Annotated in this window: 58 protein-coding genes and 2 pseudogenes (2 of these 60 running past the window's edge); 45 read left to right on the top strand and 15 right to left on the bottom strand. The window is 65.5% G+C overall.

What is annotated here, in order from left to right; genetic code table 11:
- Both ACH0AE_RS16005 and ACH0AE_RS16000 read right to left on the bottom strand, forming a co-directional pair.
- Positions 1-260: the beginning of a toll/interleukin-1 receptor domain-containing protein gene (locus ACH0AE_RS16005; protein WP_406875947.1), read on the bottom strand. 982 nt of this gene lie to the left of the window's left edge; only the first 260 of its 1242 coding nucleotides appear in the window; its start codon is at positions 258-260; its stop codon lies beyond the left edge, outside the window.
- Positions 257-775: a hypothetical protein gene (locus ACH0AE_RS16000; RefSeq protein ID WP_406875946.1), complete on the bottom strand. Its 519-nt coding sequence runs from the start codon at positions 773-775 to the stop codon at positions 257-259. Before ACH0AE_RS16000 ends, ACH0AE_RS16005 begins: the two co-directional genes overlap by 4 nt.
- A 154-nt stretch (positions 776-929) precedes the next feature.
- Here ACH0AE_RS16000 and ACH0AE_RS15995 point away from each other — a divergent pair, with 154 nt between their 5' ends.
- The gene (locus tag ACH0AE_RS15995; protein ID WP_406875945.1) at positions 930-1976 is read left to right on the top strand and encodes a hypothetical protein; all 1047 of its coding nucleotides are present in this window, start codon (positions 930-932) and stop codon (positions 1974-1976) included.
- 18 nt (positions 1977-1994) lie between these two features.
- On the opposite strand, the gene ACH0AE_RS15990 is transcribed toward ACH0AE_RS15995, so the two are convergent.
- The 3 genes from ACH0AE_RS15990 to ACH0AE_RS15980 form a co-directional block, all read right to left on the bottom strand.
- Positions 1995-3017 carry a ParB/RepB/Spo0J family partition protein gene (locus ACH0AE_RS15990; protein ID WP_406875944.1) on the bottom strand — a complete coding sequence of 341 codons (1023 nt, stop codon included), beginning with the start codon at positions 3015-3017 and terminating at the stop codon, positions 1995-1997.
- Between the two features lie 49 nt (positions 3018-3066).
- Positions 3067-4266, bottom strand: coding sequence for an AAA family ATPase (locus ACH0AE_RS15985; RefSeq protein WP_406875943.1), 1200 nt, complete (start codon positions 4264-4266; stop codon positions 3067-3069).
- Between the two features lie 165 nt (positions 4267-4431).
- Positions 4432-5661 carry a replication initiation protein gene (locus ACH0AE_RS15980; RefSeq protein WP_406875975.1) on the bottom strand — a complete coding sequence of 410 codons (1230 nt, stop codon included), beginning with the start codon at positions 5659-5661 and terminating at the stop codon, positions 4432-4434.
- 536 nt (positions 5662-6197) lie between these two features.
- Here ACH0AE_RS15980 and ACH0AE_RS15975 point away from each other — a divergent pair.
- Complete coding sequence (locus ACH0AE_RS15975) at positions 6198-7052, top strand: toprim domain-containing protein (protein WP_406875942.1); 855 nt, start codon at positions 6198-6200, stop codon at positions 7050-7052.
- On the opposite strand, the gene ACH0AE_RS15970 is transcribed toward ACH0AE_RS15975, so the two are convergent.
- Positions 7049-8008: an IS481 family transposase gene (locus tag ACH0AE_RS15970; protein ID WP_035386709.1), complete on the bottom strand. Its 960-nt coding sequence runs from the start codon at positions 8006-8008 to the stop codon at positions 7049-7051. The two genes, ACH0AE_RS15975 and ACH0AE_RS15970, sit on opposite strands and share 4 nt — an antisense overlap.
- Positions 8009-8146: 138 nt before the next feature.
- Between ACH0AE_RS15970 and ACH0AE_RS15965 the strand changes: the two genes are divergently transcribed.
- The 8 genes and pseudogenes from ACH0AE_RS15965 to ACH0AE_RS15930 all read left to right on the top strand — a co-directional run bounded on the left by ACH0AE_RS15965 (position 8147) and on the right by ACH0AE_RS15930 (position 19248).
- Positions 8147-12370, top strand: coding sequence for a strawberry notch-like NTP hydrolase domain-containing protein (locus tag ACH0AE_RS15965; protein ID WP_406875941.1), 4224 nt, complete (start codon positions 8147-8149; stop codon positions 12368-12370).
- A 101-nt stretch (positions 12371-12471) separates the two neighbouring features.
- Complete coding sequence (locus ACH0AE_RS15960; protein ID WP_406875939.1) at positions 12472-14580, top strand: ParB/RepB/Spo0J family partition protein; 2109 nt, start codon at positions 12472-12474, stop codon at positions 14578-14580.
- A 121-nt stretch (positions 14581-14701) separates the two neighbouring features.
- On the top strand, positions 14702-15655 hold the full coding sequence (locus ACH0AE_RS15955) for an ArdC family protein (RefSeq protein ID WP_406875938.1): 954 nt from the start codon (positions 14702-14704) through the stop codon (positions 15653-15655).
- Positions 15656-15694: 39 nt separating this feature from the next.
- Positions 15695-15961: pseudogene (locus ACH0AE_RS15950) on the top strand (hypothetical protein); the annotation flags it as partial.
- A gap of 612 nt (positions 15962-16573) precedes the next feature.
- Complete coding sequence (locus ACH0AE_RS15945) at positions 16574-18496, top strand: reverse transcriptase domain-containing protein (protein ID WP_024018999.1); 1923 nt, start codon at positions 16574-16576, stop codon at positions 18494-18496.
- Positions 18493-18858, top strand: coding sequence for a DUF6927 domain-containing protein (locus ACH0AE_RS15940; RefSeq protein WP_406875937.1), 366 nt, complete (start codon positions 18493-18495; stop codon positions 18856-18858). The genes ACH0AE_RS15945 and ACH0AE_RS15940 overlap by 4 nt, the downstream gene beginning before the upstream one ends.
- Positions 18859-18898: 40 nt before the next feature.
- The gene (locus tag ACH0AE_RS15935) at positions 18899-19099 is read left to right on the top strand and encodes a hypothetical protein (RefSeq protein ID WP_406875936.1); all 201 of its coding nucleotides are present in this window, start codon (positions 18899-18901) and stop codon (positions 19097-19099) included.
- Complete coding sequence (locus ACH0AE_RS15930; protein WP_406875935.1) at positions 19099-19248, top strand: hypothetical protein; 150 nt, start codon at positions 19099-19101, stop codon at positions 19246-19248. Before ACH0AE_RS15935 ends, ACH0AE_RS15930 begins: the two co-directional genes overlap by 1 nt.
- 85 nt (positions 19249-19333) lie before the next feature.
- On the opposite strand, the gene ACH0AE_RS15925 is transcribed toward ACH0AE_RS15930, so the two are convergent.
- Genes ACH0AE_RS15925 through modA form a run of 3 tightly spaced genes read right to left on the bottom strand, consistent with a single transcriptional unit; the run spans position 19334 to position 21500 of the window.
- Positions 19334-20044 (bottom strand): sulfate/molybdate ABC transporter ATP-binding protein, encoded by a 711-nt coding sequence (locus ACH0AE_RS15925; protein WP_406875934.1) that lies wholly within the window; start codon positions 20042-20044, stop codon positions 19334-19336.
- Positions 20037-20702, bottom strand: a complete 666-nt coding sequence (modB, locus tag ACH0AE_RS15920; RefSeq protein ID WP_406875933.1) for a molybdate ABC transporter permease subunit — start codon at positions 20700-20702, stop codon at positions 20037-20039. Before modB ends, ACH0AE_RS15925 begins: the two co-directional genes overlap by 8 nt.
- 9 nt (positions 20703-20711) lie before the next feature.
- Complete coding sequence (gene modA / locus ACH0AE_RS15915; protein WP_406875932.1) at positions 20712-21500, bottom strand: molybdate ABC transporter substrate-binding protein; 789 nt, start codon at positions 21498-21500, stop codon at positions 20712-20714.
- Between the two features lie 103 nt (positions 21501-21603).
- Here modA and ACH0AE_RS15910 point away from each other — a divergent pair, with 103 nt between their 5' ends.
- From ACH0AE_RS15910 to ACH0AE_RS15900, 3 genes are all read left to right on the top strand, one after another.
- Positions 21604-21987, top strand: a complete 384-nt coding sequence (locus ACH0AE_RS15910) for a winged helix-turn-helix domain-containing protein (protein WP_406875931.1) — start codon at positions 21604-21606, stop codon at positions 21985-21987.
- A gap of 130 nt (positions 21988-22117) precedes the next feature.
- Complete coding sequence (locus tag ACH0AE_RS15905; protein WP_406875974.1) at positions 22118-22543, top strand: chromate transporter; 426 nt, start codon at positions 22118-22120, stop codon at positions 22541-22543.
- Entirely contained in the window at positions 22540-23082 is a 543-nt protein-coding gene (locus ACH0AE_RS15900) for a chromate transporter (RefSeq protein ID WP_406875930.1), read from the top strand. The genes ACH0AE_RS15905 and ACH0AE_RS15900 overlap by 4 nt, the downstream gene beginning before the upstream one ends.
- A gap of 3 nt (positions 23083-23085) precedes the next feature.
- Here the strand turns inward: ACH0AE_RS15900 and ACH0AE_RS15895 are convergent, their stop codons facing one another.
- Both ACH0AE_RS15895 and ACH0AE_RS15890 read right to left on the bottom strand, forming a co-directional pair.
- Positions 23086-25254 (bottom strand): tyrosine-type recombinase/integrase, encoded by a 2169-nt coding sequence (locus tag ACH0AE_RS15895; RefSeq protein ID WP_406875929.1) that lies wholly within the window; start codon positions 25252-25254, stop codon positions 23086-23088.
- 76 nt (positions 25255-25330) lie between these two features.
- A complete protein-coding gene (locus ACH0AE_RS15890; protein ID WP_406875928.1) occupies positions 25331-26476 on the bottom strand; it encodes a tyrosine-type recombinase/integrase in 1146 nt (381 codons plus the stop codon).
- A 69-nt stretch (positions 26477-26545) separates the two neighbouring features.
- On the opposite strand from ACH0AE_RS15890, the pseudogene ACH0AE_RS15885 reads away from it, so the two are divergent.
- Positions 26546-26929, top strand: a pseudogene (locus tag ACH0AE_RS15885) (thermonuclease family protein); the annotation flags it as partial.
- Positions 26930-26932: 3 nt separating this feature from the next.
- Here ACH0AE_RS15885 and ACH0AE_RS15880 read toward each other — a convergent pair.
- Positions 26933-27421, bottom strand: a complete 489-nt coding sequence (locus tag ACH0AE_RS15880) for a hypothetical protein (RefSeq protein ID WP_406875927.1) — start codon at positions 27419-27421, stop codon at positions 26933-26935.
- An 86-nt stretch (positions 27422-27507) separates the two neighbouring features.
- Between ACH0AE_RS15880 and ACH0AE_RS15875 the strand changes: the two genes are divergently transcribed.
- The 25 genes from ACH0AE_RS15875 (at position 27508) to ACH0AE_RS15755 (ending at position 44934) form a co-directional block, all read left to right on the top strand.
- Positions 27508-28521 carry a hypothetical protein gene (locus ACH0AE_RS15875; RefSeq protein ID WP_406875926.1) on the top strand — a complete coding sequence of 338 codons (1014 nt, stop codon included), beginning with the start codon at positions 27508-27510 and terminating at the stop codon, positions 28519-28521.
- A 99-nt stretch (positions 28522-28620) separates the two neighbouring features.
- Positions 28621-30261 (top strand): PRTRC system ParB family protein, encoded by a 1641-nt coding sequence (locus ACH0AE_RS15870; protein WP_406875925.1) that lies wholly within the window; start codon positions 28621-28623, stop codon positions 30259-30261.
- 37 nt (positions 30262-30298) lie between these two features.
- A complete protein-coding gene (locus ACH0AE_RS15865; RefSeq protein ID WP_406875924.1) occupies positions 30299-30730 on the top strand; it encodes a PRTRC system protein E in 432 nt (143 codons plus the stop codon).
- A 40-nt stretch (positions 30731-30770) separates the two neighbouring features.
- Complete coding sequence (locus ACH0AE_RS15860) at positions 30771-30977, top strand: PRTRC system protein C (protein WP_047100433.1); 207 nt, start codon at positions 30771-30773, stop codon at positions 30975-30977.
- Between the two features lie 318 nt (positions 30978-31295).
- Positions 31296-32141: a hypothetical protein gene (locus ACH0AE_RS15855; RefSeq protein WP_406875923.1), complete on the top strand. Its 846-nt coding sequence runs from the start codon at positions 31296-31298 to the stop codon at positions 32139-32141.
- A gap of 7 nt (positions 32142-32148) precedes the next feature.
- Positions 32149-32976: a PRTRC system protein B gene (locus tag ACH0AE_RS15850; RefSeq protein ID WP_406875922.1), complete on the top strand. Its 828-nt coding sequence runs from the start codon at positions 32149-32151 to the stop codon at positions 32974-32976.
- Positions 32973-33632 (top strand): PRTRC system protein A, encoded by a 660-nt coding sequence (locus tag ACH0AE_RS15845; protein WP_406875921.1) that lies wholly within the window; start codon positions 32973-32975, stop codon positions 33630-33632. The genes ACH0AE_RS15850 and ACH0AE_RS15845 overlap by 4 nt, the downstream gene beginning before the upstream one ends.
- Positions 33622-34425 carry a PRTRC system ThiF family protein gene (locus ACH0AE_RS15840; RefSeq protein ID WP_406875920.1) on the top strand — a complete coding sequence of 268 codons (804 nt, stop codon included), beginning with the start codon at positions 33622-33624 and terminating at the stop codon, positions 34423-34425. Before ACH0AE_RS15845 ends, ACH0AE_RS15840 begins: the two co-directional genes overlap by 11 nt.
- A 282-nt stretch (positions 34426-34707) precedes the next feature.
- The gene (locus tag ACH0AE_RS15835; RefSeq protein ID WP_406875919.1) at positions 34708-35352 is read left to right on the top strand and encodes a hypothetical protein; all 645 of its coding nucleotides are present in this window, start codon (positions 34708-34710) and stop codon (positions 35350-35352) included.
- Positions 35353-35394: 42 nt separating this feature from the next.
- A complete protein-coding gene (locus tag ACH0AE_RS15830; protein ID WP_406875918.1) occupies positions 35395-36555 on the top strand; it encodes a phosphoadenosine phosphosulfate reductase family protein in 1161 nt (386 codons plus the stop codon).
- Positions 36552-36875: a transposase gene (locus ACH0AE_RS15825; protein WP_406875917.1), complete on the top strand. Its 324-nt coding sequence runs from the start codon at positions 36552-36554 to the stop codon at positions 36873-36875. Before ACH0AE_RS15830 ends, ACH0AE_RS15825 begins: the two co-directional genes overlap by 4 nt.
- 17 nt (positions 36876-36892) lie before the next feature.
- The gene (locus tag ACH0AE_RS15820; protein WP_406875916.1) at positions 36893-37717 is read left to right on the top strand and encodes a hypothetical protein; all 825 of its coding nucleotides are present in this window, start codon (positions 36893-36895) and stop codon (positions 37715-37717) included.
- Positions 37710-38003 carry a hypothetical protein gene (locus ACH0AE_RS15815; RefSeq protein WP_406875915.1) on the top strand — a complete coding sequence of 98 codons (294 nt, stop codon included), beginning with the start codon at positions 37710-37712 and terminating at the stop codon, positions 38001-38003. Before ACH0AE_RS15820 ends, ACH0AE_RS15815 begins: the two co-directional genes overlap by 8 nt.
- 102 nt (positions 38004-38105) lie before the next feature.
- On the top strand, positions 38106-38438 hold the full coding sequence (locus tag ACH0AE_RS15810) for a DUF3768 domain-containing protein (RefSeq protein WP_406875914.1): 333 nt from the start codon (positions 38106-38108) through the stop codon (positions 38436-38438).
- Between the two features lie 134 nt (positions 38439-38572).
- Positions 38573-38767, top strand: coding sequence for a hypothetical protein (locus tag ACH0AE_RS15805; protein WP_406875913.1), 195 nt, complete (start codon positions 38573-38575; stop codon positions 38765-38767).
- Positions 38764-39093, top strand: coding sequence for a hypothetical protein (locus ACH0AE_RS15800; RefSeq protein WP_406875912.1), 330 nt, complete (start codon positions 38764-38766; stop codon positions 39091-39093). The genes ACH0AE_RS15805 and ACH0AE_RS15800 overlap by 4 nt, the downstream gene beginning before the upstream one ends.
- Positions 39094-39227: 134 nt before the next feature.
- On the top strand, positions 39228-39716 hold the full coding sequence (locus ACH0AE_RS15795; protein WP_406875911.1) for a hypothetical protein: 489 nt from the start codon (positions 39228-39230) through the stop codon (positions 39714-39716).
- Positions 39706-40404, top strand: a complete 699-nt coding sequence (locus tag ACH0AE_RS15790; protein ID WP_406875910.1) for a hypothetical protein — start codon at positions 39706-39708, stop codon at positions 40402-40404. Before ACH0AE_RS15795 ends, ACH0AE_RS15790 begins: the two co-directional genes overlap by 11 nt.
- A 59-nt stretch (positions 40405-40463) precedes the next feature.
- Positions 40464-40781: a hypothetical protein gene (locus ACH0AE_RS15785; RefSeq protein ID WP_042469311.1), complete on the top strand. Its 318-nt coding sequence runs from the start codon at positions 40464-40466 to the stop codon at positions 40779-40781.
- Between the two features lie 148 nt (positions 40782-40929).
- Complete coding sequence (locus ACH0AE_RS15780) at positions 40930-41520, top strand: MucR family transcriptional regulator (RefSeq protein ID WP_406875909.1); 591 nt, start codon at positions 40930-40932, stop codon at positions 41518-41520.
- Between the two features lie 169 nt (positions 41521-41689).
- On the top strand, positions 41690-42193 hold the full coding sequence (locus ACH0AE_RS15775) for a DUF736 domain-containing protein (RefSeq protein WP_030541254.1): 504 nt from the start codon (positions 41690-41692) through the stop codon (positions 42191-42193).
- Positions 42194-42378: 185 nt separating this feature from the next.
- The gene (locus tag ACH0AE_RS15770; protein WP_300496427.1) at positions 42379-42642 is read left to right on the top strand and encodes an antitoxin; all 264 of its coding nucleotides are present in this window, start codon (positions 42379-42381) and stop codon (positions 42640-42642) included.
- Positions 42643-42653: 11 nt separating this feature from the next.
- Entirely contained in the window at positions 42654-43052 is a 399-nt protein-coding gene (locus tag ACH0AE_RS15765; RefSeq protein WP_300496463.1) for a type II toxin-antitoxin system VapC family toxin, read from the top strand.
- Between the two features lie 162 nt (positions 43053-43214).
- Positions 43215-44351, top strand: a complete 1137-nt coding sequence (locus ACH0AE_RS15760; protein WP_406875908.1) for a YecA family protein — start codon at positions 43215-43217, stop codon at positions 44349-44351.
- Between the two features lie 262 nt (positions 44352-44613).
- Positions 44614-44934: a single-stranded DNA-binding protein gene (locus tag ACH0AE_RS15755; protein WP_042469252.1), complete on the top strand. Its 321-nt coding sequence runs from the start codon at positions 44614-44616 to the stop codon at positions 44932-44934.
- A 49-nt stretch (positions 44935-44983) separates the two neighbouring features.
- Here the strand turns inward: ACH0AE_RS15755 and ACH0AE_RS15750 are convergent, their stop codons facing one another.
- Positions 44984-46102 carry a hypothetical protein gene (locus tag ACH0AE_RS15750; RefSeq protein ID WP_406875907.1) on the bottom strand — a complete coding sequence of 373 codons (1119 nt, stop codon included), beginning with the start codon at positions 46100-46102 and terminating at the stop codon, positions 44984-44986.
- Positions 46103-46590: 488 nt separating this feature from the next.
- On the opposite strand from ACH0AE_RS15750, the gene ACH0AE_RS15745 reads away from it, so the two are divergent.
- Both ACH0AE_RS15745 and ACH0AE_RS15740 read left to right on the top strand, forming a co-directional pair.
- Positions 46591-47568, top strand: coding sequence for a DUF2493 domain-containing protein (locus ACH0AE_RS15745; RefSeq protein WP_406875906.1), 978 nt, complete (start codon positions 46591-46593; stop codon positions 47566-47568).
- A gap of 188 nt (positions 47569-47756) precedes the next feature.
- Positions 47757-48335 carry a hypothetical protein gene (locus tag ACH0AE_RS15740; protein ID WP_406875905.1) on the top strand — a complete coding sequence of 193 codons (579 nt, stop codon included), beginning with the start codon at positions 47757-47759 and terminating at the stop codon, positions 48333-48335.
- Positions 48336-48421: 86 nt separating this feature from the next.
- Here ACH0AE_RS15740 and ACH0AE_RS15735 read toward each other — a convergent pair whose 3' ends face one another.
- Positions 48422-48598 (bottom strand): hypothetical protein, encoded by a 177-nt coding sequence (locus ACH0AE_RS15735; RefSeq protein ID WP_156029321.1) that lies wholly within the window; start codon positions 48596-48598, stop codon positions 48422-48424.
- A gap of 675 nt (positions 48599-49273) precedes the next feature.
- Here ACH0AE_RS15735 and ACH0AE_RS15730 point away from each other — a divergent pair.
- Entirely contained in the window at positions 49274-49498 is a 225-nt protein-coding gene (locus ACH0AE_RS15730; protein WP_030541263.1) for a hypothetical protein, read from the top strand.
- 114 nt (positions 49499-49612) lie between these two features.
- Here ACH0AE_RS15730 and ACH0AE_RS15725 read toward each other — a convergent pair whose 3' ends face one another.
- Positions 49613-49831 (bottom strand): hypothetical protein, encoded by a 219-nt coding sequence (locus ACH0AE_RS15725; protein ID WP_047100442.1) that lies wholly within the window; start codon positions 49829-49831, stop codon positions 49613-49615.
- 660 nt (positions 49832-50491) lie between these two features.
- Here ACH0AE_RS15725 and ACH0AE_RS15720 point away from each other — a divergent pair.
- The 3 genes in view from ACH0AE_RS15720 to mobF are tightly spaced (at most 3 nt apart) and all read left to right on the top strand, a layout consistent with a single transcriptional unit that may run on beyond the window.
- Positions 50492-50779, top strand: coding sequence for a hypothetical protein (locus ACH0AE_RS15720; protein ID WP_030541282.1), 288 nt, complete (start codon positions 50492-50494; stop codon positions 50777-50779).
- Positions 50769-53075: a type IV secretion system DNA-binding domain-containing protein gene (locus ACH0AE_RS15715; protein WP_406875904.1), complete on the top strand. Its 2307-nt coding sequence runs from the start codon at positions 50769-50771 to the stop codon at positions 53073-53075. The genes ACH0AE_RS15720 and ACH0AE_RS15715 overlap by 11 nt, the downstream gene beginning before the upstream one ends.
- Before the next feature lie 3 nt (positions 53076-53078).
- A protein-coding gene (mobF, locus tag ACH0AE_RS15710) for a MobF family relaxase (RefSeq protein ID WP_406875903.1) crosses the window boundary here: on the top strand, positions 53079-55200 show its 5' portion. The gene runs 926 nt beyond the window's last position; the window shows 2122 of its 3048 coding nt (coding positions 1-2122); its start codon is at positions 53079-53081; the stop codon falls past the right edge of the window.

Below are 55200 nucleotides of genomic sequence, written 5' to 3'. Positions count from 1 at the left end.
CCCGGGTCGACACCCAGACGCTTTTCGAGAAGCCGCGCGAAAGCAGGCGAGCCGGTGGTGCGGATCGCTACCCGATTGCCCGACAGCCGGTCGACGAAGACGTCGGCATGATGGCCGGTCTCGGGATCGACGATCGAGGCGGCCGCTCCCCTCGCCTTCTCCTCGAGCGCCTGCATACCGAGCGCGATCGCCTTGGCCTCGATGTCGGCGGCAAACCTGCTGGCGTCGAACGGCCGGCCATTGTGGGTGAACTTGATCATTGGCTGTGGCGCTGAACGTATCGGCGCAGCTCCACCAGATCCTCGTCGGCGAGCAGAATCCCCATCGTCGGATAGTCGTCCTGCAGCGACTTGCGCACGCGGCCGTCGTGAACGCATGGGATTAGCAGCGCGAAGGCGGGGTTGAAGCGGCGGCGCTCCCAGCCCGCGGCCTCCTCGAGCTTCCTGGCGTTCCCGCCCAGCTCGGGCTGGTCGAGCAGCAACCGGGCGAGCACGACCGAATCCTCGACCGGGTCGTGCCCGGTGATCGCGGGATCGCTGGCGATGAACAGCTCTACCGTCGTCCGCACGCGCGGCAGGTGCGGCCCCAGCACATGCGAGAGCTTCACGAGCCCGTCGGCCTCGAGCTCGGCCAGCGCCATTCCCAAGGTCTTGCGGCTCTCCTGCGGAAAGGCCTCGAGCAGCTCGTCGCCAAAATGCGTCGGCAGGCCCTTGGGACTATGCTCGGCCATGTGGCGGCCGAGCCGCTGCGCCAGGTCACTCAGATGCTCGTACACGCCTCGTCTTCCCTGTTGCGCCCCGATGCGGAGGCCCGCCGGCGCACGAACAGCCAGCTCCTATTCCTTACCGGGATATAGAAGCTTCAACAATGGGGTGTTGATAAGGGTCCATTATCAACACTGCGCGTACCGGCACGCTAGACCGAACACTATGCTTGCGTCTACTATCCGCCAGATGGCCGCACCCATTCCCGATCTTTCGGTGCCCAGCTGGACGGGCCCGCTCGCGCACGAACTCGAGACCACAGCAGCCGCCGTCGCCAGCCTGGATGCGCGGATTTCCGCCACAAACTGCCGATCTGCCTGGGTGCGCCGGTCCGCGTGGAGCGGCTATGCCGAAGCGCTGCGTGGACAAGGAGCAGAAATCGACGAAATCGACATTTTCGGCCAGGCCTGCGGGCTTCCCCTGCCCTCCCGCACGCGCCAACCGACCGTTGGCGACGACCTGTCCCAACTCACCGAATGGCAGGCGACCCTTCGCGTGACCCCCCGTCGCCACTGGCGCGAGGCCCTGCCCTTCACGTTCGATCCCCCTTCCGACTGGGGCAGCCGGCCGGTGCTGCTGCGCGCGCTCGAGCTGACCGCCCGCCACGCGCGGGCAAATCGCACCAGCGCGCCCTGGCTCGCGATGCCGATGCTCCTCAACGAGCTTGGCGCGACACGCAACACGCTGCCCAATCTGGTCTGCGCCGACAAGGCACTGCGGCTGCAGCCCGGCGATCGCGAGGCGATCGTTAGGCGTTACCTCAAGCAGCTGCGCCGCGCCGCCGATACCGGCCTGCAGCGGCTCAAGGCGATCGAAGAAGACCGCCTGCGCGCGGCCGAGGCCCTGTCGGGCGCGCGCCGGCCTGGCTCGCTCTTGCCGCTCCTCACGCTCGCCCAGGTCCAGCCGGTGCTGAGCCCCCGTGCCGTGGCAATCCGGCTTCGGCTGACCATCTCCGGAGCCGGCAAGCTGCTGGCGCGCGCCGCAGCCTCCGGCCTGCTTGTCGAGGTGAGCGGGCGCCAGAGCTGGCGCGCCTACCTCCCGCCGGACCTCGCCCAGTCCTTCGGCTTCGTGCCCGCCCGCCGGGGGCGTCCGCTCGCCCCTACCCCGCCGAGGCCGGCGCTCGATGCGGTACTGTCCGACTTCGATGCCGAGATGCGTGCGATCGACGAGCGCCTCGCACGCCTGGGGCTCAGTACGACCGAAGGCGGGTGAGACCGCATCCATGTCCGGTCAACTCGCCGGCCAGAAGCGATCCAGAATCTCGCCAAGCGCGTGCTCCGCATCGGCGCGGCTCGCGCCCGCCTTGGGAAGCAAGGTCAGGGTCACTCCGGCTCGGCCGTGGCCGTCGACGCGGAGGATCTCTGTCCCGCCACTCGTCTTGACAGTGCTCGACACCTTTCCTGTCCTCTTGGGGGAGCCTGTCTTCTTGGGGGCTTCGGCTGCCGCGGCGAGCATCCGCACCACATCCGCGGGAGCTTGCGGCACCGATTCTCCGCTCGCGCGCGCGTTTGCGATCCGGCGCCCTTCGGCGAGCACGCGCGAGCGGCGATCCTCGGGCTTCAGCAGCGGCTTGATCTGCGTCACGTGCTTGATGCCGAGGTCATGAGGCGACTGGAACGCGGCGATGATCTCGGCCGGCAGGCGCGCCATGTCGAGATAGCGGCTGAGCCAGCTCGCCGTGACGTTGATGCGCTCGGCCATCTCCTGCTGCTTCCCGCCGTAATAGGCGTCCAGCGCGCGGAGATAGTCGCGAGCCCGCTCGAAGTCCGAGATATCTTCCCGTGCCCGGTTCTCGATATCGGATAGCCGGAAAGCCTCCTCGTCGGTGAGTTCGCGGATTTCCACGAGAAAGCGGAACTCGGGATAGTTGTGGCTGCGCAGCCAACTCACCGACCAGTGCCGCCGCGCGCCCGAGATCACCTCGAAGTCGTGATCAGGATCGTCCCGGACACGGCGGACCAGCGCCGGCATCTCCTGCTTGCCCTGCGCCTTGAGACTGTCGATCAGGTCGCGGCACCGCTCCTCTGAGAGTGCGGCATAGTCGCGGTTGTGGCCGTGCCACATTCGGCACCGGGCCGGGTCGACCAGCTCGGTGGCGCGGTTGACGAGTGCGCCGGTGGCCAGTTCTGCAAGTCGCGTGCTGCGTCCGGCGAGCACACCCATGCCGAGCCGTGACGGCCGCGCCGGCGGATCATCCGGGGCCTCGATCGCACCGGCCAGATCCGCCGCAAAACTACGGTTTTTCGCGCTCATGGCGCCTCTCCTTCACCCGAAATTGCACCGGTGCAATTTCCATCCGCGCTCATGCCAGTCCCTCCCGCCGCAGGCGGCCTTCGTGGCTCGGCCACATCGATCGGATATCCGTCTCGATCTCGGAATTCACGCCGTCGAGATACGTCAGACACCGGTCGCGCACAGACCTGCTCGTCGTCGGGCCCTCCAGTTCATAAACCGTCATCAACCGCGCGCTGGCGTTGTCGATCTCCGCCGAATCCTTGAGCGGCGTGCGAACCAGCGCATTGCCGTAGAGCTGCCCCATCAGTCCCATCAGCTCGCGTTGCATGGATTTGTTCTCGTCCACCTTCGACGCCACGAAGCGGAGAAAGGCGAGATCGGTGTTCATGCCGTGCTCAAGGAGAACCTGCATCGTCTCATCGAGCATCGCGAGATAAGCGGCGGTCGAAGAGAAATCCATGACGGTGGGGGGCACCGGCACGACCAGGGCGTTGGCGGCCCGCAGCACCGAAAGCGAGATCGCGCCAAGTGCCGGGGGCGGATCGATCACAACCACGTCGTAGCGGTCCGCAACCGAAGCGATACCCTGTTGCAGCCGATCCAGCAGGGCCCCCTGCCCCCGCGCCATTCTGGCCGCAAGTTCGTACTCAGACTGGAAAAGCCGCAGATTGGCCGGAATCAGGTCGAGACCGTCGAAATGCGTGGCGCGAATGGCATATTCGAGGCTGACCAGCTCGTCCTGTCGCAGGAACGGATAGAGCGTGTTCTCCTCCTGAAGGTCGAGGTCAGGGACGTAGCCGAACAGGGTCGTCGCCGACGCCTGGCTGTCGCAGTCAATCAGGAGCACCCGGTAGCCCCGAATCGCCAAAAACTGGGCCAAATGCACCGAAATCGTCGACTTGCCCACTCCGCCCTTGAAGTTCTGGACGGCAACCACGGCGCAGGGATCGTCCGCCGCGCGCCAGGGGCGTGTGCCGAACACCCCGCGCATGTCGTTCAGCTGTGCCAGCGTATAACCGACCCTGCGGTTCGTCTCGGTGCGCCCTGGTTCAGGCAGGCGACCATCCTTCTCAGCCTCGCGTATCGCCGCCGGCGTACGTCCCACCAGATCAGCCGCCTTTCCGATCGTGAAGATCGGTTCGCGTCGCTCGTCGGCACGCTTGCTCTGCGCGCCATCCCGCAGCTTCTCAAGGATGTTCGAGCATCGCTCGGCGAGCGCGCTGATTCGGGTTTGATCCGGTCTAACCCGCGCAATTGCGGTCGCCACAGGCCGTCCTTTCGCTAGGAGAGCATGGCATGCCGCATTTGCACTTTTCCGTCAACGGTAGGCTATATTTCGAAAATATGTACGCCGGGCTGTGGGGAGTACTGCTTGCCTGACCGCTTGGGGGCTATGCGCGACCGTCTCGATCGAAATTGCACCGGTGCAATTTCAGCTCGGCCGGCCCTTGCGCGCGACGTAGCTTTCGCAAAAGCCCTGCCACGACTTCTGCAGCTTGGCGCCGCTCAGCTTGGCAAGGCGGTCGCCCATATGCCCGCGATAAGCCTCGGCAATCAGATCCACGTCCCATCCCCCGCCATGGGAGCGACCGATCGACAGAAACTCCTCCGCTCCCGACCAACGCAGCGAGCCGGACGGGAAGCTTGCAAACTTGGCGCGCGGCCGCTCCGCGTCGGCCGACCTCATCCGCCCCGCGGCCTGACGCACTAGGTCCGAGACGGCAGCCGCGCGCGCGCTCGAGGCAGCGTCATTCGCTTGGCCGGCCGCACCACCAGTTTCGTCCGTCGCTATCCCCACGACGACAGGCAGCCGGACCTGGGGACTGAACTGGCGCGGCGGCTCAGCGACCGCGATTGTCTCGACCGCACCCTCGCGGCGCGCGCGCCGGCCCGCCGAGTGCCGCTCCAGCTCGTCCACCGTCCCGATCTGCGCGGGTGCGTCCTTTGCCTCGAAACGGAACTCGACTTCGGCCACGGCTCTCCCCTGCCGCGTCTCCTTCCACTCAACCCGGAAGTGCGCGAGCTGGTCGATCTCACTCTTCGCCGTCTGAAGCACCTTGCGGCGCAATTGCGCGAAATCCTTATATACGTCCGGAGCTATGCCAAGCGCAGCGCGAAGCGCAGTGATATCGCAGCGCCAGGTCGGCTGTCGCCGGTGGATCCGCAGCGCGCCGATCTCGTAAAGCTTAAGGGCGTAGCTCGATCGGAACCCGAGCACGGCCTGTCTATTCAGGACCGCGTATGTTTCCGACTCCTGAATTAGCTTGCGTGCGTCTGCAGTGAACTCCCATTCGATCCAACCGCTCTCCCCGCCGTCCTCGTCCTCAACCTCCTCTTTCGACATCTGGATCAGCGGGAACCGACGCGTCGCCTTCCGGCCACGCCAGCTTCGATCGTCTTCGGCAAATAGGGTGCGATGAAGCTCCTCGAGCATATCCGAGATGCGCTCGTTGCCCTTGTGACCCCGGCGGATATCTGCCTTGCGCATCCGGTGCGACATGTCGCGCCAAGCATCGCCGCCCGCAGCCAGGATCATCAGCGCCAATAAACGGGATGCGGTCAAGCTGAGCGACTGGCCCTTGACGAACCTTACCTCAACGAGCTTCCCCGGCTTGGCGAACTCTTCGGTCTGCTTGGACGCGAGCGCATGCGCAACGCGCATAGCACGGCCGGCGCGTTCTTGCTCGTCGTCGCTTAGCTCGACATCCTGTACCGGCGAATCATCCATACATTGGCTCCGGGCCTGTTGGCTGCCTGACCTGACCCGCAACGTCAAGTCAGGACAGGAATGGCGGCCGTCGACAGCCCCCAAGTGGTCAGGATACAAGGGCCCCAATCACGCCGAGGAATCGGCCCGAGTCCGCGAGTCGCATCAGATCGGCACACCGCAACCGATTAGCTCCGGCAAGCAGTGGACAAACGACGGAAATTGAAGCGCCCCCACGAGGACAGGCAGGCCCCAGCAGGTCAGGATTCAGCCCCCGATTCGGCAGGAAACAGCCCCCAGCAGGTCAGGCTATCTCCCCCAAGCGGTCAGGAATGGCCTACCAACCTGTTGAAAGCAGGCAGTAATCTCGGCCTGAATCAGAATCTCTAGAATCGGAGAATCGCTCCCGCTGCTGGCGCAGCGGTGGTATTGATATTTTTTTGAGAACGAAGAGGGGAGGGGGACCGAGCGTCTGAGCCCGGAGAAAATTAATGCCTCTCACCGCACGACGTCCAACACAGCAGCTGGTCGACCTCGTCGGCACCCTCGGCGGCACCTGGCATCGCTATGTCGCGATGTGCCGCTGTCCGGCGCACAGCGACGCCACTCCGAGTCTCTCGATCCGCCAGGGCGATAGCGACATTCTCGTCACCTGCTTCGCCGGGTGCGCTCGCGACGACGTGTTGCGCGAGCTGCGCCGCGTGCGCGCCGATCGCCATTATCCGAGCCCCACCGAAGCTGGCCCACCGCGGACTGGGAACGTGTCGCGACTCTGGGACCAGGCCGTCGACGTGCGCGGCACGCTCGCCGAACGTTATCTTGGCCGACGCCATCTGCTTCCACCCCCCTCGGACATTCGCTTCCACCCGCGCTGCCCCTATCTTCCGAGGCCCAGGACGATCTTCGAACCGGCGCTGCTGGTCGCAGTCCGCAATCCCCGTCAGCTTGTCGCGGTGCAGCGGATCTTCCTTAACCCTGCCACGGCGGATTACACCAGCAAGCTCATGATCGGAACGCCGCAAAGCGGCGCGTGGCGGGGCGGGGGAGGGGGTGCGACCCTCGCGATCGCCGAAGGCTTCGAGACCGCGGCCGCTTTCACCCGGCTCCACGGCGTCCCGTGCTGGGCTTCGCTCGGCGCGCGCCGCCTCGACCAGCTTGTCATCCCGGGCAGCGTCACGACGCTTATGATTGCGCAAGATAACGACCCGGAGGGCCGACGCGCCGCAGACAAGGCCGAGGAACGTTATGCCCGGCAGGATCTCGCCATCCGTCGGGCACCTCCACCGCATGGCTTCAAGGACTGGGCGAAGGTTCTCGATGCCCGTGAACGGGATAAGCGCGGCTAGGTGTTCAGTCCCGGCATCTGGTGGATCGGATCGACGATGAACCGGTCTGGCTCTGACGTCCAGATCTTGGCGATGTATTCGTAGGGTGTGAGGCCGCTGAGCGTCTTGAGCCGGCGGGCAAAGTTGTAGGCGGCCATGAAGTCGGCGAGGTGCGTCCGGAGCTGGTCGTGGGTCTCGTAGTGGAAGCGTTTGACGGTTGCCTCCTTGATGGTGCGGTTCATCCGTTCGACCTGACCGTTCGTCCACGGGTGGTTCGGCTTGGTGAGCCGGTGTTCGATGTCGTTCGCCTCGCAGATCATGTCGAAGCGCATCTGGCGCGACCAGGCGGTGTTCCGGTTGCGCGGCTGCTCGGCGAACTGAATGCCATTATCGGTCAGGATCGTGTGTATCCGGTACGGCACGGCCTTCAGCAGGTGTTCGAGGAACTCCCATGCTGTGCGCCTATCGGCCTTGTCGACCAGCTGGGTGACTGCGAACTTGCTGGTGCGGTCTATGCCGACGAACAGATAGAGCTTTCCTTCGGCAGTTTGCACCTCGGCGATATCGATGTGGAAGAAACCAATCGGATAACGCTTGAAGCGCTGACGCTTGGGCTTGTCGCCCTCGACATCCGGTAGCCGTGAGATGCCGTGCCGCTGAAGGCAACGGTGCAGCGCTGAGCGGGTCAGGTGCGGTAGCGACGGCTGCAATGCGTAGAGGCAGTCGTCGAGCGGCAGCAGCGTGTGGCGACGGAACGCCACCACCATTGCCTCCTCCGCCTCGGTCAGGGTCGTTGAATGAGGGGCCTTCGGCCCGGTCTTCAGATCCTCGACCGTCGCCCTCTTACGCCACTTCGCCACCGTCTTGGGGTTGATCCCCAGCTCACGGCTCAGCGTCGCGAGCGAAGCTTGCGATCGCTGTATTGCTGCTCGGACAGCGTGCGTGGTCGTGGCGCTCCCGTGACGTACCTGTCCCATACGGCTTCCTTCCATTCCAACGAAAGGATCGCACCATCAAACCGTGGGATCAAACACCTAGGCTCGCCGCGCCGAAAGAGGGGAGGGGGATCGAGTGCGTGAAGCTGCCGAGGGTGCAGCCACGCAGGAGACCACCACATGACGACCCCAATCCATGCGGCCGAAGGCGCCGATCGCCGCGCCGCACGCCTCCTCCTTCCACATTTGCACGCAGGGGACACGATCACCCGTCGGCTGCTCAATGAGGCCATGGTCGAAGCCTTCGGCGGCTCCGACGCTGAAGGTCGCTGGACTCAGCGGGCCAGCTTCGAGGTTCTTGAACATGCGGTCGCGCTCCACCTGCGGGCTGCCGGGCCAAGCCTCTCCTCATTCGCTGACGTCACGGCGCTGATCGAGCTTTCATCTCGGCTGCCGACCCAGACCGTGCGCAGCGAAGAGCAGATCGAATGGCAGCAGTTCTCGACCCCCGTCGACATTGCCGCCGTTGCCGTGCTTCTCGCCAACATCCAGCCCGACGATGTGATCCTGGAGCCCAGCGCCGGCAACGGGCTTCTGGTGGCACAGATCCCGGCCCACCGGGCGCTCCACCTCAACGAACTCGACCGCTCGCGTCGTGCTCGGCTGCCAGACGTCTTCCCCAGCGCTGCGGTGACCGGCCACGACGGCGCGACCATCAACACCGTGTTTTCGGCAAGCGACCGCCCGACGCTCATCCTGATGAACCCGCCGTTCTCGCGCTCTCTCGGCCGCGGCGCAGACGACTATGCTGCCGTCCGCCATCTCCAGGCAGCCATTCGACGGCTGCAGGCAGGCGGACGACTGGTCGCGATCATGCCGGACTGGTTCGGCCCCAGCGCCAGGATGCGCGATCAGTATGAAACCATTCTGCGCGACGTCACGGTCCGGACCGCCATCAGGCTCGAGAACTGCTATCTCAAGCATGGGACCTCGATCGCGGTCCGCATGCTCGTCATCGACAAGACGCCGGGCAAGGCACCGCCCGCTACCATTCAGCGCTCCTCCATCGCGGATCTCATCGGCGCGCTCAGCGTCTCCGAACGATCGGCGGCGCGGGCGGAGCCGACCGTGACACGGCCCAACCGCTCGGGTGGCATTTCGTTCTTTCGGGCCGTCAAGAGCAGCCGCCCGGCACCCCGCGCCTATCACGCGCCCGTCCGCAACGATGTACTTCCTGTCGAATATGAGAAGCTGGCCACGCCGGCGCCCCTCCTCGAGCAGACGGGCGTCTACCTTCCCTACCGTCCGAGCCGCATCCTCTTCGCCAAGGCCGGCGATCACCCGACCCCGCTCGTGGAATCTGTGGCGATGGCGTCGATACCCGCGCCTATCCCCGACTATCTGCCTGCACTGCCTGAGCGAACTGTCGCCGAACGCCTGCTTTCCGCTTCGCAGCTCGAGACCGTCGTCTATGCCGGGCACGCATGGGCGCAGACCATCCCGGGACGTTTCAAGCCCGACAAGGAAGGCGTCGGGCTGGTCCTGGCGGAGGACGGCGACGCCTACCGCAAAGGATTCTTCCTCGGCGACGGCACTGGCGCGGGCAAGGGCCGTCAGATCGCGGCCTGCATCCTCGATAGCTGGCTCCAGGGACGCCGGCGGAATATCTGGGTCACCAAGAGCGCGCCGCTGCTCGAAGACGCGCGCCGCGACTGGACTGCTCTTGGCGGTCTCAGCGGCGACATCCAGCCCATCTCCAACTGGAAGATCGACGAGCCGATCAGGCTCGACCAGGGCGTCCTTCTCGTTACTTATCCCACCTTGCGCTCGCTGCGCGGCGATCACAGCCGGCTGAAACATATCGTCGACTGGGCGGGCGGCGATTTCGACGGGGTCATTGCATTCGACGAAGCGCACGAGATGGGCGGCGTGGCGGGCGGGGAGGGGGCGCTGGGCGCAAAGGAAGGATCGCAGCAGGGAATCTGCGGCGTCCTCCTCCAGAACCAGCTGCCAGGTGCGCGCGTGCTTTATGCGTCGGCTACCGGCGCATCCGACGTGAACAATCTCGCTTACGCGGTGCGGCTCGGTCTCTGGGGCCCGGAGACCGCCTTCGCGGACCGCGAGCAGTTCATCAGCGGCATCCGCAAAGGCGGTATCGCCGCGATGGAGCTGGTCGCGCGCGATCTCAAGGCGACCGGCCTCTACGTGGCACGCGCGCTCAGCTTCGCCGGCGTCGAATACGAGATCCTGCGCCACGAGCTGACACCCGCGCAGATCGCAATCTACGACACCTATGCCGATGCCTGGGCCATCATCCACCAGAACATGGAGCGGGCGCTCGAGCTGACCAGCGTCGTCGATGGCCTGGAAAGCACGACGCTTAACAGCGGCGCCAAGGCCTCCGCGCGGTCACGCTTCGAATCGACCAAGCAGCGCTTCTTCGGCCAGGTCCTCCTCTCGATGAAGCTGCCGACCGTGATCGCGGCCGTTCAGGACCATTTGGCAAATGGACAGTCGGTCGTGCTTCAACTCGTCACCACGGCCGAGTCCATCCTCGATCGCCGGCTCGGCGCGTTGAGCCCCGACGAGCGGGCCGACCTCGAGATCGACCTCTCGCCCCGCGAATATGTGATCGACTATCTCGAACGCGCCTTCCCGACCCGGCAGATGCGGGTGTTCACCGACGACACGGGAACGCAACGCTCCCTGCCGATGGAGGACGAGGCGGGCAATCCGGTCTACAACCCCGAAGCCGAGGCCGCGCGCACCCAGCTCATCGAGCATCTCTGCGCGCTGCCGCCCATCATGTCGGCGCTCGACGGGCTGCTCGAGCACTTCGGCCACGACAATGTGGCAGAAGTGACCGGGCGGACCAAGCGGCTGATCTCGACCGGAGACGGTCGGCAGAAGCTGGAGACCCGCTCCAGCAGGACCAGCCAGGCCGAGGCGGCTGCCTTCATGCAACGCCGCAAGCGCGTCCTCATCTTCTCGGACGCCGGCGGCACCGGCCGGTCGTACCACGCGTCCCGCGATGCCGTGAACCAGGAGCAGCGCGTTCACCTGCTCCTCGAGCCGGGCTGGCGCGCCGATCGAGCCATCCAGGGCCTGGGTCGCACTCATCGCACCCACCAGGCGAGCACGCCGCTTTTCCGGCCGGTCACGACCGACTGCAAGGGCGAGCTGCGCTTCACGAGCACGATCGCTCGCCGGCTGGACAGCCTCGGCGCGCTCACCCGCGGCCAGCGCCAGACAGGCGGTCAAAACCTCTTCGATCCTGCCGACAATCTCGAGAGCGAGTATGCCTGTGCGGCGCTGGTGAGCTGGTTCCACCTGCTCGTAGGCGGCAAGCTGACCAGCGTCAGCCAAGCCGAGTTCGAGCGGCGCACCGGGCTCGAGCTCTGCGACAAGGACGGCGTCATGAAGGACGAGCTCCCGCCCATCCAGCGCTGGCTCAATCGCATCCTGGCGCTTCCGATCGCGCTCCAGAACAGGATCTTCGACGAGTTCCTTGCGCTGGTGGAAACCCGGGTCTCGGCCGCGCGCGACGCCGGCAGGCTCGACGTCGGCGTCGAGACCATCCTCGTCGACACGGCAACGCTGACGGACGACACGCTGCTCAGAACCGACCCGGTCAGCGGCGCAACCTCGCATCTTCTCACCATCGAGATCGCGCATCGACGCACGCCGGTCCCGCTCGAACGCATCCTTCACATCGCCGATGCCGATGCGACCGCGGCATTTCTGGTCAACGGCAAGTCCGGCATGGTGGCCCTCCAGACGCGGGCCCGCTCGCTCATGGAGGAGAAGGAGGGCACCCCAATCCCGCGCCTCGAGCTGACGCGGCCGACGCGCCGCGAATATCTGCGCGAGCAGGAGCTCTTCGAAAGTGCCTGGACGATGATTGATCGCGAAGCCTTCTGCGCGAAATGGCGGGAGGAAGCCGAGCGCGCCGCCAACAAGGTCGACACCGAGACGATCCGTCTTGCGACCGGACTCCTCCTGCCGATCTGGTCGGCGCTGCCCAGCGACCATCTTGTGGTCAACCGCATCGCCGACAAGGCTGGGAACAGCTGGCTGGGCCGTCTCGTCTTCGACGAGCATGTTGTTCAGCTCTTCACCAAGCTCGGCCTGGATCGCGCCGAGGACCTGCCCGCGAGCGACATCGCGAAATCGGCCTTCTCCGGCCGTAGCGTCGACCTCAGCCGCCCCTTCCCGATGACGATCAAGCGCGCGCTCGTGAACGGATCGCCGCGCATCGAGCTGGTTGGCGCGCCGGCTCAGCAGATCGCGTGGCTGAAGTCGATCGGCTGCTTCACGGAGGTGATCCAGTACCGCACGCGGGTGTTCCTGCCGGTGCCCGCCGCCGCGGAGGTGCTCGAGCGCATCCTGGCCGGCAGCGGCTGACGGACCGGACTCTGCCCGGGGCCGCCGGGACGTCTCGGGAAAGGGGAGGGGGAGCGGGGGTGGTGTCCGGGAGATGCCGGACGCCACCAGGAGTTCCCCCGATGATCCAGACCGTCAAACTGAACAAGCTGCGCCTGTCGCCGATCAACGTGCGCACCGCGCCTGACGAGCAGCTCCAGATCGAGCCCATGGCCGCGAGCATCGAAGCCAAAGGCGTTCTCCAGAACCTGCTCGTCACACCGGCAAAGAAGCCCAGGGGCACCTATGAGGTATTCGACGGAGGACGCCGCTGGCGCGCGCTCCGGCTCCTCGCCGATCGCGGGTCGATCAGCGATGCCGACTTCGACGTGCCCGTCATGGTGCTGACCGGCGACGATGCCGAGCTTTCCGAGACCTCCACCGCAACGAACTTCCACCAGCTCAAGATGACGCCGGCGGAAGAATGCCGCGCGTTCCAGCATTTCATCGGCACGACCGGAGACATCGACGCGGTCGCCAAGCGCTTCGGCGTAACCCGGCGCTTCGTCGAAGGCCGCCTGCGCCTTGCCTCGCTCGCGGAGCCGATCTTCGAAGCGCTGAGCAAGGGCGAGATCACGCTCGATATCGCAAAGGCCTACGCCTCCACCGAAAGCCAGGACAAGCAGCTCCTCGTCTGGAGCAGCTATCAGCATAGCCACGTCACGGCCGACACGATCCGGCGCGTGATCGCTAACGAAACGCTCAAGGCGAGCGATCCGATCGCCATGCTGGTAGGGGAGGCGCGCTACCGCCACGCCGGCGGCAAGATCGACGGCGACCTTTTCACCGATGGGAACGATCGCTGGGTCAACCCTGAGATCGCGCATCGGCTTGCCGGCGAGATCATGGAAGCGGAGGCGAAGCGCATCGGTGAGGAAACCGGACTTGCCTGGATCCGGCCGATCGCCAGCAACTACGCGCACAACGCCGCCCACGGCCTTTACCGCGCCATTCTCCAACCACCTCCTCTCAGCGACGAACAAAAAGCGCGCCTCGTCGAGATCGAGGAGCGTCGCGGCGTCCTCGAGGTGGCGATGCAGGACGAGCAGCTCACCGAAGAGGCGTTCGAGCTGCTCGACCAGGAAGATGACCGACTCATCGCCGAGGCGGAAGCGATCGAGAACCGCGCGCCGGTGCTTCCCGACGAGCTGCGGCCTCATGTCGGCGCCTTCCTGCTGCTGACGCCCCAGGGCGAGATGCGTCTCGACACGCAGTATTACAGCGAGCAGGAAATCCTGATCGAGCGGCCGGACGACAGCGGCGGCGATGTCGGGGAAGGGGATGAACCGGAGCAGCCGTCCCGCAACTTCCGCGTCGGCGGCGACGCTCCGGCCGAACCGACCTACCGGCGCGAGGCGGTCGCGCCCGGCGGCAAGCCGCTCAGCGCGCGCCTCTATGACGAGCTCGCGGTCCAGCGCCGCGACATTCTCGCCTCCTGCCTCCTGGCACAGCCGGCGCTGGCGCTCGACTATGCTCTGTTCGTGATGGTCGACGCCCGGACCAATCCGTCGGGCGGTCTCGCCAGTAGCTCGACCGAGTACGGCACGACGATCCGTGCCATGGGTCCGCAGGATCCTGCGACCGGCGACATGCCGGCGTCTCGCGCGCGCGAATATCTGGCTGAAGCCCATGACGGTCTCGACGCGGGCTGGACCGAGTTCGACAGCGAGGTCGACCGGTTCGAGGCGTTCCGAGCGCTCGACGATGACAGCAAGGCGAACTGGCTTGCCCACATCGTCGCGATGTCGCTCGAAGCCAAGCCGGGCCTCTCGAACGAGCAGATCCCGCTGCACAATCGAATGGCCTCGATCCTCGACATCGATGTGGCGAGCTGGTGGCGCCCGACGTCGGCGAACTTCTTCGATCGAGTGAACAAGGGCAGCATCATGAGCCTCCTTTATGACGTCGGCGGTCCGGCGCTCTCCGCCCGCCATGCCTCGCTCAAGAAGACGGAGATCTCGGAAAGCTGCCAGAAGCTGTTCGCGGGCGAGTCGATCGTCGAACCCGAGGTCAAGGCGGCCGCGCTAGCCTGGGTGCCCAACGCGATGCGCTTCCTCGATATCCACACCGGTTCGGCATCCAGTCCCGCGACCGAAGATGCGTTCGACATCGGCGATGACTTCGCTGACGGCGGCGAGCCGGGCGTGCCCGAAGGTTCAGCCGCCGGAGAGCTCGAAGACGCTGACGCCTGACTCAGCCGGCCGCTGGCGCCGGCGATGGACCGGCTTCAGCGTCGACCATCGCCTCCTCAGCAACCTGCCGCCGGCGCCTTGCGCGTCGGCGGTGCTTCCTGGCCACTTGGAGCCCACTGCCATGTCCGCAAAATCCAGGTCGAGCCGCGACGTCGCGGCGGAGATCACCGGTCTTATCATCCGCAAGCTCGAGGAAGGCGTCGCGCCTTGGAGCCGACCCTGGCGCGTCGGCGGCGCGGGCGGACGCCCGCTGCGTCATTGCGGTACGCCCTACACGGGCATCAACACCGTCTACCTGTGGGCCATCGCCGATGCGAACGGCTACCGGTCGCGCTACTGGATGACCTATCGTCAGGCAGAAGAGCTCGGCGGGCATGTTCGCCGGGGCGAGACCGGCTCATTGTCGGTCTATTATTCGAGCTTCAAGAAGACAGAGGCCAATCCGGTCACGGGCGCCGAGAGCGAGCGCAACATTCGCTTCCTGCGCCACTACATCGTTTTCAACGCTGACCAGATCGATGGCCTGCCGGCCTATTTCTATCCTGCCGAAGACGACATCGCTCCCGTCGATCCGTCGGTTCGGCAGAGCGCTATCGACGGCTTCTTCGGTGCCATTCCGGCCGAGGTCCGCCACGGCGGCGACCGCGCCTTCTTCCATCCAACTTTCGACTACATCCAGATGCCGCACCAGCGCTCGTTCAGGACGATGGATCATTATGCCTCGGTCCGTGCGCACGAGACGACCCATTGGTCGGGCGGCACCAGCCGTCTCGCCAGGACCTTCGGCAAGCGTTTCGGGGATCAGGCCTATAGCTTCGAGGAACTCGTCGCGGAGATCGGCAGCGGCTTGGTGTGCGCACATCTCGGGCTCCCGAACGAGCTCCACGACAGTCACGCAAGTTACGTCGCGCACTGGCTCGGCATTCTGCGGGCGGACAAGACCGCGATCATTCATGCCGCTTCCAAGGCCGAGCAGGCCTTCAACTATCTGCTCGCCTTCAGCGGCGGGCAGATGAGTGCGACCAGCATCGCTCCGGTCGTAGCAACCGAGCAGCCGTTGGCCGCAGCCGGATAGGCGCGCTGCCGACCCGCCACCAGCAAAGGAGATGCTTCTATGGGATGGCTCACGATGCCGCTCCGTTCGATGGGCGGACGCGCCACGGCGAAAGCCTATCTCGATGACCAGTTCACCTATGTCCGTGAGGTGGAAGGTGGCACCTCAGGCCTGAGGGTGCTCGCTTCATCCTGTCCGCAGAACCGAACCTACTACGCCGCGGTCCAGGTCCTGACGAACGGGGTCGGAGGCGAAGTCTTCGCGGTCATCTGCAAGGTGCTTTGGAACCCCGCCAGCAAGTCGGGCGAGCAGTTCGGTTACAAGGACAGTGCGCCGTTGCGGCGCTGAAATGGAGTATCAGTGATGATGAGGTAAGTTGAGAATGCCTCTGCTCGCCGGACTAACCTCGGGCCTCACAAGGTCTGAAATCCCGAAAGGGACGGGGAACAATAGCATGTTCGGAAAAGGCCAGATGCGTCTTAGTCGCAAATGGAGGCGATGACGGTCAGGGCAAGGTGCGTATGGTGAAGGCTACACTGCTTAAATCCCAGTCTGCAGCAATCTATATAGCGATACTGGCGAAAGCGACTGTCACGCCAGGTCCGGATGATGACAGCGGTCTCATGTCTTGGCCGCCTGTTTCTCAGCCCATCCGGTGCGCCTCTCGTCGAGGGGTTTAGTGGACGAACGGGACACCTAACCGCGCCGCATCTCCATTCAGCGTAACTACGGGATGCCCTAAACAGGCGGCTTCTGCCGGCCTGCATGGGTACGGAGCCGCCATATTACTCAAATGCCCGGGGTAATGCCCGGGACATCGACCTCTTCGGAGGCGGCGGTGCAACTGTATAAGGTCTCGAGCGATCGGGCCGAAAGCGGGGAAGACCGGGGGAAGGGCGGCAGCTGTGATTCTTCAACCACCGATCATGGGGTGTGCTGATGCTGCCAGAAACTGTGAAAGGCCGGTTGGAGGCCATTCCGGCGCTCGTTGCGTCGGGCAAAAGGGTGAATGGACTCTATCGTCTGATGGGGTCTCGCCTCCTTTGGGAGGAGGGGCTCCAGAAGATCGGATCCAACAAGGGTGCGATGACGCCGGGTATTGACGGCGAGACCTTCGCGGACTTCGGACCGGAAGACCTCGACCCGATTATCGCCAGCGTGACGGCAGGGACCTATGATCCCAAACCAGTGCGTCGGGTGTTTATCCCGAAAGGCAAGGGCAAACGGCGTCCGCTGGGCATTCCCACGCGCGACGACCGCCTCGTTCAGGAAGTGGCGCGGCAACTGCTCGAACGGATCTATGAACCGGTGTTCTCGAACGCCTCCCATGGATTCCGGCCGGGCCGGTCGTGTCATACGGCGCTTGAACACGTCAAAGCCGTATGGACGGGGGTGAAATGGCTCGTAGATGTGGATGTCGCGGGGTTCTTCGAGAACATCGACCACGACATCCTCCTGCGGCTGTTGCGGAAAAGGATCGATGACGAGAAATTCATCGGCTTGATCGGCAGCATGCTTAAGGCGGGTGTTATGGAAGACCGGGTTCACACCCGGACCTACAGCGGCACTCCGCAGGGCGGTATCGTCTCTCCAATCTTGGCCAACATCTACCTCCATGAACTCGATATGTTCATGGCGGAACGGATCGCGGCTTTCGAGAGGGGGAAGGTCCGTGCCACGAACCCGGAATATGGGCGACTGGCTGGGCGCATCCAGAAACAACGGAAGCGCGTCACCATGCTGCGGGCCAAAGACAATGTCGACGAGGTGAAGGTTGCGGCCTCCTTGGCCAAAATCCAAACCTTACTGCCGCAAAAGCGGTCCATCCCGTCGAGAGACGCGATGGACCCCGGTTATCGCCGACTTCGTTACTGTCGCTACGCGGACGACTTCATGATTGGGGTTATCGGTAGCAAGGAGGATGCACGAAGCGTGTTCGCCGAAGTCAGGGCATTCCTGACCGAGGCGCTGGCGCTCACGGTGTCCGAGGAGAAAAGCGGTATCCGCAAGGCGAGCGATGGAGCCGCCTTCCTTGGATATGAGGTCCGCACATATACGACACGCCAACGGGTTGTCCGGAGCCGACAAGGTTCCGTCAGCTTCCTTCGTAGGCCGCCGTCGGAAGTGATGCAGCTGCATGTCCCTTGGGAGAAGGTCCACGCGTTCGCTTCTGCAAAAGGTTATGGTGATCTGTCGGTGTTGAAGCCGCGTCATCGTAGCCTGCTGCTCAGCTGCAGCGACGTTGAGATCGTCCTAGCTTACAACGCCGAATTGCGGGGTTTTGCGAACTACTATGCTCTCGCCAAGGATGTGAGCTTCAAGCTGAACAGGCTTGAGTTTCTCCAGCGGTGGAGCTTGTTCAAGACCTTGGCCAGCAAGCACAAAACCAATGTGCGAGCGGTCGTGGCCCGCATGAGGACGGGGCAGGAATTCACCATCGGCTACGACGTCGATGGCCAGCCCCGATCGGTCAAAGTCTGGAAACTGGCTCATCTGAAACGTGATCCGGCCACCTCGTCCAGGATTGATATCCAGCCTTGGACGCAGGTGTTCACCCACTCACGTACGGACTGGGTTGATCGTCAGAATGCCAAGCAATGCGAGGCTTGCGGTCGATCCGATGTTCCGTGTCAGGTGCACCATATCCGGGGGATGGCCGATGTTTCGCACCGCGGTTTTGTCGTGAGAATGAAGGTGGCACGCGCCCGCAGGACGGTGGTCCTGTGCGAGCAATGCCACTGGGATACTCACAGAGGCCGCCTGCCCGATCTACGGCAAAGTGATGGTTCGTCACAGTGGAGAGCCGCATGCGGTGAAAGCTGCACGTGCGGTTCGGCGGGGGGATCAGGGCTGACTCCATGAGCAGCACCAATCCTACCCGACTGACCGAAGCAATGGGGCCATGCGAGGACCATTGCCCGCGGCACATACTCGATCTTCTCACCCCCACCGACCGGGAGCATGCCATCGACTGGCGACGGCGCTGCGCCGAGAATCTCATGCGGCGCGCCCGCAGGCTCGAGGATGGCGATCGGATCAGGCTGGAGACACCGCTCACGTTCAACGATGGGCATGTCGGCCAGGAGTTTGTTGTCGAGAAGCGCGGCCGCAAGCTGTGCTTCCGGAATCCTGAGACCGGTTGTCGCTATCGTATCAGCCGCTTCATGGATCGGCAGTGGCAAGTCGTGCCGACCACCAAGGTCCACAAGACGATCTTTGCCTGAGCCGGTGAGCCGGTATCATGTCTTCCGAAGAGGAACCCCCATGTCTGCTCCCGACCCTGGCCTTTCGCCGAAGCGTCTGCTCCTGTGCAGTCGCGAGAACGCCCAGCGCGTCGCCACGCGCCTTTTCGACCTGCAGCCCGGCCGCGTCAGCATCGTGCGGACCGGCAATCCCCTGCAGCCTTTCCGCGTCTGCACCATGCCCTGCCGCGGCGAGCGGGTTGAGGTCGAGATGGTGTCCTGATGCGCCTACTCGCACCCTCCGTTCTCGCGGTGGCGATGCTCGGTCCGGCCGCGCCGAGCGGCGCACAAACGTTTGAAGCGCAGGCGCGCGCGCTCGACGGCGACACCGTTGCCGTCGACTTCCGGTTGCTTGGCAAGTTTATCCCGTGATTATTATGCTGCGGTTGGTGCTGAGGCAATTCAGGCCGGCCGACGCGCTATCCCAAAAAGCTGGCGGCGGCCGGCCTGAATTGCCTCAGCTGTCGAGCCACGCTTCAAGGTGGCTATCGCCACCGACCTGGATCGCGCTGCTGAGTTGAGTTTCGACCACGACGCCGGTCCGAAGAAAACATACCCGGTCGGCGCTTGCAGCCACGTCCTCAATGTCATGCGTGACGAAGACGATAGGGACCGGCGTCGTAGTGCGTAGCTCCGCGATCAATCGGTGTAGCGCGCGGCGCGTCGGTCGATCGACTGCCGAAAATGGCTCGTCAAACAGCAGCACGTCGGGATCACGCGCCAATGCCCGCGCAAGTGCGACACGCTGTTGCTGTCCTCCGGATAAGGCATCGGGGCGACGATCAGCGAACCCGTCCAGATGGACCCGCCCAAGCAGTTCAACTGCCGCCCCGTGCCGTGTAGTCTTGGGACGGTCCACCATCGCCTCCATGACGTTCTCGATCGCGGTCAGGTGAGGAAACAGGGCATAGGATTGGAACACGACGCCGACACGGCGTTGTCGTGCCGGGACATCGATCTTAGCGCGATCATCAAACCAGACATGCCCGTTCGCGACGATGCGCCCCTGCCGGGCCGGATACAGCCCTGCGATCGTCCGCAGGATCGTCGTCTTGCCAGCGCCCGATGGTCCGATCAGTGCCAATGTCTCGTTCGGCGCGACCTCGAACTCTACATCGAGCGGGATTGGTCCTGCTTGGTGGATCGCCACATGCAGCCCGTCACCCATGCCGGTGCCTCCGTCCGGTCAGCACAAAACTGAGCGTCACCGCGGCGAGGGATATCGCCATCAGCACAGCCGCCATGCGGGCAGCGGCCGGATTATCGAACGCCTGCACGCGATCGTAGATCGACAGCGCGAGCGTGCGCGTTTCGCCGGGGAGCGAACCGCCTACCATCAGCACGACGCCAAACTCCCCGAGCGTATGCGCGAAGGCCAGAACCGCGCCGGTAATGATCCCCGGCCATGCCAACGGCAGTTCAATCCGCCAGAACGTCCGCCAGCGCGAATGTCCGCAGGTGGCGGACGCATCGCGAAGTGGTTGACCCACGGCCTCGAACGCGCGCTGTGCGGGCTGGATCGCAAAGGGCAGGTTCACGAGGACGGACGCGACCAGCACCCCTTGGAAGCTGAACACCAGCGCCCCGCCGAACAGCGCCGTCCATGCGTGGCCTATTGGCGAATCCGGCCCCATGCCGACCAGCAGATAGAAGCCGATAACAGTCGGAGGCAGGACAAGCGGCAGCGTCAACGCCGCTTCGATCAATGCGCGGCCTCGCATTTGTGTCGTCGCCAGCCAACGTCCTGCGACAATCGCGACCGGCAAGAGGATCGCGATCGTTAGACAGCCGAGCAGCACCGAAAGGCGAAGCGCCTGCCAGTCCATCGGCCGGGATCAACGCTCACCGGGAAGTGCGAAGCCGTACCGCACGAGGATACGCCGTGCGGCCGGCTGCTGCACGTATGCGTAGAAGCGCTGCGCCGTCGCGCTGGCGCCCTTCATTAGCACCATCCGCTGACGCAACGGCTTGTGCCAGGTGGCGGGCAACAGCTTGTAGCTGGCGCGTGCCGCAAATGCTGGGTCGAGGACCAGTGCATAGGAGACGATCCCGCCCTGCGCACCGCCAGCAGTCGCGAATTGCAGCGCCTGCGACACGTTCTCGCCCATGACGATCTTACCCGCGAGGGGTTGCCACAGTTTGACGTGCTGCAACGCCTCGCGGGCGCGCTCGCCATAGGGTGCATGGTCGGGATTGGCGATGGCGAAGCGGGTAATCTGTCCCCGCGCGAGCGCGCTGCGCAGCCCTGTGAGATTGCTGTCGAGCATCAACGGTGAACCCTTGGGCGCGACCACGGCCAGCCGTCCGATCGCGTAGAGCTTGCCGGCGTTCGCCGCTTTGCCTGCCTTAGCGAGGTCGATCGCATATTGCTCGTCGGCCGAGAGGAAGAGCTGGAACGGTGCGCCCTGCCGGATCTGCTGGAAGAACGTGCCTGACGACCCGAATGTCAGCTTCACCTCCTGCCCCGTGTCGCGCTTGAACGCCGCTGCAACATCGGTCAGCGCCACCCGAAGATCGGCAGCAGCGGCGATGTTCGGCACGTCTTGCGCCATTGCCGGCGTCGCCGTGCCAAGCGCGATGCCGATCAACACAAAGCGCCGGGAAATAAGGGAAAACGGCTTCATATTGGCCTCGGTCGTTGTATGCACGGGCGCACATCCAACCCGGAGGCCGGACTGTCAATGCAACATGCTTCCGAACGTCCGGCCGCTCCTTTAGGTTACGGCGATGGCGCGCGAGACAATTACAGGCCCGTTGAAGGTGAAGGCGCAGGTTCTCGTTGGGCGCTCGATCGCGATCGGACCCGGCAAGGCCGATCTGCTGGCGGCGGTTGCACGAACCGGATCGATCGCGGCAGCGGGGCGCGAACTCGGTTTCAGCTATCGTCGCACGCGCGACATGATCGACACCCTAAATGCCTGCTGGAAGGTGCCGTTGGTCATAGCGGCGCGGGGCGGCAGTCATGGGGGCGGTGCAACCCTGACGGACGCCGGGGTAACGTTGCTCGAACGCTATCGCGCCCTCGATGCGGCGATCCAGCGTGCGGCAAAGTCACATTCGGCTGCACTGCTGGCCCTGCTGGGGCCGGTCGATGAACCCGCCCGAGACTGAAACGGCACCCGCGCGTCCGACGCTAGCCGCGATTGCTGACGTGTTCGTGCGCTATGCGAATTTCACGCTTGGGGGTGGAAGCCTGACGGTCGCCGTTCTGCACCGCGAACTCCTCGACAAGCGACGCTAGATCAGCGTCGATAATTTCACGCTATGCTTTGGGCTTGCCCGTCTGACACCGGGAACGAATGTGCTGGCCTTCTGCACAGGCGTGGGATGGCTGCTGCGTGGCTGGTGGGGTGCGCTGGTGGCACTGCTAGCGTCCTCGATCCCTTGCACGATCATGGTCGTGGTCGCGACGGCGTTGTTCAGCGAAGCAGAGGGCAACCGCTGGGTCCAGGCCGGTATCCACGGCGCTATCGCGGCTGCCGTGGCGATCACCGTCAAGACATGCTGGACGATCGCGCATCCCCATTGGAAAGGCCGCGCGCGGCCCCGCGTTGCAGTCATCGGCGCAGCGGCCTTCCTGCTTTACGTAGCGGCAGGCCTATCTGCGATTGAAGTGCTGATGCTCGCGGCGGTCGTCGGTGCGGTCCTGCCTCCGGTGCGTGCATGAACCTGTTCCTGCTCTATCTGCTGCTGCTCAAGGGCACGGTCACGGCGTTTGCCGGGCTGGCATCGCTGCCGGTCATTCAGGACTCGCTGGTCGCGCACCACCACGTCCTGACCGACAAGCAACTGAACGAGGCCGTGGTCATTACACGCAGTTCGCCGGGGCCGGTCGGCCTCTACATCGTCAGCGTCGGCTATTTCGTCGCCGGTGTACCCGGTGCGATTGCTGGGTGGCTGGCGATGATAACGCCTGCCGGGATCATGATCCCGCTCGTCCATTTCGTCGGACGCCGCATGGAAAACCCGCGTGTCCGATCGGTCCTGCAATGCGTCGTCATCGCCAGCGCCAGCGCCGGTCTGCTGCTAGCCGCTGCGATCCCGCTGGCGAGGGATGGTCTGACCGATCCTGTGACGATCGCGATCGCGCTGGTCAGCTTCGGGCTGCTGCTCACAACGAAGATCGATACGCTGTGGATCATCCTCGGGGCGGCGATCGTGTCGTTGTCCGCGACCGCGCTGGGGATCGTGGCACGGTCACTGTGACATTCACGTCATCAGGGCGGCTTCCATCGCCTGCGCAACGTCCACCGACAACTCGTCGGCGCGGCGCACAGCTTGGTCAAGCCGAGCCAATTCAAGACGCCGGGAGGCGATTTGACCTAACGGCTCGTGCCGCGCTTCGGCTCGAGCAAGCTCGCGTGCGTGATTGGCGCGCATCTTTTCGAAGAGAGGAAGGGCAGCTTTTTTCGGCTGAGCATGCACGCACCCGAGGCAAACGAGGCCTTTTGGGCAATAATCGCCGGCTGGCAGCGCGCAGAGGTGAGTCCCCATGTCACGCAATCCGCAACTACGCTCCAGAGCGGTCCATTCCTCGGCCGTCGGTGCTTTCAAGACCTCTGGACCATGAACGGTTTGATAAACCCCTCGAACGTGGCGCCGATATTCTTCGACAAGCGTACCAGGATAGAGCTTCGCATAAATCATCACGGTGTCGAGCCGCTCGTGGCCCAGCAATGCTCTTAAGACGTGTGGCGGCGTACCGTTATTCAGATGCTCCGAGGCAAACACGCGCCGGCAATCATGTGGAGCGATGTCGAGCCGACTTCCGTCATGTCGGCGAGCTCCTGCCTTACGAGACAGCTCAACCAGCCCTGCCCTGATGGTGGACCTTCCAATCATATGAGGCCGAGTGCGGCCTTGAAGGAGATAGGGCGCTCGAGGGAGCGGCTGTTGCTGATGGAAATCGAAATGATCGATAGGGGGGACCTGATCCAGACCGTAGAAGCGTTTCACGTGAATGATGATTTCCGACAGCACCTTGCCGAGAGAGTCTCCGATCGGGATCAACCTGGCTTTATCAAATTTAGAGGGCTCAACATGTAGCAGAAAATAGGACAGTCCCGAGTTATCGGTCCGGCGGAGTATATCAAAGACGGTGAGGTTGTGCGCTTCCTCTATGCGTAAACCACTTTGAACGAGAAGTTCTATAAACGCCCAGTTCCAGAAGGCTACGGCCTCGGATCGCCAGGCTTCTCGGCTAGCATTACTGGCAAGGTGGTCCCGTGCCGCCTGCCATTGTTCGTGCGCGAGGGCTCGCACCTTCGGCATTTCCCGCTCCAGATCAATTATCCGGCGCGTCATTGCCGCTTCTTTCTGACGAAGAGCCTGCGAGATTTCCGGCAGCTGGGTTTCACGGAAGCTTAACGGCAATGCGGGCGGCGCGTATTCTTGAAATGGAGACGCCTCCTCGATCGACCAAGTGGAGATATCGCTGAAGAATGTGCGGACAGTCGCCAGATCGTGGTTGGCCGTCGTGCTGCCCTGACCGACACCGCTAGGGCTTGATCGGCAGTTAGCCCGTGCTGCCGCGAGGCTGTGTGGTATATAGGCCTGAATATGATCAGGCCGGATGCCTGCTGTAGAGGCAATCTGCGGGTAGCAGGCCTTCATGAAACGCCAAAATCGAGCAAGTCCCTGCAGCTTGCTCCTCAATGTCGAATATCTTGATGAGATGCGGACCTGATACGCCTCGAGGTATAGGCGGGTAACCTCGCGATATTCATCGGGCAGTTGTCGCGCGCGTACCATCTCCGCCAGGGTGGGCGCGACGGCGGGACGCCGGTCACGCACAATCCCGCGCAGCGGTGTTCGGTTGAAGACACCCATCGTGCACAAGGCGGCATCGAGGGCATCCGATCCAAATTTGAAGCGGCGTTTACGCTCACCAGTTGAGTGGAGCAGATCTGAGTCTTGGAAATCGCTCAGTGACCAGTAGTCGTTGATGAGAACGGTGCGGGTCGCAAGATGCAACGCGCTGGCGCGCACTGTTTGCGAATATGACATGTTTGGTAGGTTAGTGATCGCGAGAGCAATCCCCTCAAGCAACGCACGGAGTGGGGCGTCTGGAGGAAGCAACAAGCGGACCCAGTTCAAAGCTCTGTATCCGCCTAGGAAATCATCTGACGGCACGACTAACCGTAACATAAGTGGCGTCAGGAATATGTTATTACTGAACCGTGCCGCAGTGAGGTCCCGGCCCTTGACGTTCTTGATCCAAAACGTCTCGAAGCTCATCCAGCGATCCGCTAGCGTTTTCCCGTCGAGCTGATCAAGATGGTCGAAGAAATGACCGACCCCTTGGGTAATTAGATACGCCGCGGGGTTGCGCTTGTTCCGGATCGCTGCAGTGTTAAGATGATGAGCCCAATCAAACACTAATCGTTCCAACGCTTGGCGATCGTAGCATGCTGAGCGGAGATCTTGCACAGAGGACCGATCGGGCCATGACCGCTCACTCATGCCTGCCGTCCTTGAAAAGGAGCTCGAGCTCAGTCAGTGTCTGACTAGTATACGCGAAAGCGTAAGCCCGCGGATCATGATCGTCAGGCGCTACCGCAGCACGTTGTTCGAGGTCTTGGATTGCCCGGACCATCCTTTTCATGGGGACATGGACATAGGTCGCGGCAGTGGTTTCCGGGGAGGAATGAGCCAGGAATGCCTGTACCAGCGCCAGATTATCCGTCGTATCAAGTAATCCTTGGGCGAATGTATGCCGATAGGAATGGGCTGTTACCTGGCGTACACCGGATCTTCGCCGCAGGTCTCGAAGCAACGTTTCGAACGTTGCATAGGTAAGGGGTTTTCCTCTTCCTCTACGGAAGCTGATCCAGGCCGCTGAGTGATCCGCGGGGGGCCGCTCGGTCCGGAGATATTCACTGTAGATAGGCCAAAAGGGCTCGCCGACCGGGATGATGTGCGACCGCCGCGAGCCCTTTAATTGAACGGTTATCATCCTTTTGAACGGGTCGATATCACCCAACTCCAAGCCAAGGATGCCGTGACGACCATTCACGTCGCTCCAGTCGCCAATTCGCTGCCCAGACCACTCAAGAAGCTTCAGTAGCGCTTGATCGCGCAAGCTCCGGGCGGAATTGAAAAGCAACGCGATCTCGAAAGCATCGAGTTGCCGATGGACTGGCCGCGGAACGCGTCGTCGGAGATCAGCCCGAGCACGTCTTTGACGTACGTGCATCGGCTTGGTTCGTTCACTCTGCAAAGCAGTTGGAACAGGGTTCCTTTTGCCGGCCCATGCCGGGTTGTCGATGTGAATATCGATCAGGAATCTGTAAAAGCCTGACAGCACAGTGAGACGATGGTTGGTCGTCGCCGGCCCTGGCGAGGATCCTTCGCTACGATATGCGGCGATGTATTTGGCGATATCGCTTGGGGTTATATCCTCAAACAGTTCGCCTCTGGCCAGTACCCACGAATGAAAGTGAATCAGGCCGAAGGCGTAGCCTCGAACAGTGTACGGGGATCGACCGTTGAGGACGAGCCAGCGAAGATATGCGGTAATGTCCGCCGGCTTGTTCCCTTCGGCGTCTACGACGCCGAAGGGAACAAGCCCCGGTTCACGGACAACACTGAACTCGGGCATATGCCGACTCCGTCGCCAATCACGTCACTTATTGTAACGGATCTCACGATGTCAGAAAACACGAGATAAGGTGTCGATTCCTTCGAGCGCCGACAGCTCTGCCAGCGCGCGTCCGGATGCTGGCCTTGCGGCAAGGCCGCCCAGGATCTCGCAGCAAACGCCCTGCGCTCCAGGACCGCCGTGATCCGCCTCACCGCTGCCAACTCTTACGGGCGACCGATCGCGACGGTGACGGTGGCCGGCAAGGACCTCGGGGAACGCCTCATCCGCGCCGGTCTTGCCGTGCCCGAACTCCAGTATCTGCAGAACGACCCCGGTCGCGCTACCCGGTACCGGGCAGCATTCGTACAAGCGAAGGCCAGCAGGGCAGGGGCCTTCGCCGGTACATGGATCGAACCATCACGCTGGCGCCACGGGGAACGTCTTCGCTGTGAACGACGACCGGCCCCCTGACATTCAGGGCGACGGCATCGTCTCCGTCCACCAGGACGGACCCTGCTCGAATTCGCCATCCAGCTTCACCATCGGCCCATCAGGCGTATCGGCGACATAGGGCTTCATGAGCGGCATCAGCGTGGTCTTCATCCGCTTCTGCTCTCCCGCGACGCGGCCCCTCCGTTCCAGAAGGTCCTCGAGCCACTCAAGATCGTCGAGCATGGCGACGACGCCTCGGCCCGCAAGGCAGAAGTAGATGCAGCGCTGGAAGTCGTCAGCACCATCGTTGGCGAGGATCGCTGCCAGCTTCAGCTTGCCACCGGGCACGCCTTCATGGACCCAGCTGACCGCCTCGCGCAGCTCGCGGACGGAATAATAGGCGTCCTCGACGTCGATGCCGATTGCGGCGTTCGCGATCATCCTTCGCGTCGGTCGGTTGTCGGCATCCAGCGCCGCGTCCCGCAGCGTGATGTCGAGGTCGAACCGTTCTCTGAAACTGGCGGCCGTCATGGCAAATCTCCTGCGATCGGGAACGTAACGTGAACAATGGCTTCCGTCAACCGCGTCGTCTCCCCACCATTCAGAAGGGGCAATCAATGGATATCGAGATCATCGTCGGGCTTCCGCACCTAGGCGACGGTCCGATCCTCAGGCGAGCCTGCACGCTGCGGCAGCCCACGCTGATCTCAGCGAACTGTCTGTCGCGCTGGTCAGACCGGCGCGGCTGGCGCGAATGGACGGGCTGGCGGGTCGGTCAGCTTCGAAACGCACGAGGCCTGGCGTCGCTCTGTCTCGATTCCGGTGGGTTCGTCGCAGCGGCCCGCTATGGCGGCTTCCCATGGTCGCTGGCGGACTATGTCTCGCTTGCAGCTGCCTATCCCTTCAAATGGTGGGCGAGCGCCGACTATTGCGTCGAGCCCGAGATCGCCGCCGACAGAGAGGAGGTCATCGACCGGCTCGCCCGGACGATCAGCGCCAACCGCGATTGCCGCAGGCTCGCCGAGGACCAAGGCAACGCCGATACCTTGATCCCGGTGATTCAGGGCTGGCGGCCGACCGACTATGAGCGATGCGTCGACGCCCTCTCGGGCTCGCTCCGGCCTGGGGCGCTTATTGGTGTCGGAAGCATGTGCCGGCGCGACATCCATGGACCGGAAGGTCTCATCGCTGTCGTCGATCACCTCGACCAGATCCTGCCGATTGGTGTCCGGCTCCATGCCTTCGGCGTGAAGGGCACAGCGCTGCCATTCTTGCTTCCGTTCCGCCACAGGATCGCTTCGATCGACAGCCAGGCCTATGGGATCAGCGCGCGACGAGCAGCCCACACTGCCCGCACCCCCAAGACGGACGAGTTCGTCGCGGATCACCTGGAGCGTTGGGTGGCGGGTCAGCAACGCAGGCTGAGCGTGCCGCCACAGCGGCTCCCCCAGCAGCTCCACGCGGAGCGTGAGAACCCTCCGTCCGATCCCTGGGAAGCGGCGATTTCGCGAGCCCGTTCGGAAATCCGTGACCTCATCGAGTCCGGCGATCTCGACCATGACGAAATTACCGCAGCCTGGGTCGAGCAATGGGCCGCTGACATCCACCGAAGGCAAGCCGCCGAGCAATGAAGAGGGGAGGGGGAAGGGCAGGGTTGAGCATCAGGCTCGACGGAAAGAGGGCGCGCACCCGCGAAGGAGGCGCGACGCCAATCCCGAAGGAGACCCGCCTTGACCCCATCGCACCCGCATGCAGCCATGACGCTGCCGCTCTCCAAGATCATGCTTGGGTACAATCCACGTCGCTATTTCGACCGTAAAAAGCACGAGGACCTGGTCGCCTCGTTCCGGCTGCGCGGCATGCTTCAGCCGATGCTCCTCCGCCCGGCGGCCGGCGGCGACGACACCTACGTCGTTGTCGCGGGAGGCCGCCGGTATCGGGCCGCGCTCGAGGCCTTCGGCCCAGAAGGGGAGGTACCCGTCGTCATCCGCGAGATGACCGACCAGGAAGCGCTGGAAGCGGCGATCGACGAGAACGACAATCGCGACGATGCGTCGGAGACGGAGCAGGCGGACGCCGCCGTTCGGGTTCTCGCCGCCTGCCAGAATGATCGTGCAGAGGCGGCGCGGCGGCTCGGCTGGTCCCAGGCCAAATTCGACCGCCGCCTCGCCCTCGCGAATCTCTCCGACGACGTGAAGCTCGCGCTCGATGAGCGCCGCATCAAGGTCGGGCATGCCGAGCTGCTCGCTGCCATTCCAGCGGACAAGCAGGACAAGGCTCTCGACACGATCACCGCTTCCGGTCTCGACGTCGGAAAAACGCGCGACCTCCTGATGCGCGTCACGCAGGATCTCGCCAACGCCTGCTTCGACAAGACCGAATGCATGGCCTGCCCGTTCAACTCCGGAACGCAACGAGCCCTCTTCGAAACCCATGTCGATGAAGGCCATTGCACCAATCCCGGCTGCTTCCAGCTCAAGACCGAAGCAATCGAAAAGGCCCGGATCGAGGCCCAGGAGCGCGCTGCGGCTGCCGCACAGGCCGAGGCCGCCGACCGGCAAGCGGACGGTGACGATGGGGAAGCTGCTCCCGACGCCGACGAGCTGGCCGATACCGACGACGATGGCGACGGTGAGGCCTCGCATCCAGGGGTTCGAGCGGCCGCGGTCGCGGCCAATCGGTCGTCGTCCGGCGCGATCGTCAAGCCGGCCGCCCGGGCTGGCGGTGCGACCGTCTCCGCCAAATCGATCGCCGGCCGCACCGCCGATCTTCGGGAGGCGACCTGGCGAACGGCGCTTGCCCGGGGCCTCGCCGATAATCCGTCCCATGCGCATGCCGCGATCCTCGTCGCCGGCCTGACTGGTACGCTCGCGCAGATCAAGCCGGCTACCTTGACGTCGCGCGCCGGGCTGCTGGTCAACCCTTCGTTTCCCGACCTGAGCTTCGAAGAGAAGATCGAGGGGATCCGCGCGCTTTCGGACGCGCAGGCAGCGACCACCCTTGCCGCCATCGCGGCGGCCTATGCGCGCGATGTGCAGTCCTTTGCGCATGTCGCCGACCTTGCCCGAGCGTTCGCAATCGACATCCGGCACGGCTGGCGTGTCGATCGATCCTTCCTGGAGCGGTACACAAAGGACGAGCTCAAATTCATCGCCCAGGAGTGCGGCCTCATCGCGCACATGGGCGAGAAGGCGTTCGCAAAGCTGCTCGCTTCCAAGAAGGCCGACCTTGTCGCCGGGATGCTCAACGCGGTCGGCTTCGATTGGGCCGGCCGCCTGCCGAGCGGCATGACCCTCGACGGGAAATACGGGTCTCCTCCGGCCCCTATTCGCCCCAACGCCGACCGCGGCATTCCCGCGATCGCGGCCTGACGGCCCTCGCTTCCCTCCAAAATAAGGACTGACAATCATGCTGATCGCAAGTCTTTTGCCGTTGCTCGGCCGCTACTCGCTCGGATTTGACCTCGTGGCGGGTCCGGACGAGACCGTTACGTTGACCGTCATCCCTCGCGCAACTGAGGGCAAAGCCCAGCGGCCCGATACGGGAGAGCTGCGGCCGATCTCGATCACGGCGACGGCAGCGGAAATCGACATCGAACTCGCCAAGGGGGCAGACGGCGCGCTCGGCCAGCTTATCGCTTCGCGCAAGACCCTCGCCGACCAGATATCTGAGCAGCGCGAGGCGGCCGAGGCCGCACGCGCGGCGTCGGCGGAAGCGGCCAAGGCGAAAGCCGCCTCCGCAGCACCCCGACCGTCCACGCCGAGCAGCTCGCCGGCCACGCCGCCCGCGGGCGCGCTTCCGGCCGATGCCAAGTCGGACGAACCCGCCAGCCTCTGGTGAGCACCTCGAGCCCCTGTCCAGCGCCAAGGAGTACGCCCCAATGCAGATCAACCAGCTTGACCGCGCCTATCGATATGACGGCATCGATCTCCCGGTTCCACCCCATCTCGCGCACGACCCGCAGGCTCTGCGTGCCTATCACGCAACGCTCTACCCGGCGATCCTCAACGCCGAGACGGTCGACGCCGGCGTGAACGGGGGTGTCCACGTCACCGAATACCGCCGCGCCGTCGGCACAAAGGGTTGATCGTGCCCCGCCGTCACGGCGGAGCCATCCCCGCCGCACCGCGCAAGACGCTTCTCGAATGGATCGAGTTCGATGATGGCAACGCAACCGGCATCTCCCAGCCTTCCTGCAGCATCCAGGCCCGGGCCCTCCATGCGCAGCTCGCGCTCGAGTCCACTCACCCAAGCCACTCTCCGGAGCCGCTTCAGCCACCGGCAAGCCTCCGACTTCCGCCGCTCGGCTGATCTCGCCGGCCGATCGGTCGAGATCTCGCCCGACATACCACTGACCTTCGACCAGCCTCTTGCACGACACCATAAGCTAATCGGGCGTTGGGTCGTGTCGCGCGAGAAGGCGACGAGACGATATTCCCGCTGCGAGGCGCGACGGCGCATCGAGCATGTTTTCAACTCTGCCGCTGTCGAGGCGCTGCGTCCGATCGACCTCGCCGAGCTTCGCGTGGTCGTGCTCAACGGCGAGTCCGAGGGAGCGCCGGCAATCGTGATCATCTGCGAGAGCATCGGCCAACTGGATCTCGGATGGATCGAGACCAGCGAGGCGCCGATCGCCTGGCGCGCGGCTGCCTACGTGGCGCTCGAGCAGACCCTGGGGGCTGCCCTGCCGATCTTCGGCTATCAGGATCTCTTCGACGAGATATCAATGTACTATTGGGATGGCGAGACTGACGATGACGCCGCCCGCCAGTGCCTCATCGACTATCACGGCGCAGACCCCGGCGATCTTGACGAAGTCGCGCTGCCGTCGACCATGGAGGCCAAGAAGCCCGCATGGATGATCGCGGCGAATGCAGCGCCGCTGGCGAAGCTTCCTCTCGACCTTCGCAAGGCACTACGCGAACTCCGCAGCGCTCACGACGCGCTTCGGCGCCTGCCGGGAGATTGCAACGCCTGGCACTTCGACGGGCAAATTCTCTACGAATATGTTCCCGGCCTCGAGGAATGTTCGACGCTGCCCCCGTTGACGCTCGTGCCGGTCGAGTTCTTCGCGGCCGAGGTGGACGATGTCGGACGCCACGGCATGGAATACGGCTTCATGGATGTCGCGGGGATCTGCCCGCTCTCCGAAGCCGCGCACGTCGAGCGATGGTTCGCGTCGCTGCGGACCGGCGCTCACTTCCTGCTCGCTGCGCAACAGCTGATCCAGCTCGATCCCGACAAATTGTGAGGCCCCCATGCCGGACCATAGCGCCCATTTCGAAGCCACCGCCGGAGGCATGGTGCTTACCAATGCCATCCTCCTGTACCGCACCGAGAGCCCCCGAGGGCTCGATCCCTACCGCGCCCCCGGGCAGGATGGACATGCCTTTGCCAGCATCCATCATGTGGAGCATGGCGGCGAAGGCGGGCCGACGATCGCCGCCGGCACGCCGCTGACCCGCGCCCACCTTCGCCAGTGGACCGAGGCCCTCGGGCGCGCAGCGCCGCCTCAGATCCTTCCCCACAATGTGCTGGTCGCCCATCGCGACATGCTCGCCTGGTGGACGCCCGAGCAGGTCCGCCCGGCTTATTTCCATCTGTCCACACCGCCGGCCGGCCTGCGGGTCCTCGCGCAACGGACGATCCGGCCCATTCCGTATCCCGCCCAGCTGTTCGTAGCGACGCCGCGCAGGCTCGGGGTCTATGCACTCGCCGAAAATGAGCGCCCCTCGGCGACCACGCGGGTGCTCCATTCGCCGGTCCTCAACGTCTTCGTCGACGGCTCTCTCTGCTGGGGGAACATCCCGAGGCCGCGCACGCTGGACGTCGCGGCCATTCCCGACTTCGAGCGGGCGCTGTTCGATTCCTGGTCGACGCACCCCAATCCCGGGCAGGAGCTGACCGTTACCGGCAAGGGTGGCCTGCTGAAGCTGTGGGACGACCTTGCGGCGCGCCAGGCGACGCGCTTCCCGGTGAGACGCCTCCGGCCGTTCATCTGCACAAGCCAGCGGCGGCCTTCGAGAAAGGCCAACGCCGAACCCATGACGCTGGAGCGGCTGATCGCCGAGGGCGCGGCGTCATGACCGTCCTCGCCGACGATCCCACCGCGGCCGCCATTCTCGCCGCGGCGCCCTGTTATCCGGTTCCGCCGATCGGTCGGTCCCCCGCGATCGACGCGGTACGCGCCTCCCGCACAGGCCATTGCCTCGCGGTCGGCAGGGACGGTGTCATGCTCATCGTGCGACGGCCATGGCTCGAGCTCGACATTCCTGTCACGCCGGCATTCCCCGCCTACCTGCCTTATGGGAGCGTCGGCGAGCGCCGGGCGGAACTGCGCTGCGGGCTGATGCCCAGCGAACTGCTCGGCCGGATTCTCGATCAATTCCGAGCGGCCTTGCCCAACGAAGCTGCCGCCTTCGTTCTGTGGAACGAGAAAGAGCGGAACTTCTCGATCCACTACCCGCACATCGACGATGCCACTCCCTCCCGCGTGACCTATCGGTCCCCGATACTGGCGCCCGACCAACATCTCATCTGCGACATCCACAGTCATGCGCATGGCGCGGCATTCTTCAGCGCGACGGACGATGCCGACGACGCGCACTCCACCAAGATCGCGCTGGTGCTCGGCCGTCTCGGCCAACCGGAAGGGCCGGCCATCGCGTCGCGGTTGTGCGCCGGCGGGATGTTCCTGCCGCTGCCGCGCAGCCCGTTTTCAGGAGACGACGATGCAGCCTGACATCCCCAATCGCCACTATCTTCCTGCCGGCTTCGACAATCGCGCGATCAAGGTCCTTCTTGTCGGCTGCGGCGGGAATGGCGCGCAGATGCTGATGGGACTGGCTTCGCTCGAGACGGCACTACGCGCGATCTCCACCCGGTCGCTCCAGGTCACCGTCGTCGATGACGACGTCGTCAGCGAAGCCAATCTCGGACGGCAACCCTTCTACCGATGCGATCTCGGCGCTTCCAAGGCCCGCACGCTCGTCGAGCGGATCAATCTCGCGCACGGCCTTTGCTGGCGAGCCGTCCATGGCCGCGCTCCCGAAGCGGTCAAGATCGCCGACGCGGATATCCTCATCAGCTGCGTCGACACCGCTTCCGCGCGCCGCGCCCTCGGCGCCGAGCTGGCGAAAGGGACGTCCGTGCCCGCCTACTGGATGGACCTCGGCAACCGCGCCGGAGACGGGCAGTTCCTGATCGGGTCGCCTCGCCGCTCCACCGGCCACGACCGGCGGCGCCTCCCGACCGTCCTCGAGTATTTCCCCGAGATCGCCGACGAAACGGTACCTGGCGATGATGCGCCGTCCTGCTCGGTGGCCGAGGCGCTCGAACGGCAGTCGCTTTTCGTCAACCGCGTCCTGGCAAGCCACGCTCTGGCGCTGCTGTTCGACCTCGTCGCGCGCGGGTCGATCGGCCACGCTGGTGGCTTCATCAACCTCATTCGCGGGCAATGCGTCCCGATCCCGCTTCCCGCGGTCGAGGAGGCGCAGGATCAGCGCCCATCGGCCGCGCTGCCCGGACCGGCGTGATGGGCGCTCGATCCTCCAAGGCCGAGGTGCGCAACCCCGTTCTTGGCCTGCCGGCGGTCGCCCGCCTCCGGGCACTCAGTCCCGAGGCTACGCGCCGAACGGAGCTGGCGGAGCCGCAAGCCGCCGGTTGCCGCATATTGGGCCGCCTGCGGTGTCTATGCCGGTCACATCGCGCGCGCGATCGGCCCCGGGCCAGGGCGTCGGCGCGGCTGACCGCCAAGAAAAGGAGAGGGGGAAGGGGAGGGGCGAGCGGACGTGCGCTTGAGCCCGGAGAACCTCCCCATGCACTACGATGTCGCGATGCGCCACCAGCAGGCGCTCGATCCCAGCGCGCTGACCACGATGGCAGCCACCCTCCACGCGATCGGTGCCGCGATCACCGACTGCCGCAACGCGGGCAAGGACCCCGAGATCGACGCGGCGGTCATCCTTCTCGCCCGCCACCTCGGGACTGTCTGCGAACGCCGCCCGGACGACATGGCGCTGCGCCGCAACTGCATGGACCAGATCGCCGAGATCCGGCGCCACCCTGTCCTTCGGACCCTCGCTTGTCGTGGTGTCGCCTACGACGAGGCTGCCAAACGCACCTTCCACAGCGAGGGGCGTATTGCCATGCGCCGGCTCGCCGACGCCCTTGGGCTCGAGGACGATAGCTACGAGGTCCGCTCCAACAAGGGTGGTCCGGCCGTCTCGGGCGAGGTCACCCTCCACGGCGAGGAGGTGTACGTCCAGCTCAGCCTGGGTGCGATGGGGGCCGGCCGCGAAATCCTGTTCCGGCGCTGCAGGGGGCGCAAGGACTATACCGGCGAGCGCAACCACTTTGCCTCGGTCGCCGAATTGCTGGCCCCGGACCGCTTCGCCGACCGGCTCCGCCGCGAACTCGCGCTCTCGCCGCCGGTCCGGCAGTCCGAGCGCCTCTTCGCCTGACGCCGCCAGTTACCAGACCGCCGCCCTTTTTCCGGAGCCGTCATGCCACCCATCGCCCAGCTCGCAGTCGCGGCAGCGGCCGCTCGGTCCTATCCGGCCGCCCCCGGCCTGCCGGACATCGCCATCACTCCCGAGATCGTCGCCGCGATCCGCGCCGGCGCCTGGATCGTCTTCAACCTCTCAGGCGGCAAGGACTCGAGCGCGGCCCTGTTCGCGGTCAACCTTCAACTTGATTCACTCGGCCATCCGCGGGCGCGGCGGATGGCGATTCATGCCGATCTTGGCCGCGCCGAATGGGATTCGACCCCCGCTACGGTCGCGCGCATAGCCGCCAGCGCCGGCGTGCCGCTGACGGTCGTGCGCCGGGCGGCCGGCGACCTGGTCGACCGCTGGATACAGCGGTTCGAAAGCGGCAAGCGCCGCTACGAGGCGCTCGAGACCTACAACCTGATTGGTCCCTGGTCGTCGGCGTCGCTCCGCTTCTGCCAATCCGAGATGAAGGCGGCCGTGATCGGACCGGCGATCACCAGAATGCTGCGAGGCCAGCAGATCATCTCCGTTCTGGGCCTGCGCCGCGACGAAAGCCACAACCGCGCCGCCACCCCGATCGCCAAGGCCGATCTTCGCTATGCCAAGGCCGGGAACCGGCACGGCACCGCGATCACCCTCTGGCACAAGATCGCGCATTGGAACAGCGAAGACGTATTTCGTGCTCACGGCGCGCTCGGCATCACCCTGCACGAGGCCTATTCGATATGGGGCGCAACGCGCCTCTCGTGCCGCTACTGCATCTTCGCCTCGCTTCACGACCTGTCGGCTTCTGCCGCAGCCCCGGCGAACACCGAGGTTTATCGCGAGCTCGTCGGCATCGAGGCGCGATCGACCTTTCCATTCCAGCCGACACGCTGGCTCGCCGACATCGCACCGCATCTGTTGAGCGGCGGGCTCCGCGCGGACGTCGAACGCGCCAAGGCCGACCAGCTCGAGCGCCGGCATCTCGAGGCCTCGATGCCGGCAGGCCTCAGATACGTCAAAGGCTGGCCTCCGCGGATGCCCACCCTCGCCGAGGCCGATGACATCGCCGCAGCACGGCGGCCCATCCTTGCGCGCCACAGGCTCGAGAACCGCTATCCGACAGGATCAGCCGTCCAGGCGCGCTTTGCAGAGCTGAGGGTCGCGGCCGGGCGGCAGATGTCGTCGTGAGTACGATCGATGCCGCCGTCGGCTCCTTCCGGATCATCGCCCGCATCGAGGACCCGCCGCCCCTCGGCTGGCGCTTTTGGAGACTTGCCGGCTTTCCGGGCGATCCACTGGATCCGAGCCCCTATGGCGGCTCGCGCTGCCTCGCGCTCACCGTCGTCGACGTCGACGGCAGCGACCGCTGGCTCTGTGCGATGGAGCTCGACCACATTTTCCGCCTGCTGTGTGCTCACGATCTCTTCCCCTGCCCGAGCCAGGCAGGTGCGGTCGCCTTCGCGCACGCGATCATCGCCCGCCACGCCCGCCAGCCCGCGCTCCTCTGACCCACGGACCACGACCCATGCAGACCGACCGCAGCCAGCGCTGGCGCGAACGGCGCGCTCTGTGGGCGCGCGATCTCACGCTGATCGATCCCCGCGCCTACAGCGTCGACGTCATCGATCACGCCGCCGCGCGCGCCTTCATCGCGCAGCACCATTATCTGCCTCGCTATCCGGCCGCGCAGCTTGCGGTGGGACTGTTCGCACGCAAGGGCGCGCTCGAAGGCGTCGCCGTTTTCGCCGTTCCGACCACCGGCGCCGTCATCTCGCGCCACACCGGGTTTGACGATCCTCGCCGCGGCTGCGTCCTCGCGCGCCTCATTCTGACCGACGCCGTGCCGCAGAACGGCGAGAGCTTCTTCGTCGCGCGCGCCTTTCGCTACCTGCGCCGGGAACGGCCTTGGATCGAGGCGGTGGTGTCGTACAGCGATCCGGGGGCGGGCCATATCGGCCGCGTCTATTGCGCGCTCTCGGCCGCCCACCGCGCGGTCACGAAGCCGCGATCGGTCCTCCGGGTCGGCGACATCACGATCTCGGGGCGCACGCTGTCCAAGATCCGCTCGGGCGAGCAGGGCCATGCCGGCGCAATCGATCAGCTCGTCTCGATGGGGGTCCCGAGGCCGCGCATCGGCGAGGAACCGCGAAGCTGGCTGTGGCGGCTCCAGCGCGAGCGCCATCTCGTCACGCATCAGCAGGCTGGGCTGTTCGCCTATTGCTTCGAGCTGACGCGCGAAGCTCGCCGCCGCGGCCGCACCCTTCCGCGCCTGCCGTATCCCAAGGCCCTTCCGCCGCGGAACGCGCTGCTTCCGCTCATTTTGCCCGATCAGGAGACCCTCCATGGCTGACATCACGCAGCTGCCCGTCATGACCGCGGCCGATGCCGAAAGCATCGGCTTCGCCCGCTTCAACGACGTGCCGACGCTCCCGATCGACATCCCCGACGGCAACTTCACGATCAGCGCCAAGACCACCGACGGTCGTCGGATCACGTTCTTCTTCGGCGAATACAAGCGCGGCTCCCCGCCAAGCTTCGTCGACATCGAAGCCCGGCAGGATCACCGACTTCATCCGCGGCGAGCGGCTGCTCCCGGCAGCCGAAATCGAAGCCATTCGCCGCGATGCGCCCACTGATCTCATCCGGTTCCAGGATGCAGCGAGCATCGTGCCGCTTTCCGAGCGGCCGACGATGGAAGCCTGGATCGAGACCTTCAACGCTGGCCTGATGGAGGCTGCATGACCGACCAGCTATCCCGCATCGCCGAACTCAACGACCGCTGCCGGCACGGCCTCGATCCGACTGCCCGCGTCGTCATCACTGCGGCTTGCCTCGCCGCATTTGCCGGCGAGCTCTCCGCCCAGGCCGAGCTGCTCTCGGCGATCCGAGGTTACGCTTTCAAGCGCTACGATGGCCCGGAACGCTCTCGCGGGGAGTTCACCGTCCGTGGTCAGGCCGTCCGTTTCGCGATCGACTATTACGACCGCGCGCTGGAATGGGGATCGGAAGACCCTGGCGATCCGCACGTCACCACGCGAGTCATGACGATCATGCTGCCCGAGGACGACTGATCCTGGGGAAAGGGAAGGGGAAGCGGGTCGGGGCCGTCGGCGCGTGAATGCAAGTCGGACTCTACCCTGCAAACGCCCCGGGCCCGCTGCAGACGCGCCTTTCCGCATCCATCGTCCATCCAAGGGAGAAGCCCATGCGCCGGATCGCCTCCGCCACGCCCGCTGACGGGCACGCCATTGCGATAGCCGTTGAGCGGCTGCGCGAAGCCCGTACCTTGCTTCGCCAGGCCGGAGCGCGTCAGGCTGCGTCGGCCGCCGGCATGGCGATCAGCAGCGCCGAAGGCGCGGCGCGCCATGTCCAGCATCGCGTCCGGAGGACGATGGAATGAGCCGTCACGACCTTCAGCCCAAGCCGGACAGCCCAGACGTCGTCCGCGCGACGGTCGGATGGGACCGGCCGCTTCAGACCTTCTTCGCGCAAGTCTTCTTTCGCACCGAAGACGAGCCCGCAGAAGGCGAGCCCCTCGTCTGGATCGGCACAGAGCCGGGCGAACTCCTCTCCGCCGAGGCCGCGATCGCCGTGGTCGCGCCTCATGCCATCATTCCTCCCGATCTCTGCCGGCAGCTCACTGCCGACATGCAGTCGTCCATCGGCGTCGAGGATGGCAGCCAGCAAGTCGCCGCCAAGCGCTACCTGTTCGGCTCGACTCACTGAAGCTGCATTGTGCCGGCGCGGCGGAGCCGCTGCCGCGACGATCCTTTCCAAGGCCCCATCATCACCGGTCCCCGCGATCACCGCGCGGTGGCCGAACGTGCGCGCTGCGCCGCCCCCAACCAGAGGAGACCATCATGGCCGACCGGGTATCAGCCTCCATCGTCATCGGCGGCGCGCTTGACGCTCCCGCCTTCGCAGAACTTGCCGAGCTCATTGCCGCCGACCGGCTTGTCGTCGAGTGGGACGGCGATCCGTTCGAGCCGGAACATCGCGTCGACGGCGAGCCGCTTCGCCTGTTTGCGCACGAAGTCGCAGGCGGGCGCTTCGAGGAGATCGAGGACTGGTGCATTATGCATCGCGTGCCCTTCGTACGCTGGTGCGGGGGCTATTCCGGGCAGTGGGGACCCGAGCGCGTCGTCGCCATCGGCGACGGCAAGGCGGTGTCCTATGCTGTCACCGAGGACGACGAGGTTGTCATCAGCCGCAGCACCATCACGGCGCTTGGCTCGCTCGATGCGATCTTCGCTCATTTCGATGCAGCGGAATTCGTCGTGCCGGCGCTCGTCGTTGCGGATGCCGCTCCCGCGCTCCCCCCGACTGCGGGAGCGCACCATGTCCAATAGCTACACCAAGGCGGCGTTCGACCTGACCGTCACCGTCGCCGAGGCCGACATGGTACGCCGGGTCATCGCCGCGGTGGAACTGATCGACGACACCGAGGCCGGGAGCGACGTTCGCGAAGCGCATTATGCCTGCCTTGGCCCGGACTTCGCCGCCCTGTTCCCGCGCAGCGACGAGGACCCGTTTGCGGGACTGCTCGACCTCTTCGAGGATCCGCAATATCCCTATCTCGATTTCCATGTCGCGTTCAGCGAGGTTGACCAGCTCGACCGGGTGCTCGTGACGTTCTCGGGCGAGCAGTTCGGAATCGACGTCGCGGCCAGGCTGATCCAAAGTTGCGCGCGCTCGGCGCTGCCCTTCGGGTTCGAATGGGCGTCGGATTGCGACAGGCTGCGGGTCGGGGAGTTCGGCGGCGGCTATGTCGTCATTACTGAACACCGCATCAGCTATGGCCACACGACCCAATTGCTCGACCGTGCAATTGCCCGCGCGCGCGACGAGGGCGCCGACGGATTCGTCCTCGCAATCCGCGATCCGCAGCACGGGCTCAGCTTCTGGAACGACGATGCAGGCTTTGACCGATTGTCGCGCGCGCGGGTCTTCAGCGAAGCCGAGGCCGCGAACCATGACGTGCCGCTCGCGCAGGACCAGCCCGAATGGCTGGCGATGCCGGAGCCCCTGCGCCTTTGATCCGAACGTCGCGATTGCGCGATCGACACAGACGTATAGCATCGTCGCTGGAGATGCCGATGACTTCGATACCCACCGATCACGACGCGATGCTGGCGGCGCTGACCCGGCTGATACCGATTGCGATGAGCGATACCGGCCAGTCGCGCCGGGTCGCGAACTTCCTGATGGCGTGGTGGAACGGGCCGGAACTCGGCCATTTCGAGATCGCCGACCTGTTCGGGCTGGATGTCGCTGTCGCGAACGACATTGCGACCATCGTCGGCTATCTCGGACAACGCCCCGGCGCCATCTACATCGACGCCCTCGGCTTCGCCGAGGAGATGCAGGACATCATCGCGCTCTGGCGCAAGCCGGTCTCGACTTCGGCGACCTGACCGGGCGCCGGTACCGGAATTTCTCGGACCGAGGCCGCCACAGACACCCCCCGAGGGGCGCCAAACCTTGCGCGGCATTCATCGCGCGCCATAACGGGAAGTCGTCGGGCGAAGATCGCCAGGGCGTATCCTTTCGTGGGAGGTGCGGTTGCCGGAAGAGAACAACCTTGTCGCGATGACGATCGAAGTCGTCGCAAGCTACGTGGCGCACAACAATATCCGACCCGAAGACGTGCCGGACTTCATCGCCAAGACCCACGCTGCGATCGCCGGCATCGCCAAGGAACCCGAAACACCCGCCGAAGAGACACCGGCAGCCCAGCCCGAGTTCACGCCGGCCGTCTCCGTGCGCAAGAGCCTCGCCTCACCTGATCACATTCTTTCGATGATCGACGGCAAGCCCTACAAGTCGCTGAAGCGACATCTCAGCAGCCACGGCCTGACCCCTGCCGAATACCGCGTCCGCTATGGTCTCAAGTCCGACTATCCGATGGTGGCGCCCGGTTACTCGGCGCAGCGGCGCGAGGTAGCCAAGCGTCTCGGCCTGGGTCGCAAGCGGCAGGAGCCCGAAGCGCCCGCGGAGGCAGCACCGCCATCAGGTGACCCCGCGCCCGCTCCGCAACCGAAGCCCCGCGCCCGCCGCGCCAAGGCCGAGGACACGCCCCCTGCCCGGGCCAGCGCCAAGACGCCGCGGCGGCGCAAGGCGCAACCCGCAGACGCTGGAGCAGTCGAAGCCTGAGGCTTCGGGCGGAGGCACCTGCGACGACGGTACGATCCCGACGGCGCCGAAGAGGCGCTCGTCGGAGCGGCGCTGACGCGCCTTACTCGGCCGAACGGCCGAGGAGCTGAGTGGGTGAGAGAGAGTGTTCGGACAAGGGGTTCGAGCGCTCAATCTCAGGAGACTTCCCATGAACATCGGCACCATCACCCAGAACGCCAGCGGCACCTACACCGGCAAGATCTCGACGCTCACCGTTGCGATCGTGATCGCGCTTCGGACGGTCCAGTCGACCAACCCGCGCGCGCCCAAGTTCGAAATCCTCGCACTGTCGGCCGCCCGCCAGTGGGTCCAGGTCGGCGCGCTTTTCGAGCTCGCCTCCAACTCGACCGGCGAGACCTTCCTCAACGGCAAGATCGAGGATCCGAGCCTCGACAAGCCGCTCTACATCTCGGCGTTCCGCCAGGAGGACGGCTCCTACAACATCGTCTGGTCGCGCCCCACCCGCCGCCGCGAGGCGCCCACCGACACGGTCGCGACCGACGACGGCCTGCCGCCGCTGCCGGGGACCGAGCAGCCGGCCGCACCCGTGGGAACCGACGGTCTGGGTGAGTCCTCGGCCGAAGGTGCGTTCGGCGGCAGCGAGCCCGCGCCGGGCGGCCGCCGGCGCCGCACGCCCGAGATGGCGGACTGATCGCCGCCAACCGATTGGCGCGCAGCTGCTCTGCGCGCCGACGTCACGACAGGGCCTGCTTCGCCTCACCGCGAAGCGGGCCTTTTTTTGCCAGCGTGCGAGGACGTTCTCTTCCCCTCGGCAACACATCATTGAACAAACCCGTCCGTTGATGTATATGCCTGTGTATATGCAAGGAGTCTGCCGTGACGCCCGATCATGAAGCAACGGTCACCAGAGAAGCGAAGCTGTTCCGCAACAACAAAAGCCAGGCAGTGCGCATCCCGGCGGATTTCGAGCTGCCTGGGGATCGAGTCATGATCCACCGGGAGGGAGATCGACTGGTCATCGAGCCGATCCGCCGCCGAAACATCGTCGAGGTCCTTGCGAGCCTCGAACCCCTTGGCCCCGAGGATGAGTTCCCGGACATCGACAGCGACTTGCTTCCCGCCAAGGCCATCGATTTGTGACCCAGCTCTACATGCTCGATACCAACATCGTGTCGGAACTCGCGCGAAACCCGCACGGCGCCGTTGCCACCCGGATCGCGCAAGTCGGTTCCGATGCGATTTGCGTCAGCATCATCACCGCGGCGGAGCTGCGCTACGGCTGCGCGAAGAAGGGGTCCCCCAGGCTCCTGGCCCAGATAGAGGCGATCCTCGGCAGCGTGTCCGTGCTTGCGCTCGATGTCCCGGCGGACACTGAATATGGCGGCATCCGAGCTGAGCTGGAGAGCGCGGGCAAACCCATCGGGCCCAACGACCTCTTCATCGCGGCTCATGCCTATGCGCTCGGCGCCACATTGGTGACCGCCAACATCGGCGAGTTCTCCCGCGTCCGGGCCCTCAAGGTGGAGAATTGGCTGAGCGACGTCCATTGAGGCGATCGCACCGAATGACGATATCTCCCGAGAGGCGCCGGTCCTCGCCGTCTGCCCGGCACGCCGTTCAACCCTGTTCCGCTCAACCTCCAAGACATGCCGATCCAACCGCCTCCCGCTCCGCACCCCTCGCTGTTCATGCCCCTGAACCGGCCGCCCCGTGTGCACCGCCCGCCGAAGATCGGCCGCAACGACCCGTGCTGGTGTGGATCGGGCAGGAAGTTCAAGGCGTGTCACGACGGGCGTGAGCGGCTGCCGCAATTCAACCACCACCATGTTGCCGAGGCGTTCCGCAAGGAGCTGCGCCGACGCTACTGCTCCTATGCCGGCGAGTCCGGGGAGCCGTGCGGCGCCGAGATCATCGGCGCCCACACCGTACAGAAGGAAGGCGGGCTGCGGGCGATCTCGCGCGCCGGGAAGGTCTATTCCCTCATCGCGACCATGGGCGGGCTCGAGAAGAATGGCGGCCGCCTCGACCCGCGGCTGGTGGGCATCGGCGACGCTTCGGTCTTCCCGGGCTTCTGCTCGACCCACGACAACGATCTCTTCAAGCCGATCGAGGGGAAGGACTGCGCGATCGGCGCCTGGGAGGCGCTGCTCTTCGCCTATCGCGCGGTGTCGTTCGAAGCCTTCTTCAAGCGCGCCATGCTTGCCGTGGCGCCGCTCTTCGCACGGCTGGACGAGGGCCTGCCGGTCGAGGACCAGGAACTCGCCCAGAACATGGCGCGCCATTTCCATCACGGCGCTGTCGCGGGCGAGGCCGGCACGCGCGCCCGGAAGGCAGCCTATGACACGCGGGTCCGAGCCCGGGACGTGAACGGTTTCTCCTATGCCTGGACACGCTTCGACGGGCTCCTGCCACTGGTCTGCTGCGGCGCGTTCCTGCCCGACAATGATCTGACCGGCCGCCCGCTTCAGCGGCTTGCCCATGGCACGGGTCCGTTCGAGCAGGTCACGCTCAGCATCACATCCTATGGCGGCCAGTCGGTCATCGTCTTCGGGTGGACCGGCGGGCCCGAGGGCCCGGCGGAGCGCTTCGTGCGGTCCTACCAGAACCTCGGGGACGATGACCGCGCCGCCGCCGCAGTCCGCCTTGGTCTCGAATATCTCGAGAACAGCTATCTGAGCCCGGCCTGGTGGGACGCACTGACCAGCGCCGATCGCCGCCGTCTCGTCCGCCATTCGGTCGAGACCCACGGTCCGCGTTCGGCGGCCGTCTCGCTCGGGCTGCGCCAGCCAGTCCCCCATCTGCGCCTCCGCGTCATCGACCGGGGCGGAAGCCTGCCGACCTCGGTCTGAGCAGCCGCCCGGCGATCGGTCGCTGCAGGGGCGCCGCGTCCCCAGGGCGCCGCGGCCTTCCTCCGCCTGTTCCTGCCACCTGCGGCGAGACAGGCCCGCCCCGCAACCCCTGCCGGTCGCCCGTGTTGCCGCTATCGCGGCTGCCCGCGCCAGCTCCCTTCAGGAGTTCCCCTCCGCTCGCGCTCCGGTGCGGAGCGGGCCTGCGCGCCGCTTCCCGGTGTCACCGGCGGAAAGGCCGCTGGACCCAACAAGGAGCACCGCCATGAACAACGTCAACATCGCCGGCAGGGTCGCCAAGGATCCCGACACCCGCGGCAGCGTCACGACCCTCATCGTCGCGACCGATCGCGTGAAGCTCAGGGACGGGAAGACCTATGTCGACGAGGCGACCGGCTATACCGCCAAGGAAACCGAGTTCCACAAGGTCACCTGCTTCAACGGCCTCGGCAAGGCGGCGGCGTCGCGCGAGAAGGGCAATGTCGTCGCAGTGACCGGCCGGCTGCACTATTCGAGCTGGGAAGACCGCGACGGCATCACCCGCTACGGTTGCGAGATCATCGCGGACAAGCTCGACTTCTTCTGAGCGAATGCCGGACGGCGCTCCGGCGCCGTCCGGATCGGTCGAGCCCCGCTTACCGTGCGTCAGCGGGCGTTGCGAGCGGCGACACCGCGCTCGCATAGACCCACGCTCGGGCAAGCTGGCCGGTGAGCGGATCGCGATACACCACCAGGCGCCAGCGCCCCTGCCGCCTCTCGATCGCCAGCACCATTCCGTCGGGCGCCTTCAGCACCACGGCGCCCTCGCGCCGCGGTTCGCGCCGAAACGTCGCATCCCGGCTCAGCTCGGCCCTTGGAAGGTCCGCGACATAGGCTTCGTTCGCGCGCGCCTCGGCCTCGTGATAGCGACGGGTCTCCTGTTGAAGCGCCTCCACCTTCTGGTTCAACGCGGCCAACGCCGCTTTCTCCTCGGGCGACTGATCAGGATGGAGAGCGGCGATCGCCAGCAACATGCCGAGGATTCCGGCCAGCCAGCCGGACCACTGGAACAGGCCCATCTTGTGCAGCTCGGCGATCGTCCGCGGACCGAGCTGCTGCACGAACCCGACGATGAGGTCGAGCAGCCGGCCCTGCAACTCGGCGCTTTCCTCGTCCGTCGACGCGGCAAGGATCGCTTCGGCGATCCGCTGCGTCTCAAGCACCATCTCGGCCGCGAGCGCCGTCGCCGACTGGACCACGCCTTCGCTCACGCGAAGCGTCATCGCATCGAGCAGCCGCATCTGCTCGGCAATGGCGCCGAATGCCGACAGGCGCGGCAGCGCGTCCTCAATCATCCGGCGGTAGGTCCCTCCGGTCGCCGCGGCGGCGATCGCGCTCGCCATCGTCGACCGGTTGAGATCGAAGGTCTTCACCGTCTCGAGCAGGCTGCTCGAGAGGCGACGCTGGTCGTCCAGCAACCCCGCGTTCCGGTCGACGATGCTGCGCGCGGTTTCAGAGATCGACAGCGCCCAGGCACTGCTGATGAGCTGCCGGATCTCGCGCTGCTGCCGGCGATCCCGCTCCAGCATATCGAGGACGCCGCGATAGGGAGCGCCGAAGTCCAGACCGAGCCGCTTTCGCACGTCGGTCGCCTCTAGGATAACCTGGGCGGCGGTGCCGCCGCCGAGCAGCTCGCGGTAGCGCCGGGTGCGCTCGCGCTCCTCGCGCAGGAGGCGCTCGACGCTGCTCTCGGGAAAGCCAAACGGATCCTTCATCCGCCCGATCCTGTCAGATCGTCTTCCTCCGCGCGACCGGCAATCGCCGCACCAGAGCATCCGCTGGAGGGCGGCGCATCCCGGCCTTTCGCGCTGCTCACGCCGGGACCGGCGCTCTACTCGCCTCCGGCTCCCGGAGCCCCGCGATGCGCGGGTCTCCGCCCTTCGGGTGACGATCACCTTGCGGGGGGGCCTGGCTGCACCGTGGTGACCAAAAATCTCTCTCTCTCTCTCTCTGACTTCCTAGATATGACGTGCGGGGATTCGAGCCCGTCAAGGATGAGCGGTCCCCCCAATTTTCACGAGCCCGCAACGCCCGCTGCGCGTCCGTTCCGCGCCCGAGAAAATCGGCTCCCCCGCTCCCCGCTGGCGCGGCGTTAACCGGGGTCCGGCTGCGCCGGCTTCCCGGTTAACGTCCCTGACTGCCCCGACCGCCGCACGTCGAAGGGGAAGCCTCATCGAGTGGATGAGATCCAACGGAGGCTATCATGCAGACCACTTTCACCAACTTCGCCGACCTCGCCAGCCACATCGCGGCAAGCCGAGAGAACGAGGAGCTCACGCAGACCTACGACGGCGCTTTCATCGAGCCGAACGAGATGGCGAAGCTCAGCATCGTCGACGCGCCGGAGGCACTCGACATGCCCGATCCCGAGCAGGTCCGGGCCGCCGTCGACATGATGATGCAGACGATGTTCGATGTCCTTCGCGACACGCGCATGGAGCCTTTCGCGAACGATCTCGCCTGGGGGTTCGCCAACAGCTTCCACGTCGTCGCCAAGCGGATCGAAGGGCGCGAGGACGATTCCGCCAAGAAGCTGGGTGAACTCGCCCGCAACTACGATCCGTCCGAGATCTACGCGACCGAACTGGAGGACACGCAGCTGCTCTGCCAGACCCTCCAGGGGTGCCGCGAAGCAATGGAATGCATGCGCGATCACGCCGCCGAGGTGTACCGCGTCGAGACCGGCAAGCCCTTCTCGCCGGTCCGCGGCAGCAGGGTCTCCAGCGCCCTCAACGCCTCGATGATCGACGCCCGTGACTATCTCGCGTCGCGCGCGCGGGAACGCCGCGAGCAGTTCGCACCCGAGGGTCCCGTGGTGGCCTTCTCGGGCGGGCAGGTCTGGGAGGATGCCGACCTCCTGTGGAGTGGCCTCGACAGTATCAAGGCCCGCATCCCCGAGATGATCCTCGCGACCACCGCGCAGGCCAAGGGCTGCGATGCGGTGGCACACGCCTGGGCGGCATCGCGCGGCGTCAAGGTCATCCAGTTCCGTCTCGACCGCAGCCAGGGCAACCGCGCGGCCTTCGTCCGGAACGACCGAATCCTCGGCCTGAAGCCGGTCGAGGCGGTCATCTGCGAGGGCTCGGGTATCCAGCAGAACCTCGCCCAGAAGCTGCGCCAGGCAGGCGTGCCGCTGCACATCGTCCGGCTCGCCCACCAGCGCACCGCACGGCGGGCGTGAAGCCCTCGCGGAGAGGCTCCGGCTAGGGCCGGGGCCTCTCCTCCTTTTGCTGCGTCACGGGCGGCGCTCGGGGGCATCGAGCCCCCTCGCGCCGCGAGGAGCCGGCGCCGACGCGCCGCCGACCTGCAGTCCCGCGAGGCGGCCAAGGGGAGCGGGATGGATGGAAGCGTTCAACAGGGGAGGACGAGATGTCCATCACGTTTCGCATCGCCACCGCCGCTGACGACGAGGCCCGCCCGACGGCGGTCATTAGCGCGCGCCAGCTCGCCGCCTTTCGCACCTTCCTGCGCGGCGAGGGCGAGCGTATCGGCACCCTGCTGCTCGACCCGGATGCTCCCGAGGACGCGTTCCTCTCCTACCGCTTCGAGGCTCGCGTCTGCCCGATCGCACTCGCATCGATCGCCCGCCTCTTCGACTTTGCCACGGACGTCATCACCGTGGTCGAGGAGGCACAGTTTCGCGGGCGGCGCGTCAGCGTCTTTCGCGACGAGGCGGCCGGCACGATCAACCTGACCGTGGCACTCACCACCGATATGGGGCTCGAACTCGACCTCGCCTCGAGCAACGCGTTCGCGCTGCTCGAGAGCCTCGGCCTCGGCGCAGAAAGCGTGGGCGAGACCGCGATCGAGACCATCCGGGAACGCCTCGCCAGCCCGGCCGTCCGGCGGCACGCGGCCGAGCAGGGCATCGCCCACTATATCGAACGGCTCGAGCGCCTTGTCGCGGCGGCGGCTCCCGACGAATCCTGCCGGCTGGAATGGGCCTAGCCTCACCCAGAACCGGTCGCCAAGCGGGGCGCGCCAGCTCGCTGGCGCGCCCTCAGCGGCTCCGAAAGCCAGGCCTCTCACTCGCGTCAGGATGCCGCCGCACGATCCATCTGCGGAGCCCGCTTCAGCACTGCATCCACGGCGTCGCGGAGGTGCGCGGCAGCCTTCTCCTCGTCCGCCGCTTCCAGCCACTCCAGCGCCTGCCGCATCAGCGCGAGCGCCATCGCTTTCTGGAGCGTCGGGTCCGTATCGAGATCGTCCATTTCGATTGCCCGGGCGCACCTGATCCCAGCGGTCGCGTCGGAGCGCCCCGTCCAACGAACTCCCGCGCGCTGGGCGCGGGAGCCGGGGCTGGTAACACGTCGAGACATGCGCCTACGCTTTTAGTGCCGGGGCACCTGGACATATACGCAGGCACCCCGGCGTGAGACCACACCGAGTTGCCGTTCTCGACGGGATTACCAGTCCCGGCGCTGCCGCTTTGCAGCGCCCCTGCGGACTAACATAGGCATATCGGCGAACCAACCCGCGACTGCTCGCCGGCTGTTTGCGCCTCCCGGTCAATGATGGTTGAGCGCGCCCGCGCGGCGGCCCCAAGATCGATCAGATCTCGCGGTCCCGCCGCACGTGGCCGGACCACTCCCGCGTGTCAAATCGAGCGCCGCGGTCGAGGCTGCTCACGCCAGCCGTCGCCCCCAGATCAGAGGATGAAATCTCTCACAGACTTCCCAGTGTGTCGTTGAGGGAGACGCCGCGTCAAGAATGAGCGGTGCCCCCAATTTTGCCGCGGCCTGCGCTCCGCTTCGCTCCACTCCGACCACGACAAAATCGGCACCCCCGCTCCCCGCTTCGCGGCTCCGGCTTCGCCTCCGTTCCTGACCCGGCGTCTCCCTCAACGACGGCCATTCCCCTGTCATTCAAGACGACAGGAGGCTCCGATGCAGATCAACCCCACCAGCGCTCACAACGATACCGCCGCCTACCTCGCCGCCCTCGCATACGCCGAGCGCCGCGCACTCCACAGCTTCTTCGACCAGCACGTCATCGAGGACGATACGCGGGGCTACATCGCCATCGATGAGGGCGACTATGGCGCGCTGCCGATGGCGCTCATCGACCGGGTGGTGCACACGGTCCCGGGCGGCATGTCCGACGAGTTCTGAAACGATAGGGAGGGGCGGAAACGCCTCTCCCTTTTTTTGCTGCCGGGGCATACGGGCATGAGGGGCATCGAGCCCCCCATGCCCGTGCCGCGACTGCGTCGCGGCGGGTCCGGCTCAGGCCGCGAGCCGCCGCTCCACTTCCTCGATTCCGAGCGCCTTGATACGTTTGGTCAGCGCTTCCAGGCGAGATGCGGGGAGCCTGAGCAGCCCCGCCTTCTCGATCGTCCTGATCGCCTCCTCGCGCTCGCGTTTCGCGAGCTGCTCGCGGCGCTCCGCCAACCGGCGCTCCTCTTCCTCGAGCGCCTGTCGTTCCTGTTCCAAAGTCCGTGCCATAAGGGCCTCGCTGTTCAAAGCTGATCGGGCCGTGAACGCGGCCTATTGTTGAAGCGCCTTGATCGCGCATTCAAGGGGCTTGGCATGTTTCGGGCGGCTCGGCGGCACCTTCCGGCGCCGCCGCACGGGCGCTACTCGCGTGTCGAAGACACGCTCACGAAGCCGGCACGCGCCGTCTTCGCCCATTCGGGTGACGATCCCTGCCGATCGGGTTCGGCCTTCGCATCCGAGCCGCGGACGTTCCGGACAGCTGGCGACGCAGGCCGCAGGTTCCCCCTTTCGCGCCAGCCGTTCCCGGCGGCGCCGGTTCCGCGCTACGCGCGGCTCCATTCCCGGCCGGAGCCGGGACCCACTCCTGAACGACGATCACCAGGACCGCCCGGGACCTGGAGCAATCCTGATAGATTCTAGCACACCCTACGCACCTGGCGGTGCAGGTTTTCCGGGGTATGTCAGGGGCTTACGGGCAATCTGGTGAGTGCCACGCCGTGGGACAGTTCGGCGCTTACGTCCGATCCCGGCGATTCCAATGGCTTAGCCGTCCCACGCGGTCACACGCAGTCCGTGCGACGGCAATACCCTTTGCGCCGAGTGCGGCGATCGACTATAAGGCTCGCCGCCTCTTTCGATCCCCACCAGCCTCTCTGCTAGGAGGCTGGTTTGTCCACTACCAGGCATTGCACGGTTCGGCTGAACCGCCAGCAGCACGATCGCATCCTCGCGCTCGCTACCGAGCAGAATTGCAATCCGTCGGAGGTGATCCGGGCGGCCGTTGATGCCTATCTCGGCACCGCCACGCTCCTCACGTCAAGCCATCGTCGGCTCGCGCGCATCAGCGAGTTCATGCAGCTCGCGCTCGACGTCATCATCAGCGAGCAATATCCCGAGTTCCGCGACCGGATCATCGCCAACGCCGACAAGCGCCTGGAGCAATACCATGGCGCGTAACGACATCCGCACCGACGGCCGGCCGATCCCGCTGACCCACCATTCCGCGCGCGGAAAAGTCCAACGCAACTCGGGCAATTTCACCCGCGGCAGCCAGCTCCTGACCCACGAGCTGCTGATGTGGTTCGCCGGCGCAAAACTTCCCTTCGTCGTCTGGTTCTTCGTGTTCCTCGCGGCCTGGTTCGTGATCATGTCGCTCAAACTGGACGAGCACGGCTTCCAACTCGTCTGCATGAAGCTCTACGCCATGCTCTGGGACTGGGTCGGCTTCGACCCGACGAAGCGCGTCAACGTCAGGCTTCCGAGCGGCGAACTCCACCGCACGATCATGGCCGTGGTCCCGTTGATGCCCGAGGTCCAGCGGGCCTGGAGCATCGCCATGCGCGGCCTTCTCGGCGCACTGCTTTTCTCGGTGTTCCTCACCATTCCCCTGTCGATCTGGTTCGTCGATCTCTCGCGTCGCCGTGGCAAGACGATCCTGCAGGAGCGGCACGAGCGCGGCGCTATGCTGGTCGATCGCGAGGTCCTCGTTGCCGAGGTCTCGCAGCATAACGCGGCCGCCTTCGAGATGGACGTGCGCAAATGCTTCCCGGGCCAGTCGCCCAAGCAGGTGCTCGCGCTTCCCTTCACGGCGCGCAAGCGAGCCGGAATCCACCATCCCTACACGCTCGCCGGCATCCCCTTTCCGCACCGGATGGAGCAGTCGCACACCATGCTGATCGGTACGACCGGCTCGGGCAAGACCACCGAGCTCCGGAGCCTCGTCCGGCAGATGCGCGAGCGTCAGGACAGCGCCGTGATCTTCGACCTGACCGGTGCCTATGTGGAGGCCTTCTACGACCCGGCACGTGACACGATCCTCAATCCGATGGACCGTCGCTGTCCTGCATGGTCGATCTTCTCGGACTGCCGCACGCACAGCGAGTTCACCGCCGCCGCCGCCGCTCTCATCCCCGCCGATGGCGGCTCGTCCGAGCCGTTCTGGGCGCTCGCAGCGCGGACCCTGTTCATCGAGATGTGCATCCGCCTGGTCGAGCGGGGCCAGACGACCAACCTGGCGCTCTCCGAGAACCTGATGACCGCCGATCTGAAGCGGGTCCATCGCTTCCTCCAGAACACGATCGCCGACCCGCTGACCGCGCCCGAAGCGGCGCGCATGGCGGAGTCGATCCGCGCCGTCTTCAACACCAATGCGCAGGTCCTGCGCTTCCTTCCCGACACGGGCGAGCCGTTCTCGATCCGGGACTGGATCACCGGCGAGAAGCAGCCCGGGTCGATCCTCTTCATCACCTCCAATTACGTTGATCTGCCGATGAACCGGGCGCTGCTGACGCTTTGGATGGACCTCGCGATCAACCGCCTCATGACAATGCCGCGCACGCGCGAGTTGCGGACCTGGTTCATGTTCGACGAGCTCGGCGCGCTGCACAAGCTGCCGGCAATCGAGAACGGCCTCCAGACCGCGCGCGCGTTCGGCGGCGCCATGATCCTTGGCATCCACAGCTTCGAGAAACTGATCGAGGTTTATGGCGAGCAAGGCGCCCGCAACCTCGCCTCGCTTGCGCGCTCCAAGCTGATCCTTGCGACGGCCGATCTCGACACCGCCGAGCAGTGCGCGCGTTACATCGGCAATCGCGAAGTGCGGCAGATGGATGAAGCCTATAGCTATGGCTACAACAACACCCGCGACGCCTCGACACTGACTCCCAGGAAACAGGTCGAGCCGCTCGTGATCGCGGACGACATCACGAACCTGCCGTCGATGCACGGCTTCGTGAAGTTCCCCGACGGCTTCCCCGCCGCGCGCATCCAGCTCCTCTGGAAGGACTATCCCCAGGTCGCCGAGGGCTTCCTGCCGCGACCCGACCTTCAGCCGGTCCGGTCAAGGCGCGGAGAGGAGGTGTTCGACGATGGCGGGGAGGGCGACGCGGGCGGGCGGGATGGCGCCGGCCAGGTCGTGGAAGAGGCGGTCGAGCCGGTCAACATCGCCAAGGAAATGGCCGCGCGGATCCTTTCCGCGGAGGCAACGGAGGAGCACAACCAAGGGAGCCGCCCGCCAGCCGAGCGCACCGAGGATCGCGGCGAGGAGCAAGCTCCGCGCGCGCACGCCGCCGATCGGGCGCAGGCGGTCCGCAATGCGCCCGATCAGGCGCAGGCGCCAACGGAAGCCCGTGACGATCGCCGCGAGAGTCGCGCGGCCCGCACGGCCCCCACGCCCGAGGATCAGACGCTCGCCGAATTGCGGCAGGACTTCTCTGCGAGCCGCGATCATGACGGCGCGGACATGGGGATCTGAACCATGCTCTCGGTCGCATCGGTCCGTTCCGCGTCCGGCGCTGCCGGCTACTTCGCAAAGGACGACTATTACACGGTCGAAGGCTCGTCGGAGATCAGCGCCTGGGGCGGGGAAGGTTCCGCCGCGCTCGGCCTTTCGGGCGAGGTGTCGAAGAAGGCATTCGAGGGCGTTCTCAACGGCATCTTGCCGGGCGGCGAGGCCGTCGCCCAGGTCGAGAACCGGCGGGCCGGAGTCGATCTCACCTTTTCGGCCCCGAAATCCGTTTCGGTGCTCGCCTATGTCGCCGGCGACAAGCGCATCCTCGGGCCCGACGGCGCCAACATGAAAGCCGTGATCCGCGCAATGGCCTGGGTCGAGAGCAACCTCGCCGAGGGGCGCAAGGACATCGAAGGCCGCAAGGTTCCGCTGCGGAGCGGGAACCTCGTCTACGCGCTCTTCCAACACGACACGAGCCGCGCCCTCGACCCGCAGGCTCATGTCCACGCCGTCATCGCCAACCTGACCAAAATGCCCGACGGCAAGTGGCAGGCGCTCCACGCAGACAAGATCTGGTCGAACAACTCCGTGATCGGCTCGATCTACCATGCCTTCCTGCGCGAGGAGCTCGAGAAGCTCGGCTACCAGGTGGAGCTCAAGGGCAAGCACGGCACGTTCGAGATCGCCGGCGTGCCCAAGCCGGTGCTCGACGCGTTCAGCCAGCGCCGCGAGGCGATACTCGAAAAGGCGGCCGAGCTTGGCATTGTATCGGCCAAGGGGCGGGACGGCGTCACCACCAACACGCGCGATCCCAAGCTCAACGTCGAGGATCGCGAGGCGCTGCGGCAGGCATGGATCGACAAGGCGGCAGCGCTCGGTTTCGACGGCAAGTCGCTCCTCGACGCAGCCCTCGCCCGGGCGGCGCAACGCGATCCCGGCAGCGCGCTCGAACGCGGCTACCGTGCCGTATCGGAAGCGGTGTCGACGGCATGGGACAAGCTCGGGTCGGCCCTGCGCGCGCACGATCCTTTCGTCGATCGCGGCCTTGCGCGAGTGACCACCTCGCCGGCCGAAGCACGCGCGCAACTGGCGGTCGCCTCCGCCGTCCGGATGCTGTCCGAACGCGAAGCCGCCTTCAGCCTCCACCAGCTTGGCAAGACCGCGCTCGACCTCGGGCTGAAGGGAGTGACGGTCGACCATGTCGAGCGGCGGATCGAGCAGCTTGTCGGGCGTGGCCAGCTCATCGCGGGCGAGACGCGGATCGGCGACACGCGCCCGCGGATGGTCACGACCCGGGAAGCCCTCCTGACCGAGGAACGGATCCTCGGGGCAGTCGAGGAGGGCAGGGGGCTCGCCTCGGCCATCCTCGCCGCGCACGACGCTCCAGGGCGGCTCCAGGCGGTCGCAGACAGGGAGCTCAACGCCGGCCAGCTCGGCGCGGCCGCGCTGATCCTTTCCTCTGAGGACAGGACCGTCGCGATCCAGGGCATCGCCGGCGCCGGCAAGTCGACCATGCTGCAGGCGGTCGCGCGTGTCGCGGAAGCCGAGGGCCGCGCCGTCGTGGGCCTGGCCTTCCAGAACAAGATGGTCGCCGATCTCGCGGAAGGGGCAGGGATCAGATCCCAGACGATCGCCTCGTTCATCCTCGCCAACGAGCGCCACGTTCAGGCCGGGGGACCCGCATACGACGAAGCCCGCGCCGCGCTCGCCGGCTCGATGCTCATCGTCGACGAAACCTCGATGGTCTCGTCCGACGACATGCTGAAGCTCCACCAGATCGCCGCCGCGCTCGGCGTCGACAAGCTCGTCCTCGTGGGCGACCGCCAGCAGCTCTCTTCAATCGACGCCGGAAAGTCGTTCGCGCTCATCCAGGCGGGTGGAGGCACGATGGCGCGAATGGACGAGAATATCCGGCAGCGCACGGATCAGCTCCGCACCGTCGCGGCGCTCGCCAACCTCGGCGAAGCGTCCAAAGCGATGAAGGTGCTGGGCGAAAGCGTCGTCGAGCATCAGAGTCCGGCGCTCCATGCGGCCGAGATGTGGCTCGGCCTTTCCGCCGCCGATCGCGAGGCGACGGCCGTGTTCGCGTCGGGGCGCGCGGCGCGAGCGGTCATCAACCAGCGGATCCAGGACGGCCTTGCCACCGAAG

It is taken from the genome of Sphingomonas sp. 179-A 2A2 NHS, assembly GCF_045371305.1.
GTDB lineage: Bacteria > Pseudomonadota > Alphaproteobacteria > Sphingomonadales > Sphingomonadaceae > Sphingomonas.
Note: the sequence above shows the minus strand (reverse complement) of the source record. Positions and strands in the feature narration are given on the sequence as shown.

Coding starts and splice junctions, on each gene's coding strand:
- ACH0AE_RS15995 (WP_406875945.1), top strand. CDS start 930: ATGCTTGCGTCTACTATCCGCCAGATGGCCGCACCCATTCCCGATCTT.
- ACH0AE_RS15990 (WP_406875944.1), bottom strand. CDS start 3,017: ATGAGCGCGAAAAACCGTAGTTTTGCGGCGGATCTGGCCGGTGCGATC.
- ACH0AE_RS15980 (WP_406875975.1), bottom strand. CDS start 5,661: ATGCGCGTTGCGCATGCGCTCGCGTCCAAGCAGACCGAAGAGTTCGCC.
- ACH0AE_RS15975 (WP_406875942.1), top strand. CDS start 6,198: ATGCCTCTCACCGCACGACGTCCAACACAGCAGCTGGTCGACCTCGTC.
- ACH0AE_RS15970 (WP_035386709.1), bottom strand. CDS start 8,008: ATGGGACAGGTACGTCACGGGAGCGCCACGACCACGCACGCTGTCCGA.
- ACH0AE_RS15965 (WP_406875941.1), top strand. CDS start 8,147: ATGACGACCCCAATCCATGCGGCCGAAGGCGCCGATCGCCGCGCCGCA.
- ACH0AE_RS15960 (WP_406875939.1), top strand. CDS start 12,472: ATGATCCAGACCGTCAAACTGAACAAGCTGCGCCTGTCGCCGATCAAC.
- ACH0AE_RS15955 (WP_406875938.1), top strand. CDS start 14,702: ATGTCCGCAAAATCCAGGTCGAGCCGCGACGTCGCGGCGGAGATCACC.
- ACH0AE_RS15945 (WP_024018999.1), top strand. CDS start 16,574: ATGCTGCCAGAAACTGTGAAAGGCCGGTTGGAGGCCATTCCGGCGCTC.
- ACH0AE_RS15940 (WP_406875937.1), top strand. CDS start 18,493: ATGAGCAGCACCAATCCTACCCGACTGACCGAAGCAATGGGGCCATGC.
- ACH0AE_RS15935 (WP_406875936.1), top strand. CDS start 18,899: ATGTCTGCTCCCGACCCTGGCCTTTCGCCGAAGCGTCTGCTCCTGTGC.
- ACH0AE_RS15930 (WP_406875935.1), top strand. CDS start 19,099: ATGCGCCTACTCGCACCCTCCGTTCTCGCGGTGGCGATGCTCGGTCCG.
- ACH0AE_RS15925 (WP_406875934.1), bottom strand. CDS start 20,044: ATGGGTGACGGGCTGCATGTGGCGATCCACCAAGCAGGACCAATCCCG.
- modB (WP_406875933.1), bottom strand. CDS start 20,702: ATGGACTGGCAGGCGCTTCGCCTTTCGGTGCTGCTCGGCTGTCTAACG.
- modA (WP_406875932.1), bottom strand. CDS start 21,500: ATGAAGCCGTTTTCCCTTATTTCCCGGCGCTTTGTGTTGATCGGCATC.
- ACH0AE_RS15910 (WP_406875931.1), top strand. CDS start 21,604: ATGGCGCGCGAGACAATTACAGGCCCGTTGAAGGTGAAGGCGCAGGTT.
- ACH0AE_RS15900 (WP_406875930.1), top strand. CDS start 22,540: ATGAACCTGTTCCTGCTCTATCTGCTGCTGCTCAAGGGCACGGTCACG.
- ACH0AE_RS15890 (WP_406875928.1), bottom strand. CDS start 26,476: ATGCCCGAGTTCAGTGTTGTCCGTGAACCGGGGCTTGTTCCCTTCGGC.
- ACH0AE_RS15880 (WP_406875927.1), bottom strand. CDS start 27,421: ATGACGGCCGCCAGTTTCAGAGAACGGTTCGACCTCGACATCACGCTG.
- ACH0AE_RS15875 (WP_406875926.1), top strand. CDS start 27,508: ATGGATATCGAGATCATCGTCGGGCTTCCGCACCTAGGCGACGGTCCG.
- ACH0AE_RS15865 (WP_406875924.1), top strand. CDS start 30,299: ATGCTGATCGCAAGTCTTTTGCCGTTGCTCGGCCGCTACTCGCTCGGA.
- ACH0AE_RS15860 (WP_047100433.1), top strand. CDS start 30,771: ATGCAGATCAACCAGCTTGACCGCGCCTATCGATATGACGGCATCGAT.
- ACH0AE_RS15850 (WP_406875922.1), top strand. CDS start 32,149: ATGCCGGACCATAGCGCCCATTTCGAAGCCACCGCCGGAGGCATGGTG.
- ACH0AE_RS15845 (WP_406875921.1), top strand. CDS start 32,973: ATGACCGTCCTCGCCGACGATCCCACCGCGGCCGCCATTCTCGCCGCG.
- ACH0AE_RS15840 (WP_406875920.1), top strand. CDS start 33,622: ATGCAGCCTGACATCCCCAATCGCCACTATCTTCCTGCCGGCTTCGAC.
- ACH0AE_RS15835 (WP_406875919.1), top strand. CDS start 34,708: ATGCACTACGATGTCGCGATGCGCCACCAGCAGGCGCTCGATCCCAGC.
- ACH0AE_RS15830 (WP_406875918.1), top strand. CDS start 35,395: ATGCCACCCATCGCCCAGCTCGCAGTCGCGGCAGCGGCCGCTCGGTCC.
- ACH0AE_RS15820 (WP_406875916.1), top strand. CDS start 36,893: ATGCAGACCGACCGCAGCCAGCGCTGGCGCGAACGGCGCGCTCTGTGG.
- ACH0AE_RS15815 (WP_406875915.1), top strand. CDS start 37,710: ATGGCTGACATCACGCAGCTGCCCGTCATGACCGCGGCCGATGCCGAA.
- ACH0AE_RS15810 (WP_406875914.1), top strand. CDS start 38,106: ATGACCGACCAGCTATCCCGCATCGCCGAACTCAACGACCGCTGCCGG.
- ACH0AE_RS15805 (WP_406875913.1), top strand. CDS start 38,573: ATGCGCCGGATCGCCTCCGCCACGCCCGCTGACGGGCACGCCATTGCG.
- ACH0AE_RS15800 (WP_406875912.1), top strand. CDS start 38,764: ATGAGCCGTCACGACCTTCAGCCCAAGCCGGACAGCCCAGACGTCGTC.
- ACH0AE_RS15795 (WP_406875911.1), top strand. CDS start 39,228: ATGGCCGACCGGGTATCAGCCTCCATCGTCATCGGCGGCGCGCTTGAC.
- ACH0AE_RS15790 (WP_406875910.1), top strand. CDS start 39,706: ATGTCCAATAGCTACACCAAGGCGGCGTTCGACCTGACCGTCACCGTC.
- ACH0AE_RS15785 (WP_042469311.1), top strand. CDS start 40,464: ATGACTTCGATACCCACCGATCACGACGCGATGCTGGCGGCGCTGACC.
- ACH0AE_RS15775 (WP_030541254.1), top strand. CDS start 41,690: ATGAACATCGGCACCATCACCCAGAACGCCAGCGGCACCTACACCGGC.
- ACH0AE_RS15765 (WP_300496463.1), top strand. CDS start 42,654: ATGCTCGATACCAACATCGTGTCGGAACTCGCGCGAAACCCGCACGGC.
- ACH0AE_RS15755 (WP_042469252.1), top strand. CDS start 44,614: ATGAACAACGTCAACATCGCCGGCAGGGTCGCCAAGGATCCCGACACC.
- ACH0AE_RS15750 (WP_406875907.1), bottom strand. CDS start 46,102: ATGAAGGATCCGTTTGGCTTTCCCGAGAGCAGCGTCGAGCGCCTCCTG.
- ACH0AE_RS15745 (WP_406875906.1), top strand. CDS start 46,591: ATGCAGACCACTTTCACCAACTTCGCCGACCTCGCCAGCCACATCGCG.
- ACH0AE_RS15740 (WP_406875905.1), top strand. CDS start 47,757: ATGTCCATCACGTTTCGCATCGCCACCGCCGCTGACGACGAGGCCCGC.
- ACH0AE_RS15735 (WP_156029321.1), bottom strand. CDS start 48,598: ATGGACGATCTCGATACGGACCCGACGCTCCAGAAAGCGATGGCGCTC.
- ACH0AE_RS15730 (WP_030541263.1), top strand. CDS start 49,274: ATGCAGATCAACCCCACCAGCGCTCACAACGATACCGCCGCCTACCTC.
- ACH0AE_RS15725 (WP_047100442.1), bottom strand. CDS start 49,831: ATGGCACGGACTTTGGAACAGGAACGACAGGCGCTCGAGGAAGAGGAG.
- ACH0AE_RS15715 (WP_406875904.1), top strand. CDS start 50,769: ATGGCGCGTAACGACATCCGCACCGACGGCCGGCCGATCCCGCTGACC.